At 30.2% G+C, this 47,604-nt stretch carries 59 protein-coding genes and 1 pseudogene (1 of these 60 cut by a window edge); 4 read left to right on the top strand and 56 right to left on the bottom strand.

The features are described from left to right. From AC4FQV_RS08750 to cdaA, 6 genes are all read right to left on the bottom strand, one after another. Positions 1 to 764, bottom strand: the start of a protein-coding gene (locus AC4FQV_RS08750; protein ID WP_491139865.1) for a ferredoxin hydrogenase. Its footprint begins 955 nt before the window's first position; 764 of the gene's 1,719 nt are visible here — the first part of the coding sequence; it begins with the start codon at positions 762 to 764; the stop codon falls past the left edge of the window. 225 nt (positions 765 to 989) lie between these two features. Continuing rightward, positions 990 to 2,060 (bottom strand): butyrate kinase, encoded by a 1,071-nt coding sequence (gene buk, locus AC4FQV_RS08755; RefSeq protein WP_491139866.1) that lies wholly within the window; start codon positions 2,058 to 2,060, stop codon positions 990 to 992. A 24-nt stretch (positions 2,061 to 2,084) separates the two neighbouring features. Continuing rightward, a complete protein-coding gene (gene ptb, locus AC4FQV_RS08760; protein WP_491139867.1) occupies positions 2,085 to 2,993 on the bottom strand; it encodes a phosphate butyryltransferase in 909 nt (302 codons plus the stop codon). A gap of 182 nt (positions 2,994 to 3,175) precedes the next feature. Further along, positions 3,176 to 4,777, bottom strand: a complete 1,602-nt coding sequence (locus tag AC4FQV_RS08765; RefSeq protein WP_491165342.1) for an NAD(P)/FAD-dependent oxidoreductase — start codon at positions 4,775 to 4,777, stop codon at positions 3,176 to 3,178. Between the two features lie 77 nt (positions 4,778 to 4,854). Further along, the gene (locus AC4FQV_RS08770) at positions 4,855 to 6,180 is read right to left on the bottom strand and encodes a CdaR family protein (RefSeq protein ID WP_491165343.1); all 1,326 of its coding nucleotides are present in this window, start codon (positions 6,178 to 6,180) and stop codon (positions 4,855 to 4,857) included. Then, a complete protein-coding gene (cdaA, locus tag AC4FQV_RS08775) occupies positions 6,147 to 7,004 on the bottom strand; it encodes a diadenylate cyclase CdaA (protein ID WP_491139870.1) in 858 nt (285 codons plus the stop codon). Before cdaA ends, AC4FQV_RS08770 begins: the two co-directional genes overlap by 34 nt. Positions 7,005 to 7,164: 160 nt before the next feature. On the opposite strand from cdaA, the gene AC4FQV_RS08780 reads away from it, so the two are divergent. Continuing rightward, positions 7,165 to 8,127, top strand: coding sequence for a hypothetical protein (locus tag AC4FQV_RS08780; RefSeq protein ID WP_491165344.1), 963 nt, complete (start codon positions 7,165 to 7,167; stop codon positions 8,125 to 8,127). 72 nt (positions 8,128 to 8,199) lie between these two features. Further along, positions 8,200 to 8,799, top strand: a complete 600-nt coding sequence (locus tag AC4FQV_RS08785) for a cell wall hydrolase (protein WP_491165345.1) — start codon at positions 8,200 to 8,202, stop codon at positions 8,797 to 8,799. A 30-nt stretch (positions 8,800 to 8,829) separates the two neighbouring features. On the opposite strand, the gene AC4FQV_RS08790 is transcribed toward AC4FQV_RS08785, so the two are convergent. The 4 genes from AC4FQV_RS08790 to ptsP all read right to left on the bottom strand — a co-directional run bounded on the left by AC4FQV_RS08790 (position 8,830) and on the right by ptsP (position 13,116). Further along, complete coding sequence (locus AC4FQV_RS08790; RefSeq protein WP_491165346.1) at positions 8,830 to 9,690, bottom strand: NAD(P)/FAD-dependent oxidoreductase; 861 nt, start codon at positions 9,688 to 9,690, stop codon at positions 8,830 to 8,832. Between the two features lie 29 nt (positions 9,691 to 9,719). Beyond that, a complete protein-coding gene (gene trxA / locus AC4FQV_RS08795; RefSeq protein WP_491165347.1) occupies positions 9,720 to 10,034 on the bottom strand; it encodes a thioredoxin in 315 nt (104 codons plus the stop codon). Between the two features lie 117 nt (positions 10,035 to 10,151). Further along, complete coding sequence (gene iadA, locus AC4FQV_RS08800) at positions 10,152 to 11,321, bottom strand: beta-aspartyl-peptidase (protein ID WP_491139875.1); 1,170 nt, start codon at positions 11,319 to 11,321, stop codon at positions 10,152 to 10,154. A 175-nt stretch (positions 11,322 to 11,496) separates the two neighbouring features. Continuing rightward, entirely contained in the window at positions 11,497 to 13,116 is a 1,620-nt protein-coding gene (ptsP, locus tag AC4FQV_RS08805; protein WP_491139876.1) for a phosphoenolpyruvate--protein phosphotransferase, read from the bottom strand. Positions 13,117 to 13,579: 463 nt separating this feature from the next. Here ptsP and AC4FQV_RS08810 point away from each other — a divergent pair, with 463 nt between their 5' ends. Next, positions 13,580 to 15,589, top strand: a complete 2,010-nt coding sequence (locus tag AC4FQV_RS08810) for a sigma 54-interacting transcriptional regulator (RefSeq protein WP_491139877.1) — start codon at positions 13,580 to 13,582, stop codon at positions 15,587 to 15,589. A 37-nt stretch (positions 15,590 to 15,626) separates the two neighbouring features. On the opposite strand, the gene AC4FQV_RS08815 is transcribed toward AC4FQV_RS08810, so the two are convergent. The 5 genes from AC4FQV_RS08815 to AC4FQV_RS08835 form a co-directional block, all read right to left on the bottom strand. Beyond that, positions 15,627 to 16,661, bottom strand: a complete 1,035-nt coding sequence (locus AC4FQV_RS08815) for a ribonucleotide-diphosphate reductase subunit beta (RefSeq protein WP_491165348.1) — start codon at positions 16,659 to 16,661, stop codon at positions 15,627 to 15,629. Positions 16,662 to 16,740: 79 nt separating this feature from the next. Next, positions 16,741 to 18,972, bottom strand: a complete 2,232-nt coding sequence (locus tag AC4FQV_RS08820; RefSeq protein WP_491165349.1) for a ribonucleoside-diphosphate reductase subunit alpha — start codon at positions 18,970 to 18,972, stop codon at positions 16,741 to 16,743. 282 nt (positions 18,973 to 19,254) lie between these two features. After that, entirely contained in the window at positions 19,255 to 19,611 is a 357-nt protein-coding gene (locus AC4FQV_RS08825) for an arsenate reductase family protein (protein WP_491139880.1), read from the bottom strand. Between the two features lie 156 nt (positions 19,612 to 19,767). Then, positions 19,768 to 21,600: a sensor histidine kinase gene (locus AC4FQV_RS08830; protein ID WP_491139881.1), complete on the bottom strand. Its 1,833-nt coding sequence runs from the start codon at positions 21,598 to 21,600 to the stop codon at positions 19,768 to 19,770. Then, positions 21,578 to 22,276: a response regulator transcription factor gene (locus AC4FQV_RS08835; protein ID WP_491139882.1), complete on the bottom strand. Its 699-nt coding sequence runs from the start codon at positions 22,274 to 22,276 to the stop codon at positions 21,578 to 21,580. The genes AC4FQV_RS08830 and AC4FQV_RS08835 overlap by 23 nt, the downstream gene beginning before the upstream one ends. Positions 22,277 to 22,531: 255 nt before the next feature. Here AC4FQV_RS08835 and AC4FQV_RS08840 point away from each other — a divergent pair, with 255 nt between their 5' ends. Then, positions 22,532 to 23,389 carry a YitT family protein gene (locus tag AC4FQV_RS08840; protein ID WP_491139883.1) on the top strand — a complete coding sequence of 286 codons (858 nt, stop codon included), beginning with the start codon at positions 22,532 to 22,534 and terminating at the stop codon, positions 23,387 to 23,389. A 244-nt stretch (positions 23,390 to 23,633) separates the two neighbouring features. Here AC4FQV_RS08840 and cwlD read toward each other — a convergent pair whose 3' ends face one another. The 41 genes and pseudogenes from cwlD to AC4FQV_RS09045 all read right to left on the bottom strand — a co-directional run. Next, positions 23,634 to 24,305: an N-acetylmuramoyl-L-alanine amidase CwlD gene (cwlD, locus tag AC4FQV_RS08845; protein ID WP_491139884.1), complete on the bottom strand. Its 672-nt coding sequence runs from the start codon at positions 24,303 to 24,305 to the stop codon at positions 23,634 to 23,636. A 125-nt stretch (positions 24,306 to 24,430) separates the two neighbouring features. Next, positions 24,431 to 26,039 (bottom strand): annotated as a pseudogene (locus tag AC4FQV_RS08850) (Na/Pi cotransporter family protein). 399 nt (positions 26,040 to 26,438) lie between these two features. After that, a complete protein-coding gene (gene rpsI / locus AC4FQV_RS08855) occupies positions 26,439 to 26,831 on the bottom strand; it encodes a 30S ribosomal protein S9 (protein ID WP_288678257.1) in 393 nt (130 codons plus the stop codon). 26 nt (positions 26,832 to 26,857) lie between these two features. Then, on the bottom strand, positions 26,858 to 27,292 hold the full coding sequence (gene rplM / locus AC4FQV_RS08860) for a 50S ribosomal protein L13 (protein WP_011010899.1): 435 nt from the start codon (positions 27,290 to 27,292) through the stop codon (positions 26,858 to 26,860). Between the two features lie 146 nt (positions 27,293 to 27,438). After that, positions 27,439 to 28,173 (bottom strand): tRNA pseudouridine(38-40) synthase TruA, encoded by a 735-nt coding sequence (gene truA, locus AC4FQV_RS08865; protein ID WP_491139886.1) that lies wholly within the window; start codon positions 28,171 to 28,173, stop codon positions 27,439 to 27,441. Between the two features lie 120 nt (positions 28,174 to 28,293). Next, on the bottom strand, positions 28,294 to 29,100 hold the full coding sequence (locus tag AC4FQV_RS08870; protein WP_491165350.1) for an energy-coupling factor transporter transmembrane component T family protein: 807 nt from the start codon (positions 29,098 to 29,100) through the stop codon (positions 28,294 to 28,296). Between the two features lie 2 nt (positions 29,101 to 29,102). After that, positions 29,103 to 29,960, bottom strand: a complete 858-nt coding sequence (locus AC4FQV_RS08875) for an energy-coupling factor transporter ATPase (RefSeq protein WP_491165351.1) — start codon at positions 29,958 to 29,960, stop codon at positions 29,103 to 29,105. Continuing rightward, positions 29,945 to 30,790 (bottom strand): energy-coupling factor transporter ATPase, encoded by an 846-nt coding sequence (locus AC4FQV_RS08880; RefSeq protein WP_491165352.1) that lies wholly within the window; start codon positions 30,788 to 30,790, stop codon positions 29,945 to 29,947. The genes AC4FQV_RS08875 and AC4FQV_RS08880 overlap by 16 nt, the downstream gene beginning before the upstream one ends. A gap of 230 nt (positions 30,791 to 31,020) precedes the next feature. After that, positions 31,021 to 31,362 carry a 50S ribosomal protein L17 gene (gene rplQ / locus AC4FQV_RS08885; RefSeq protein ID WP_152887773.1) on the bottom strand — a complete coding sequence of 114 codons (342 nt, stop codon included), beginning with the start codon at positions 31,360 to 31,362 and terminating at the stop codon, positions 31,021 to 31,023. Between the two features lie 16 nt (positions 31,363 to 31,378). Beyond that, positions 31,379 to 32,326 (bottom strand): DNA-directed RNA polymerase subunit alpha, encoded by a 948-nt coding sequence (locus AC4FQV_RS08890; RefSeq protein WP_491165353.1) that lies wholly within the window; start codon positions 32,324 to 32,326, stop codon positions 31,379 to 31,381. An 82-nt stretch (positions 32,327 to 32,408) separates the two neighbouring features. Then, a complete protein-coding gene (gene rpsD / locus AC4FQV_RS08895) occupies positions 32,409 to 33,029 on the bottom strand; it encodes a 30S ribosomal protein S4 (RefSeq protein ID WP_003470276.1) in 621 nt (206 codons plus the stop codon). A 23-nt stretch (positions 33,030 to 33,052) separates the two neighbouring features. After that, complete coding sequence (gene rpsK / locus AC4FQV_RS08900; protein WP_003454436.1) at positions 33,053 to 33,448, bottom strand: 30S ribosomal protein S11; 396 nt, start codon at positions 33,446 to 33,448, stop codon at positions 33,053 to 33,055. A 16-nt stretch (positions 33,449 to 33,464) separates the two neighbouring features. Further along, complete coding sequence (rpsM, locus tag AC4FQV_RS08905; protein ID WP_003454489.1) at positions 33,465 to 33,830, bottom strand: 30S ribosomal protein S13; 366 nt, start codon at positions 33,828 to 33,830, stop codon at positions 33,465 to 33,467. Positions 33,831 to 34,067: 237 nt separating this feature from the next. After that, positions 34,068 to 34,181, bottom strand: coding sequence for a 50S ribosomal protein L36 (rpmJ, locus tag AC4FQV_RS08910; RefSeq protein ID WP_003373491.1), 114 nt, complete (start codon positions 34,179 to 34,181; stop codon positions 34,068 to 34,070). A 12-nt stretch (positions 34,182 to 34,193) separates the two neighbouring features. Further along, positions 34,194 to 34,412, bottom strand: coding sequence for a translation initiation factor IF-1 (gene infA, locus AC4FQV_RS08915; protein WP_003454491.1), 219 nt, complete (start codon positions 34,410 to 34,412; stop codon positions 34,194 to 34,196). A 7-nt stretch (positions 34,413 to 34,419) separates the two neighbouring features. Further along, positions 34,420 to 34,698 carry a KOW domain-containing RNA-binding protein gene (locus AC4FQV_RS08920; RefSeq protein WP_491139892.1) on the bottom strand — a complete coding sequence of 93 codons (279 nt, stop codon included), beginning with the start codon at positions 34,696 to 34,698 and terminating at the stop codon, positions 34,420 to 34,422. An 88-nt stretch (positions 34,699 to 34,786) separates the two neighbouring features. Next, the gene (map, locus tag AC4FQV_RS08925) at positions 34,787 to 35,536 is read right to left on the bottom strand and encodes a type I methionyl aminopeptidase (RefSeq protein ID WP_491139893.1); all 750 of its coding nucleotides are present in this window, start codon (positions 35,534 to 35,536) and stop codon (positions 34,787 to 34,789) included. After that, positions 35,537 to 36,187 (bottom strand): adenylate kinase, encoded by a 651-nt coding sequence (locus tag AC4FQV_RS08930; RefSeq protein WP_491139894.1) that lies wholly within the window; start codon positions 36,185 to 36,187, stop codon positions 35,537 to 35,539. It lies immediately after the preceding gene. A gap of 26 nt (positions 36,188 to 36,213) precedes the next feature. Next, positions 36,214 to 37,491: a preprotein translocase subunit SecY gene (secY, locus tag AC4FQV_RS08935; protein ID WP_491139895.1), complete on the bottom strand. Its 1,278-nt coding sequence runs from the start codon at positions 37,489 to 37,491 to the stop codon at positions 36,214 to 36,216. Between the two features lie 2 nt (positions 37,492 to 37,493). Then, the gene (gene rplO / locus AC4FQV_RS08940; protein WP_003454379.1) at positions 37,494 to 37,934 is read right to left on the bottom strand and encodes a 50S ribosomal protein L15; all 441 of its coding nucleotides are present in this window, start codon (positions 37,932 to 37,934) and stop codon (positions 37,494 to 37,496) included. Between the two features lie 33 nt (positions 37,935 to 37,967). Next, positions 37,968 to 38,147, bottom strand: a complete 180-nt coding sequence (rpmD, locus tag AC4FQV_RS08945) for a 50S ribosomal protein L30 (RefSeq protein ID WP_034824315.1) — start codon at positions 38,145 to 38,147, stop codon at positions 37,968 to 37,970. Positions 38,148 to 38,152: 5 nt separating this feature from the next. Further along, positions 38,153 to 38,650, bottom strand: coding sequence for a 30S ribosomal protein S5 (gene rpsE / locus AC4FQV_RS08950; protein WP_491139896.1), 498 nt, complete (start codon positions 38,648 to 38,650; stop codon positions 38,153 to 38,155). Between the two features lie 20 nt (positions 38,651 to 38,670). After that, positions 38,671 to 39,030 (bottom strand): 50S ribosomal protein L18, encoded by a 360-nt coding sequence (gene rplR / locus AC4FQV_RS08955; RefSeq protein WP_003454424.1) that lies wholly within the window; start codon positions 39,028 to 39,030, stop codon positions 38,671 to 38,673. 30 nt (positions 39,031 to 39,060) lie between these two features. Further along, positions 39,061 to 39,600, bottom strand: coding sequence for a 50S ribosomal protein L6 (rplF, locus tag AC4FQV_RS08960; protein ID WP_491139897.1), 540 nt, complete (start codon positions 39,598 to 39,600; stop codon positions 39,061 to 39,063). A gap of 96 nt (positions 39,601 to 39,696) precedes the next feature. Then, positions 39,697 to 40,095, bottom strand: a complete 399-nt coding sequence (rpsH, locus tag AC4FQV_RS08965; protein ID WP_003454446.1) for a 30S ribosomal protein S8 — start codon at positions 40,093 to 40,095, stop codon at positions 39,697 to 39,699. A gap of 33 nt (positions 40,096 to 40,128) precedes the next feature. Then, positions 40,129 to 40,314: a type Z 30S ribosomal protein S14 gene (locus tag AC4FQV_RS08970; RefSeq protein WP_003470274.1), complete on the bottom strand. Its 186-nt coding sequence runs from the start codon at positions 40,312 to 40,314 to the stop codon at positions 40,129 to 40,131. Positions 40,315 to 40,330: 16 nt separating this feature from the next. After that, positions 40,331 to 40,870 (bottom strand): 50S ribosomal protein L5, encoded by a 540-nt coding sequence (gene rplE / locus AC4FQV_RS08975; protein WP_003454431.1) that lies wholly within the window; start codon positions 40,868 to 40,870, stop codon positions 40,331 to 40,333. 22 nt (positions 40,871 to 40,892) lie between these two features. After that, positions 40,893 to 41,207, bottom strand: coding sequence for a 50S ribosomal protein L24 (gene rplX / locus AC4FQV_RS08980; RefSeq protein WP_491139898.1), 315 nt, complete (start codon positions 41,205 to 41,207; stop codon positions 40,893 to 40,895). Between the two features lie 23 nt (positions 41,208 to 41,230). Next, positions 41,231 to 41,599, bottom strand: a complete 369-nt coding sequence (gene rplN / locus AC4FQV_RS08985) for a 50S ribosomal protein L14 (RefSeq protein WP_003454425.1) — start codon at positions 41,597 to 41,599, stop codon at positions 41,231 to 41,233. Between the two features lie 30 nt (positions 41,600 to 41,629). Beyond that, a complete protein-coding gene (gene rpsQ / locus AC4FQV_RS08990) occupies positions 41,630 to 41,884 on the bottom strand; it encodes a 30S ribosomal protein S17 (protein WP_003454312.1) in 255 nt (84 codons plus the stop codon). 21 nt (positions 41,885 to 41,905) lie between these two features. After that, entirely contained in the window at positions 41,906 to 42,115 is a 210-nt protein-coding gene (rpmC, locus tag AC4FQV_RS08995) for a 50S ribosomal protein L29 (RefSeq protein WP_003454396.1), read from the bottom strand. Next, positions 42,115 to 42,549: a 50S ribosomal protein L16 gene (gene rplP, locus AC4FQV_RS09000; protein WP_003454381.1), complete on the bottom strand. Its 435-nt coding sequence runs from the start codon at positions 42,547 to 42,549 to the stop codon at positions 42,115 to 42,117. The genes rpmC and rplP overlap by 1 nt, the downstream gene beginning before the upstream one ends. A gap of 30 nt (positions 42,550 to 42,579) precedes the next feature. After that, the gene (gene rpsC, locus AC4FQV_RS09005; RefSeq protein WP_003454406.1) at positions 42,580 to 43,248 is read right to left on the bottom strand and encodes a 30S ribosomal protein S3; all 669 of its coding nucleotides are present in this window, start codon (positions 43,246 to 43,248) and stop codon (positions 42,580 to 42,582) included. A gap of 20 nt (positions 43,249 to 43,268) precedes the next feature. Beyond that, positions 43,269 to 43,604 (bottom strand): 50S ribosomal protein L22, encoded by a 336-nt coding sequence (rplV, locus tag AC4FQV_RS09010; protein WP_491139899.1) that lies wholly within the window; start codon positions 43,602 to 43,604, stop codon positions 43,269 to 43,271. A gap of 27 nt (positions 43,605 to 43,631) precedes the next feature. Beyond that, on the bottom strand, positions 43,632 to 43,913 hold the full coding sequence (rpsS, locus tag AC4FQV_RS09015) for a 30S ribosomal protein S19 (RefSeq protein ID WP_491139900.1): 282 nt from the start codon (positions 43,911 to 43,913) through the stop codon (positions 43,632 to 43,634). A 70-nt stretch (positions 43,914 to 43,983) separates the two neighbouring features. Then, on the bottom strand, positions 43,984 to 44,817 hold the full coding sequence (gene rplB / locus AC4FQV_RS09020) for a 50S ribosomal protein L2 (RefSeq protein ID WP_491139901.1): 834 nt from the start codon (positions 44,815 to 44,817) through the stop codon (positions 43,984 to 43,986). 54 nt (positions 44,818 to 44,871) lie between these two features. Next, complete coding sequence (rplW, locus tag AC4FQV_RS09025) at positions 44,872 to 45,165, bottom strand: 50S ribosomal protein L23 (protein ID WP_003454311.1); 294 nt, start codon at positions 45,163 to 45,165, stop codon at positions 44,872 to 44,874. Continuing rightward, entirely contained in the window at positions 45,165 to 45,779 is a 615-nt protein-coding gene (rplD, locus tag AC4FQV_RS09030) for a 50S ribosomal protein L4 (protein WP_003454270.1), read from the bottom strand. The genes rplW and rplD overlap by 1 nt, the downstream gene beginning before the upstream one ends. Positions 45,780 to 45,803: 24 nt before the next feature. Further along, positions 45,804 to 46,433 carry a 50S ribosomal protein L3 gene (rplC, locus tag AC4FQV_RS09035; RefSeq protein ID WP_003476250.1) on the bottom strand — a complete coding sequence of 210 codons (630 nt, stop codon included), beginning with the start codon at positions 46,431 to 46,433 and terminating at the stop codon, positions 45,804 to 45,806. Positions 46,434 to 46,515: 82 nt separating this feature from the next. Continuing rightward, a complete protein-coding gene (gene rpsJ, locus AC4FQV_RS09040) occupies positions 46,516 to 46,824 on the bottom strand; it encodes a 30S ribosomal protein S10 (protein WP_003479233.1) in 309 nt (102 codons plus the stop codon). A 695-nt stretch (positions 46,825 to 47,519) separates the two neighbouring features. Next, positions 47,520 to 47,604, bottom strand: an 85-nt coding sequence (locus tag AC4FQV_RS09045) for an EF-Tu C-terminal domain-related protein (protein WP_476580457.1), incomplete at its 5' end; no start/stop codon positions are given.

The following is a 47,604-nucleotide window of genomic DNA, read 5'->3' on the forward strand; positions in this document are numbered from 1 at the left end:
GTATATAATTTTCCTGTAACATCTTGACCGTATCCCATCTTAAATAATTCACCCATAGATGTTCTTACAGCAGGTGCCATTGCAACTATTACATGCTTTTCTGGGTCCTTTAATGCTTCTTCAACTCTATCAATATGTGATTTTTCTGATAAAGCATCAACTGGACAAGCTACTATACATTGACCACATAATAAACAATTTGTATCATCAAAGCATTTTAATTCATCAGGTCCTACTAATCTTACTCCATCAATTCTATGGAACTTTATTGAATTTGTAGCAGTTCTTGTTCTGCATGCTGCAACACATCTACCACATTTAACACATTTACTTCTATCTAAAACTATTGATTTACTTCTATCATCTACATATTCTGATTTATCTGAAACTACAAATGGTTTGTGAGCTCTTGCTTTTGTTTTTATTACAAGTTTTAAAAATTCACAATTATCTCTTCTCTTACATGGTCCACATTTAAACTCATGTTCATCTAAAAGTTCTGCAACTCTCTCTTTTCTAGCTTCTATTACTTTTTCACTATCTGTTTTTATAACCATTCCATCCTTAGCTTTTATCGCACAAGATCTTAATAGTCTTTCGTTTCCTTCTTGCTCAACAAGGCAAACTCCACATTGTCCTTTGTTACCGCAATTTTTTAACTCGCAAAGCACCGGAATGTCAAAACCATTCTCTCTCGCTAAGTCAAGTATCGTCTTGTCACCATCAAATTCGATAGTCTTGTCATTGATTATTATTTTATTCATGCTGTTCCTCCAATTTTTGGTTTTTTAATTAAAACTAAACCTCAACTCATACATTGTAAAAATCAGTTAATTTAAAAATCATCGTTATTATTCTAACATAATATTAGTGAAATATAAATATTTCAGATTTTTATGAACACTTTTTTGCGACAAAATTTGAGGAAGAATTACAAAATTCTTCCCCATTTAAAAATAAATTATTAAATTATATACATTGTTTATTTTTTATTTATATATCTTAGCTTCTTCTATTCCATCTAAAACTCTTATAGCACCTTGCGCTAAAGCTAAAAGTTCATCTTCTCCACCATATACACTAATAGGTGCAATCCAATTTACCTTTTTATTTATTGCTTCAGTTACATAATCACTATAAGCAATTCCACCTGTTAATAATATAGAATCAACTTTTCCATCTAATACAACAGCCATAGAACCTATCTCTTTTGCAATTTGATAAATAAATGCATCAAATATTAATGAACCTTTTTTATCTCCTTCTTTAGATAGTTTTATTAAATCTCTTGCATCATTTGTATTAGCATAAGCAACAAAGCCACCTTTTCCAACTAATTTTTTATAAACTTCATCTTTAGTATATTTACCTGAGAAACACATTTCTAAAAGTTCACCTGAAGGAACGCCCCCTGCTCTCTCTGGTGAGAAAGGACCGTCTCCATCTAAAGCATTATTAACATCTACAACTCGTCCTTTTTTATGTGCTCCTACTGAAACTCCACCACCCATATGAACAACTATTAAATCAACATCATCATATGAAGTATTATGTTCCTTAGCATATCTTTTAGCTACTGCTTTTTGATTTAATGCATGAAATTTACTTTTTCTAGGCAACTCAGGAACTCCTGAAAGCTTTGCAACTTCTTCCATTTCATCCACAACAACAGGGTCTACTATAAAAGCTCTTTTACCAAATTCCTTTGCTATTTCATTTGATAATATTCCACCTAAATTTGAAGCATGTGGACCTTGAACTCCTATTTTTAAATCCTTAACCATAGCTTCATTTACTTCATAAGTTCCACCTTCTATTGGCTTAAGCATTCCACCTCTACCAACAATAGCATCTATTTCATTTATATCAATTCCCTTTTCCTTTAAAATCTTTAATATAAGATTTTTTCTAAAATCAAGCTGGTCTACTATAGTATCATACTTTAATATTTCCTCTGCTGAATGTCTTAAAGTTTCTTCTAAAATTTCTTTTTCTCCTTCATAAACACCAATTTTTGTTGATGTAGAACCTGGATTTATTATTAATAATTTGTATCCCATATAACTTTCCCCCTCAAAAACTCTCTACTTTAAATCATGAGCAACAACTGCTGCTATAGCTATTGATTTAACTTTTGTTTCAAAACTATCTGCTCTAGAAGTTAATATAACTGGAGCTGATGTACCAACTAATAACCCACCATTTTTGCATTCTGACATATAAGTTAAAGTCTTATACATAACATTGGCTACATCTATGTTTGGTAATAATAATATGTCTGCTTTTCCAGCAACTTCTCCCTTTACTCCCTTATGTTTTGCTGCTTCTTCTGATATTGCATTATCTAAAGCAAAAGGACCATCTACTAAACATTGCTTTATTTGACCTCTATCATTCATCTTAGCTAATAAAGCTGCATCTACTGTAGCTTGCATATTAGGATTAACAACTTCTACTGCACCAATAACTGCAACTTTAGGCACTTCAATTCCACAGGCATGTGCAACCTTAACTGCATTATTTATCATTGCTTCTTTGTCTTTAAGTTCTGGATAAGTATTGAAAGCCGCATCTGTTAAAAAAATTAATCTATCCATTTTTTCCATTTCAAATACAGATACATGAGACATTAATTTACCTGTTCTTAATCCAACTTCTTTATTAAGTACACTTCTTAAAAAAGTTGCAGTATCAACTAATCCTTTCATTACCATATCTGTTTTTCCTGTAGATGCTAACTCTACAGCTAATAAAGCTGCTTTCTTATCATTAACCTCATTTAAAACCTCAAAATCTGATAAATCCATGCCTATTTTATCAGCTATTTCTTTTATTTTTTCCTCATTCCCAACTAAAATAGCATCTGCTATTCCTAACTTCTTAGCCTCTCTAACTGCTTCTAAAACAGGCTCATCTTGAGCAACTGCAACAGAAACTTTTTTCATCCCATTTTCTCTTAGTTTTGAAAACAATTCATTAAAATTTTTAGCCATAATACTCAACCCTCTTCCTTGAATTTTGTTAAATTTATAACAAATGCAAGCAAAAAAAAACTACTTTTACACCCATATAAATTCAAAATTAATTCTTTATAACTATATTCTACCAAAAAATATTCTGAAAACATAAGTTTTCAGAATATTCAATTTATTATTTTTTATTAAATTGTTAAAATTTAAACAGTGTATTCTTTCATTATATTCTCAGCAACTTTTAACCCATCTACAGCAGCTGATACAATTCCACCAGCAAAGCCAGCACCTTCTCCAGCTGGATAAAGCCCTTCTAATGATATACTTTGTAATTTCTCATTTCTTTCAATTCTAACTGGTGCTGACGTTCTTGTTTCAATACCTGTTAAAACACTATCCTTATGTCCAAAACCTTTTATTTTTCTATCAAAATCAACTATTCCTTCTTTTAAGCCCTCTATTACATAAGAAGGTAAGCATTTCCTTAAATCTTCAAATCTATAACCATTACTTAATACACTAGGATTAACAGACCCTAATTTTTTTGTAATTCTATCCTCCATAAAGTCTCCAACTAATTGAACTGGTGTATTATAATTTGCTCCTCCTAGCTTAAAGGCAAGTTCTTCATAATGTCTTTGAAACTTCATTCCTTCTAAGGGATGTTCTCCATTAAAGTCTTTTGGTCCAACTGTTACAACTAAAGCTGAATTAGAATTTTCTTTATCTCTAGCATGATAACTCATTCCATTTACACAAAGTCTATTTTCCTCTGAAGAAGCATTTACAACAACTCCACCTGGACACATACAGAAAGAATAAACAGCTCTATCTAAAGTTTTACTTTGATAAGCTAATCTATATTCAGCAGCTTTTAACTTTGGATGATTCGCATATTTCTCTCCATACTGACTTAAATTTATAACTTCTTGAGGATGCTCTATTCTAACTCCTATTGCAAAGGGCTTTTGCTTCATAAATATACCTTCATTAAATAACATTTCATAAGTATCTCTAGAACTATGTCCTAAAGCAAGTACTACAACTTCACAAGGAACTTCCTCTCCATTTACCTTTATTCCCTTTAACTTATTATCCTTTTTTATTATTCCTTCAAATCTTGAATTAAAATGTACTTCTCCACCACATTTTTTTATTTCTTCTCTAATATTTTTAACAACAGTTTTTAATATATCTGTTCCTACATGAGGTTTGCCTTTATATATTATTTCTTCTGGAGCCCCATTTCTAACAAGAGCATCTAAAACATAATCACACCTTGTATCCTTTATTCTAGTTGTAAGTTTTCCATCTGAAAAAGCACCTGCTCCACCTTCTCCAAATTGAACATTTGACTCTTTATTTAGCTCTCCAGTTTTCCAAAATTTTTCTACTGTTTTAGTTCTAGAATCTACATCTTCTCCTCTTTCAAAAACAATAGGATTAAACCCTTTCTTAGCTAGTAAAAGTGCTGCAAAAAGTCCTGCAGGTCCTAAGCCAACAACTACTGGTCTATGTTCTAATTTTTTATCACCAAAGCTAAAATCAAAATCATAATTTAACTTATCTATTTTTACATCCTTATCATTAAGTTTAGCTACTATTTTTTCTTCATTTTCATGTTCTATATTTACACAATAATTAAATTTTATTATATTCTTTTTTCTTGCATCTAAGGATTCTTTTATTATTTTTATGTCTCCAATTTCATCCTTAGACATTCTTAATTTTTTAGCTACTTTATTTCTTAAAAGACTTAAATCTTCATTTATATCTAAACTAATATTATTTATTCTAATCGTCATAACAAAACTCCTCCATTTTATTTCTTTAGTAAATTATTTTACCACAGAATACCCTTAAAGTAATCTGTGGTAAAAATTTATTGATTATTATTTCCATTTTCTTTGTTATTTTCTTCTGGAACACTTCCATTTTGTGCATTTTCATTCTTATTATTATCAGTATTTGTTCCTTGTTTTGGTGGTTCTTCTTTCTTTTTAAAAGTAACCTTAATCTCTGAAGGATTTATGCTAATTATCTTTATGTTATCATAAGAAGTTGTAACATTAGGTTTTAAACTTCCACCTTCTTCTGTAAGTTTTGATATATCTAAAGTGCATTTAAATTTACTTAAATCAATATTATTAACCAAATCCTCAGGACCATCTATAGTAATTTTTACAGTTTTACTATCTATTTCTGAAGTATATCCCTCTAATGAACCTTCTACATTTACAGGTAGTTCTAAATCTCTTTTTGCATCTTTACTAAAGGACAACTTTACATTTATAGTTCCCTTATCTCCACTTGATATAGTAAGCCCCTCTGGAATATTTAAATTTACACTAACTTCTGTATCATCACTATACTGTGAAAGGTCAATAGCTGAAGTATCAATAGAATCTACTTTATTAAGTTTATCCTCAGGCCCAAGTAAAGTTACTTTTCCCTCACTTGGAGTTATTGATTTTACAACTAATCCATTTTGAGGATTTCCTGTTGTTATTACATTAATAGGCACTTCCTTTGATTTTTTAACACCAAAAGATATATCTGCTTTATCTGGACTTATATTAATATCTTTTATTTCATTTCCACTTTCATCAATAGCTATAATAGGTAATTTCATGTTAACATCTTTTTTAACATCTTTAATTTCCCCTTTTACAACTAAAGATTTAACTTTGTTTACTAAAGATTCAGCTCCAGAAACTGTAGCACTTTCTGGACTTAAATTAATTTTATCTGCATATGTTCCCTGTGCAGTATTTATCTTTATATGATTTTCTATAGGTAAACTCTTTTCTTGATATTTATCAAGAACTATATTAACTCTTAAAAAGCCATTATTTTTTATATTTATATTATTTGGATAATTTTCTATTTGCACAGGTATATTATTATCCCCTTCTTTTAGAACATATTCACTTAAGTTAACAATAATTTTAAATTGATCTTTCTTAACCTTATAAATTTCAGTAGAAGGGCCTTCTAAATCTAAGTCTACAGTCAAATTTTGATTAGGCATCAGTACTAAATCATAATCTTTAAGAACATCACTATTAACAACCTGAACAGGAACATTATTTAACTTAAGATCTCTAATAGGATTTTCCACATTGATTATATACAACCAAAGAGAAAAGGATAATAATAGGCATATAAATTTTACTAAGAAATTTTTTCCTTTAATTTTCTTAAGCATATTTTCACCTTCTCCCCAAAAGTTTTACCTTTCTTACTTCTTCTATTTCTCATAACCTTTAATAATATACTTTTTAATTTCTTACCGTCATAATTTCTTGTTAATCTTCCCTTTACTGCTAGGGATATTGCTCCTGTTTCTTCTGAAACAACAATAACTAAAGCATCTGATATTTCTGATAAACCAATAGCAGCTCTATGTCTTGTTCCTAACTTTTTGCTTATAGTAGTGTCATCTGTTAAAGGTAATACACAGCCTGCTGAAACTATTCTATCATTTCTAATTATTGTTGCTCCATCATGTAATGGAGTATTCTTAAAGAATATATTCTCTATTAAAGCCGAAGTTATTACTGCATCTAATTGAGTTCCCGTAGAAATTATTTCAGCCAATCCAGTACTTTGTTCTATGGCAATTAAGGCTCCTGTCTTTGTATCTGCCATATCTTGAACAGCTGTTATAAGTTGGTCTATAACCTCTTCTAATTTTTGATCATCTTGAATAACATGAAAATCATCAAAAGCAGTACTTCCTATATGTTCTAAGGCTCTTCTTATTTCAGGTTGGAAAATAATAATTATTGATAAAACACCTATAGTTAAAGTTTTAGTTAGTATAAAATTTAACATCTGAAGTCTTAATACATAACTTATAGGAATTAAAATTAATAAAAGTATTACACCCTTTAATAATTGCTCTGCCCTTGTTTCCTTTATTAATACATATCCTCTATAAAATATAAAGGCCACAATTAATATATCTATAATTGACCAAATAGACATATCCTTTAAGCTATTTGTAAATAGCATTATTAATTCTTGCATCTAATTCACCTCCATTACAGTACCAATTAAATTATACAATAAAAATATAAATATAAGGTATATTTTAGTTTATTTCTTTTCAATTTTACATATTCTAGGTAATGTTATTGTTTAATTATTCATATATTTAAATAGAAAATTTTATAAGGGGGTAAACACTATGGAGTTTAAATTTAAAAAGTATATAGATAAATACTTAATATATATAATATTTGCAGTTCTTATATTAATATTTATAGTAGGTTTTTTATTTTTTAGAGCTCATAATGAAAAATCAAAAATTGAAGATATTGCTAGAAATGTTTCCGAAATTAATTTAACTTATGACATACCTAAAGATAAAATTAGTTCTGAAAACTACGTAAATTCCATTGAAAAAAAATTAAATATGCTAAAGGAAAACAACATAACTTTAAATTCTTTAAAAGTATCTAAAAATCATGAAAATATCCACAGTTCTTTAAATAAAGGACTAGATAAGAATATTGAGCTTTTTAATAAGCTTCTATATATTTTAAAAAATCCTGATTCATTAAATCTAAGTGAAGAATATTATAAAGTTTTAGACTTAAAAAAAGAATGTGAAAATTATTACTCTTTGTGTAGAGAAAACCTACTACCTGTTTATTTATATAAGGAAGGTTACAATTATATACAAGATATTTTTTATTATATTAATGAATTAATAAAGATTAATAGAGATAAAAAATTTATTCAAAGTCAAAAAAATGATTTTGTAGTTTCTATGAAATCATTAATATTCAAGCTTTCTTCATTAGATGAAAAACTTTTTGAAACAGCTAATATAATAAAAAATTCTGGAAGGAATTTAGATATATTAGCTACAGATATTGAAAAGAAAAAAAATGACTTAAAAGAAATTAAAAATACTCTGTACTCTATTCCTATTCCCGAAAAAGCTAATGATGCATTTTTAGCTCTTGAAAACGCCTTGAAATCTTTTGAAAATTATATTGAATTCTTTAATAAAGGTCTTTTAAAAGAAATTAAAAATAAGTATGTGGATACGTCTTATTATGAAGAAGCTGCTTCTTTATTTGATAAATTTAAAATAGATTTAGAAAAAGCTGAAAAAGACTTGGACCTTTATAATAAAAACTAACCCTCTTAGTATTAATTATTTTTTTTTGGTTACAATATACAAAGTAAAATAATTACCTAAAAGGAGGTTCTTATGAAAAAAAGTATTTATACTTACTTTGTCTTCGCCTTCACCTTATTATTTATAACAAATTTTATGGGAAAAGATGTTTTCGCACTTTCTCACTCAACTAAGCCAGTTAGCCAAAATAATTATATAGAAAAAAATGCACTAGCTTCTAACATAAATCCACAAGAAGCTTATGAAAATAATGGCGACAATAATATAGTCGCTGTATTTAAAAGTTCAGACTCTACAATTTCACTTACTAAAGATGACATATATTTAATGTCTCAAGTAGTTTATGCTGAAAGTAAAGGTGAACCTTTTGATGGCAAAATAGCTGTTGCTTCTGTTATCTTAAATAGAACTACAGACTCTCAATTTCCCAATACTATTCAAGAAGTAATAACACAAAAAAATGCTTTTTCTTGTGTTAGAGATGGAAAAATTGATGTTGTTCCTGATGATGATAGCTATAATGCAGTTTTAAAAGCTATAGAAGGATATGACCCAACAGATGAAGCATTATATTTTTATAATCCTAAAATAGCTACTTGTTCGTGGATGAAAGGCGTAGAAAAAACAGGAGAAAAAAGTATAGGTCAACATGTGTTTTTTAATGTTGTTTAAAAAAAAGCTAACACAAATGTGTTAGCTTTTTTATCTTTTACTATCTAAATATGCAACAGCACTTAAAGCTGCAACATTTCCTTCACCTGCAGCCTTTATATATTGATAGGGCTTACCAGTACAATCACCAGCTGCAAAACACCCCTCTATGTTTGTTTTCATTAATCTATCAACTTCAATATGGCCTTCTGTAATTTTTAGTCCTGGAACTAATTGTCCTGGAGATATACTATCTCTTAAAACAAAAATGCCATCTGTTTTTATGCTTCCATTTTTAGTTATTAATTCAGTAACTTTACCTTCTCCCCTTATTTCTAAAGGAATATCATCAATAACTTCAATTTTTGGATTTAAATTTAATTCTCCCTTATATCTAGGAACATAGTACACCTTACCTGCTAATTCATTTACAAAATTAGCTTCTTCTTCAGCTTCTTTATTATAGCCAATTATAGTTACTACCTTTTCTTTATATAATGGAGCATCACAAGTAGCACAGTATCCTACACCTTTTCCTAAGAATTCTTCTTCACCCTTCATAGGCTTTGTGTATTCAATTCCTGTAGCTATTATTATTGAAGTAGCTTCATACATTTTTTCATTTACCATAAGAGCGAAATATTCTCCCATAGCATAAACACTATTTATTCTTTCCTCTGTTATTTGTATATCCATTTCTTTTAAATGGCCCATAAATTGATTTTTTAAATCTATCCCATTCTTGCCTACAAATCCAAGATAATTATTTACTTTTGGTGCTTTAACAAGCTTTGTGCTTAAATCATTATTTCCAAAAAGAATAAATTTTTTATTTCTAATTTTTGCATTTAAAGCAGCAGATAGACCAGCAGGTCCACTTCCTATTATAGCTATATCATATCTTTCGCTCAAAATTTTTCATCTCCTTATGAAGCTAGTTATTAAATATGCTTTTTAATTGCTTCAGTTAAAGCAGCTTTTGGTCTAAATCCAACTAAAGTATCAACAACTTCTCCATTTTTAAATATTAATAAAGTTGGAATACTTTGAATTTGATATTTTCCTGCTGAAGCTGGGTTTTTATCAACGTCAACTTTAACGAATTTAACCTCTTTCATTTCTTCTCCAATCTCTTCTATAACTGGAGCTATCATTTTACAAGGTCCACACCAAGTTGCCCAAAAATCAACAACTACTAGCTCTTTAGCTTCTATTACCTCTGTATTAAAATCTTGATCATTTATATGTTTTACCATAATTATACGCCTCCCTATATACCCCTTAGGGGTATTTTATTATTTACAATTATATTATATTTAAAATATTAAGTCAATGTTACAAATAATAATTATTATAAAGCTTTTATAAATTTATTATTCAAAGGTGCCTTTTACTAATAATTTTTTATTATCCATTAAAATATTTCCCATAGATATAACAGAATCTATATCTAAATTTTCTTTATCTAATAAAACTATATCTGCATCCATACCAGTAGAGATAAATCCTTTTTGAGATAATTTTAAAACCTTAGCTACATTGCTAGTTATTACTTTAATTGCAGTTTCCATAGGAATCCCTAATCTTATAGATTCTTTAACTTCTTCAAAAAGACTTGATACAGAACATATACCTAATCCTACAAGTTCACCAAAATTATTAAATATCGGCATACTTCCATTTCCATCTGAAGAAAAAGTAATTTTCTCTACATCAACTCCACTTTCTAAAAGTTTTTTAAGCCCAAGTGATGCTCTAACTTCACCTTCTTCTAAATTTTCTGGATCTGAAGATGTTGTTAGGTCAATTTGTCCTCCTCTTTTTGCATAATTTATACCTTCTTCAAAGAGCTCCCTATTTCTTCCCATATGAGTAGGTATAATTTGATTTGCTGGAATTTCTGATTCATCTATAAGTCTAGTTATATAACTAAGCATTCTTTTTCCATTTCCTAAATGAACATTTACAATTCCAGCTTTTCCTGATAAAAGACCTCCTACTCTTGCTTGAGCAACTATATTTGCAAATTGCTCATAAGTTGGTTGAGAACTTCTATGGTCTGATAATGCTATTTCTCCAACACCTATTATTCTATCAATTAATAATAAATCACTTTTTATATTCTCTGTTATAGTTTTTACAGGAACATCATAAGAACCTGTATAACAGTAACAAGTTACGCCTTCTTCACAAAGAGCATTAGCCTTTGCAACTAGCCCCTTCATATCTCTACACACACCATCAGTTCCAATGCATCCAACCAATGTAGTTATACCACCTTTTATTATACTACTTAATTGTATCTCTGGAGTTCTTGTTCTAAAACCACCTTCACCTCCACCACCGATTATATGCACATGAGAATCTATAAATCCTGGAACAGCTATTTTATTTTCTCCATCAATGACTTGTATATTTATAAAATCCTTAGGTATTTTCACAAAATCATATATACCTTCAATCTTATCATTTAAAATTACTATATCTCTTTTCCCTAAATACTCTGGGTCATAAACCTCAATATTTTTTATTATCTTTATCAAAAAATCACCTCCCTTATTTAAATTACTATTATTTTTACCTAAAACTCAATAATAATAATTTAATTTTACAAAAACTTATTTTATAAAAAAAAGGCACGAATAAATTCGTGCCAAAACTTAGGGTTTGAGTGTTATATTAATATTTATTTATATATTAAATTTTTAATATTTTTAACTATTCTTGTTCCATTATTATTTTTTTAGCTGTAAGGATTGAAGTAGCACTCATTGAGAATTCATCTAAACCATATTCAACTAAAGTTGGTATAGCTTTTTCATCTCCTGCCATTTCTCCACACATTCCTACCCACTTACCATGTTTGTGAGCTCCATCTATTGTCATTTTGATTAATCTTAATACAGCTGGATGCATTGGGTTATAAAGGTATGATACCTTTTCACTCATTCTGTCTGCAGCTAGTGTATATTGAATTAAGTCATTAGTTCCTATTGAGAAGAAATCAACATGTTTAGCTAATTCATCAGCATAAACTGCAGCTGCTGGTATTTCTACCATGATACCCCATTGAGTTTCTTCTGAGTAAGCTATTCCTTCTTGTTTTAATTCTGCTTTACATTCTTCAACAAAGGCCTTAGCTTCTTGGAATTCCTCTAATCCTGAAATCATAGGGAACATTACTGCAAGATTTCCATAAATAGAAGCTCTTAATAAAGCTCTTATTTGAACTCTAAAGATATCTTTTCTATCTAAGCATAATCTTATAGCTCTATATCCTAAGAATGGATTCATTTCTTTTGGTAATGGTAAGTATGGTAAAGTTTTATCTCCACCTATATCTAAAGTTCTTATAACAACTTGTTTACCATTTGCTTTTTCTAAAACATATTTATATGCTTCAAATTGTTCATCTTCAGTTGGTGCTTCTTCTCTATCCATATATAAGAACTCTGTTCTGAATAGTCCAACACCATCTCCACCGTTTGCTAAAACTTGATTTATATCTTCTGGCTTTCCTATGTTTCCACAAACTTCTATTCTTCTACCAGACTTAGTAGTAGTTTTAACATCTATTAATTTCTTTAATTCTTCTTGCTCTGCTTTATATTTATCTAATCTAGCTTTGTATTCATTTATAGTAGCTTCATCTGGATTTATTATAGCTACACCTTCTATACCATCAACTATTACAGTATCACCATTTTTAACTGAAGTTGTTATATCACCTAATCCAACAACAGCTGGTATTTCTAAAGTTCTAGCCATTATAGCTGAGTGAGAAGTTCTTCCACCTATATTAGTTAAGAAACCAATAACTTTGCTTCTATCTAATTGAGCAGTATCTGAAGGTGTTAAATCATGAGCTACAATAACAGTATTAGCTCCTAAATTCTCCATTCCGTTTCCGCCCTTACCAGCTAGGTTAGCTATTATTCTCTTTGAAACGTCTTTTATATCTGCTGCCCTTTCTCTCATATAAGGGTCATCCATAGAATCAAATATCATAACGAAAGTATCTGTAACATTTTGAACAGCTTTCATAGCATTTAATTTATCATTTTCTATAGTCATTTCCATTTGACCTGTAAATTCTACATCATCTAATAACATTAAATGAGCTTCAAAAACTTCTGCTTCATGTTCACCAATTTCTTTAGAAGTTTTTTCTTTTATAGTTTCTAATTGTTCTCTTGACTTAGCTAAAGCTTTAGCTAATTTTTCCTTTTCAGCTGCTACATCTGAAACTTTATCATCAGATATTATTATTTCCTCATGTTCTTGTATAAATACAGTTCCTATTGCATATCCTTTTGAAGCGGCAATACCTTTTTTCATTATGTAGTCCTCCTTTAAGTTAGTACTCAATTAAATACAACATTAAATATCAATCACAATTCAATCAATTCACTTTTCAAATTCACTGCTTATATATAACAGCAATTTGCGTGCCAAGTTTTTAATTTTATTATTTTTCAAAATATATTATTCTCATAAACACTAGTAAAAATGCCTATAAATATTAGAAAAATATTTTATTTATTAAAAACTTACTCTAAGGAATTACTTATATTGGTTAATTTAATTATACTAAATCTGATAAAAAATATCAAACCAATTTATCTATTGATACTTTTTATCAAATAATTCTTTTAAAGCCTTACTTTATTAACATATATACTTTTAAATCCTTTAAAATAGTACTTTTTTCTGATAATATATTAATTAATATTTGATAAAAAATATCAACCTTATTTATTTGTTGTAATTTTTAATAAAACTTTGGATGGTGATTTACTTTATGTATTCAAGAGAATTAGTTATAAAAACTCCCTTAGGCTTACATACTAGATATTCTGCTATGATTGTTAATAAAGCATCAGAAATAGAATCTAAATATAAAGTTAAGCTATATATAAAAAAAGAAAAATACACAGACTGGCTTGGAATAAGCATGCTTGCAATACTTTCTCTAAAAGTTTTACCTAATGAAAGTATTTTAATAGGCTCTAAAACAGAAGGTATGATTGAAAAATTAGCAGTACAATCTCTTCTTGAATTTATAGATAAAAATATAAATACTCCTCCTTTAGAATGTGAAAATAGTGAAATAGATGAAATAATAGATGCTAGTATAATAGCTAATGAGCAAGTTTTAGAAAGTTTACCTATAGGAATTGTTGTAATAGATATTGACCAAAACATAATAACTATAAATGATTATGCTCTAAAATTTATTGGTCATAGTAGAAAAGAAGTTAAAGGAAGACAAATAACAGAAATTATTCCTTCTTCACAACTTCCCCATGTAATGCTTAGTAATTTAAAGAAATATGGTTCAACGCTTCATATAAATAACAGAATAGGTTTAGTAAATAGTTCACCACTTTTTATAAATGAAAAAATAATAGGTGCAGTTAGTGTTATTCAAGATGTTTCTGACATAATAGGCATGAAAGAAATAAATGAAAAATTCACTAAAATATTAGAAAACTCACAGGATATGATTTGTTTTGTAGATGAAAACGGAATAATAAACTACTTAAATCCTGCATACATTAAAAGTTTTTCTAAATCTTCCTCTGATGTTTTAGGAAAAAGCATTTTTGATATAGCACCAAATGGACTTCGTGCTAAAGTTTTTAAGGATAAAACCTTATTAAAAGATGTAATTCATAAAAAGAACGGAATAAATGTTATAAGTACAATTGACCCTTTATTTATTGATGGACAATTCAAAGGAGTTATATCAACCTCTAGACCTGTTAGTTTGATAAAGGAGCTTATGTCAAAGCTAAACAAATCAGAACAAGAATTAGATTATTATAAAAATGAATTTTTAAGACAATTATCTAAAAATTCATCTTTTAACAATATTATAGGCTCCACTAGAACATTAAAGGATATTATGTATATGTGCCAAAAAGCTTCAGAAACAACTTCAACAGTTCTTATTAGAGGTGAAAGTGGTACTGGAAAAGAACTTATTGCAAAGGCAATACATAATAATAGCAACAGAAAAAATAAACCTTTTGTAAGAGTAAACTGTGCATCAATTCCTGAAAATCTTTTAGAGAGTGAACTTTTCGGATATGAAAAAGGGGCTTTTACAGGTGCAGTTCAAAGTAAGCCTGGTAAATTTACAATTGCACATACTGGAACAATATTTTTAGATGAAATAGGTGATATGCCTTTATCTATGCAAGTTAAACTTCTTAGAGTTTTGCAAGAAAGAGAAATTGAAAGCGTTGGAGGAATAACACCAAAAAATATTGATGTAAGAGTTATTGCTGCAACTAATAGAAATTTAGAAGAAATGATTAAAGAAGGCTCTTTCAGAGAAGATTTATACTATAGGCTTAATGTTTTAGGAATTAATCTTCCTCCTCTTAGAGAGCGTAAAGAAGATATTCCAGAACTTGTAGAACACTTTATTTCTAAGTTAAATAAAAAGCTAAATAAAACTATATTAGGAATAAAACAAGATGCTTTAAATTTATTAATTGAGTACTCATGGCCTGGAAATATAAGAGAACTTGAAAATATAATGGAGAGGGCTATAAATCTTTGTGATAATGATTATATAGATAGTTCCTATCTTCCTTCATATTTAAAGCCCGTTGAGCTAAAATCCTTTAATTTAAATATTGATATTGAACACATACTTCCCTTTGAAGAGTATGAAAAACAAATTATAGAGGCTGCTATGAAAAAATATAAAAGCTTTAATAAAGCTGGTAAAGCTTTAGGATTAACTCATAGAACTATTTCTCTAAAGTGCAAAAAATATGATATAGATATAAAAAAATAAAAAATACCTAGAGTTATTCTCTAGGTATTTTTTTATTTTATAAATCATCTATTAAAGCACCAGCTTTTGCATATGCTGTTGATTTAGCTTCAAAAAAGTCTGTTTTTACTTGATTTGCATCAGCATAATAATCTACCCAAGGAGCTGGATTTTCATCATATCCCTTAAATAATCGTCCTAAACCAATAGCTTTAGCTCTTAAATTTCCAATATATTTTATATAATTTTCTATAAGATTATTATTTATTCCAGAAACATTATCTCCTATAACATATTCTCCCCAAGCAATTTCATGTTCAACCCCAGTTTTTATCATATCTCTTAATTCATCTTTTAATTCCTCTGTAAAAACTTCTGGTATTTCTTCTTGTAATTCTTTTATTATATTTCTAAATAACCATAAATGAGTGTTTTCATCTCTATTTATATACCTTATTTCTTGAGCTGAACCTGGCATTTTACCATTACGCTCTAAATTATAGAAAAACATAAATCCTGAATAAAAATAAACACCCTCTAAAATATAGTTAGCCATTACTGATTTTATAAAGTTTTCCATGCTAGATTCTTCTAAAAATTTATTATATAAATCTCCTATAAACTTATTTCTTTGAAGTAATATAGCATCATCTTTCCATTGAAATAATATTTCATTTCTTTCTTCTGGTGAACATATACTATCTAGCATATAACTGTAACTTTGAGAATGCACAGCTTCTTGAAAGGCTTGTATAGTTAAACATAGATTAACCTCTGAGGCAGTTATATAACTATTTATATTTCCTAAATTTGCCGTTTGTATTGAATCTAAAAATATTAAAAAAGAAAGTATCTTATCATAAGCTGTTTTTTCTTCTTTAGTTAATTTTTTATAATCCTTTAAATCTTGAGCTAGGTTTATTTCCTCTGGTATCCAAAAATTATTCATTGCCTGTCTGTACCAATCTGAAACCCATGTATATTTCATATTGTTAAAATCATTTAAATTAGTTGTATTACCATTTATCATTTTTTTCTTATTAGTTTCAATATCTCCAAACTCATTAAAAAGCGGTCTTTTATTTATTTCCATTTTATTCACCTTTCATTATTTATTTATACATAATAGATACTCATCAATAAAAGATGAGTATCTAAAAAAATTTTATATTTTAAGCTGAACAACTTTCACACTCTTCTACACTTAAAGATTTACTTCTTACATAATAAATACTTTTAACGCCATTTTTATAAGCAGAAATATAAAGATTCATTATTTGTCTCATAGTATAGTCTGTTGTTATATATAGGTTAAAAGATTGCCCTTGGTCTATATGTCTTTGTCTTACTCCATTAGCTTTAACTGTAAATTCTTGGTCAACATTATAAGCTGAAACATAATACCAAAAATTCTCTTGGCATAAACCTGGTGCTACCTTCGGAGTAATACTTCCTTTCTTTTCTTCTAACCAAAATCTATTCATAACAGGGTCTACTCCTTCTGAAGTTCCTGCTAAAGTAGCTGTTGAACCATTTGGTGCTACTGCAAATAAATAGCCATTTCTAATTCCATACTTAGCTACTTCTTCTTTTAATTCTCTCCACTTAGGTGAATTATATTCTCTTAAATTAAAGTAATCCCCATTACTCCAATCTGAGCCTTCAAATAAAGGATAGCATCCTTTTTCCTTTGCTATGTTTAAACTAGCTTTTATAGCATAGAAATTTATTCTCTCATAAACTTTATCTACAAAGTTTAAATGTTCTTCTGAGTTCCAAACAATTTTATTATTTACAAGCATATGGTGATATCCTGAAGTTCCTAATCCAACTGCTCTATATCTTTTGTTTGTTATTTCAGCAAAGGGAACTGAATAATAATTTAAATCTATTACATTATCCATAGCTCTTATTTGAGTTTCAACAACATATTCTATCTCTTCCTCTGAAGTAACATCTACATTTCCTAACACTACAGAAGAAAGGTTACAAACTACAAAGTCTCCTGGTTTAGTTTTTTCAACAACTAAAACATCACCATTTTCATCCTTAATCTCTGTCTTTTCTATTTCCATAGCACTCATATTTTGCATTATTTCAGTACAAAGATTTGATGAATATATCATTCCTTTATGTTTATTAGGATTAAATTTATTTACTGTATCTCTATAGAAAGCAAAAGGTGTTCCTGTTTCTGCAGCACTTTTTATTATAAGCCTTACAATATCTTTAACACTCATAACTCTCTTTTCTATTCTTTCATCTTCTACACATTCATAGTATTTCTTTTCCCATTCTTCTCCATAAAAATCCTCTAAAGAATATCCTTTAACAGTTTTTATTTCATGAGGACACATCATATACCAGTTAGCATCTATATCATTTTCTGCTAATTTCCAAAATAAATCTGGATAACAAAGTCCTGGGAATATATCATGAGCTTTCTTTCTGTCATCTCCATTATTTGTTCTTATTTGAAGAAACTCTGGTAAATCTTTATGCCATGCATCTAACCAAATTGCAACAGAACCATTTCTAACACCTAATTGGTCAACTGCTATGGCTGTGTCATTAAATAATTTTATCCAAGGTATAATTCCACCTGACGCACCTTTAAAACCTCTTATAGCTGAACCTAGGGCTCTTACCTTGCCCATATAAATTCCCATTCCGCCACCAAACTTAGAAACCTTAGAAAAATTATCTAAAGATTTATATATTCCTGCTAAACTATCTCCTACTGTATCTATAAAACAAGAACTTAGTTGATAAAATGGTTTTCTTGCATTAGACATAGTTGGTGTTGCCATAGTAGCCTTTATAGAACTTAAAACATCATAAAATCTCTTTGCCCAGTAAAGTCTATTTTCTTTCTTTTCTGGTATAGCAAGGTGCATAGCAATCCCCATAAACATTTGCTGTGGAAGCTCTAGAGGTAATCTGTTAAAATCTTGTATTAGGTATCTTTTAGATAATAGACTTATTCCACTGTATGTAAATAAAAAGTCTCTCTCTCTTTTTATTTCTTTTTCTAGTTCTTTTATATCCTCTTTAGAGTAATTTTCTAATATATATTTTCCGTATAAGCCTTTATCTGTTAGCTCTTTTATAAATCCATAAAAATCATTGTATGGATCTTCATCTTTATCAAGTCCTCTATTTTCTCTTACCTCTTTATATAAGTTTTTAACATATAATTTAGCAGCAATTTCTTGCCATCTTGGCTCTACTTGAGAAGTTAACTCTAAAGAAACTTGTATAAAGGATTTTATTATTTCCTTTTCTCCCATCTTTGAGGTAATTATATTATCTAAAGCTACTTTAAGCTTTTCCTCTGTATATAATTCGCTCTCATCTTTTAGCTCCTCTATAGACCATGTACAATATCTCTCTAATAGTGTCATCAAATAGCCCTCCACAATATATAGTAATTATTTTTATTCTTCGCACAATATCTTGACAATTTATTATAATAATTAAAAATTGTTTTGTAAAATTCATATTTCTTGATAAGGCTAACTTATTTTAAGAATAACCCTTATTATATAAGTCATATTTTCTTTTTTTAGTTTTATTCGACTAATAATGATTATTGACATTTTTAAATAATAAAGATATGAGAGTATTTTTATAAAAAGAAAAATAGGTCGCAAGGAAAAGTAATATCTTTCCTTGCGACCTATTTTTTATTTTAATTTTTCCTTCCACTCATCCTCTTTAAAACCTATAAGAACTAAATCTTCTTTTATAAGTAAAGGTCTTTTAACTAGCATTCCATTACTTGATAATATTTCTAAAAGTTCCTCTTCACTAGCTGTTTTTACTTTATCTTTAAGATTCATTTCTCTATAAAGTTTACCTGAAGTATTAAAAAACTTATTTAACTTAACTCCACTTTTTTCATACCAAGTTTTTAATTCTTCCTTAGTAGGATTTTCCTCAACAATCATCCTATCTGTAAAATCTATATTGTTCTCTTCTAACCATTTCTTAGCTTTTCTACAAGTACTACATTTAGGATATTCTAAAAATAAACAACTCATTTTCTCACACCTTCTTTAAATATATTGCAAGTATGCAATAAAAATTATTATGTAGTAATTATACTCTTTATAGCTAAAATTTTAAATATATTGTGTTAAAAGAATAATATATTTTTACATATAAATTATTTAGAAAAATTAATCAAAATTTTATTATTAATTTATTTCTTCTTCATCATCTTCTTTATTTTTAGGAATTATTACAAAGGCCTTAAATAAATCTCCCTCACACTCAACTCTAAATCTTCCATTATGAAGTTCTACAATTGTTTTAGCTATGGCTAATCCTAAACCAGAACCTTCTATACTTGAGTTTCTTGATTCATCTCCTCTTGCAAATCTTTCTAAAATATCATTTTCATCAAAATCTAAAGCATAAGAAGAAATATTTTTAAAGGATATTTCTACATAGTTTTCAAAGTCCTTTATCTCTACATAAACTCTAGTCTTTTCTAAACTATATTTTAAAGCATTGGTAGTTAAATTTTGAAATACTCTAGACATTCTTTGAGGGTCTATTTTAACCATGCATTCCTCTGGTCCATTTATCTTAAACTCTATTTCCTTTTCTGAATAAAAATCTTCAACTTCAGCTATACATTGATATACTAACTGAATTATATCTATATTGTATTTAAATAATTCTACTTTTCCTGAGGACATTTTAGAAACCTCAAATAAATCATCTATTAACTTCTTTAAAGTTTGAGATTTTTTATCTAGTATTTGTATATACTCTTTTCTTTCTTTTTCAGTTATATCATTTAATTGAAGAATATTTACATAATTTATTATTGATGTTAAAGGTGTTTTTAAATCATGTGATACATTTGATATAAGCTCAGTTTTTAATTTTTCATTTTTTATTCCTTCTTCAACTAATTCTCTATAACATAGTCTTAAGTCATTTACATCATCTGCTAACTTTCTTATTTGCTCATCATCATTTTCTTTAATTTCAATATCTGTATCGCCTTTTTTAACTTTTTCTATTCCATTTATTATTGTATCTAATCCATCATATTTTCTTATAAACTTAACTATAAAGTTTATAACTAATACTATAGGAATTATTAAAATGTATCTTGTATCTACTAAAACATAATGATATTGCTTCCAAACAAATTCTATGTTTCTCATAAAACCATTTATAAGCATATATATTATTGTAAAAGAAAATACAAAAATAACCACTTTATCTTTTAAAAATTCTTCTATGAACATTCTCTTTGTTATTAAAACATTTATACTATCTAATACTCTAAATAAATATCCATTTTTCCAACTATCTTTATAAGCTTTTATACCCATATTTTTAATCATTGAAATTTTCTTTAAAAGTAAAAGTATTACAATAAGAGTGGTTGTCATAGTAACTAAAAAGGCTATCCTAATTGAATTGATTTCAGAGTCATAAAGCTCTCCTCTTGAAAAGTATATTTCTTCATAATCTCCTGAAGAATTTATCTCTTTAAAAACAACATTATCATTTTTAGATAAGCTCTCTAAAACTTCCTTTGGAGTAGATAAATTATAAGGTTTTTCATAAAACCAAACTCTATTTGAATAATATTCTCCAGTTTTTTTATTTATAATAACTACTCCTGAATAGCTTGTAGCTCTTTCTTGAAGTTTTTTAATAAACTCTTGCTTTTCTTCCTTTGAATCAAGATTATCTAATTTACTTAAGTAATTTGTTTCATTATAAATAAAATCCGATATATCTACTGATTGTGCTAAGAGTCTGCACTCTTTATATTTATGTGGATTTATAAGTGCATCTCTATACATAACTCTATTACATATATTAGGATTTCCTTTAGCATTTAATTTAGCTATATTATCAAAGGAGTAACCTCCAAATAATATTATATATAAAACAGGTATAAACAATGAAAATATTAAAATAAACATATTTTCTATGCTTCTTACTGAAAGGCTATAGTTTCTCCACCATCTTGAAAAACTATTTGTCAATTTTATACCCAAGTCCCCACACCACCTTTATATACTCAGGTTCTTTTGAATTTATTTCTATCTTTTCTCTCATCCTTCTTATATGAACAGTTACGGTGTTTTCACTTTTATAAAAAGGTTCTTCCCAAACTCTTTCATATATTTCTTTAATAGAAAATATTCTTCCAGGATGAGAAGCTAAAAGAGTTAATATTTTATATTCTGTTGCAGTTAACTTTATATTTTCTCCTCTTAAGGAAACTTGTTTATTTACAGTATCTATAGTTAAGTCTTTTATAACTATTAAGTCTTGAGTATTTTCTTTATTTAAAGGATAATCGTATCTTCTTAATTGCGACTTAACTCTTGCAACAAGTTCTAAGTGATTAAAGGGTTTTGTAACGTAGTCATCTGCCCCAATATTTAACCCTAATATTTTATCGCTATCCTCTGATTTTGCTGACAATAATATTATGGGTATATTTCTGCTCTCTCTTATTTTTAAGCAAGTTCTCATTCCATCTAATTTAGGCATCATTATATCTAAAACAACTAAATGTATATCTTCTTTATCTAAAATTTCTAAGGCTTCCATTCCGTCTCCAGCCTTTATTACATTTATTCCTTCTCCTCTTAGATATATGTCTATGGCGTCTCTTATCTCTTTTTCATCATCTACAACTAAAACATTAAAATTTTCTTTTTCCATAACAAAGCACTCCTTAAACTTATGCCTCCTCTAAATATTAAAGGAGGAAAATTAAAATTAACCTATTTATTTATTACGATTTTCTTAAGATACATCTTCTACTATTAATTTTATGAAATTCTTAGTATATACAATGTATTTTACCATAAAAACACATTAGTTGCTTTTTCAAAGTATTTATTGGCTTTACTTTACCCAAAAAAGCATTATAATTACCTATGAAATTATTTATTCTAAGATTTAGGAGAATCCCAAATGAATTACATCAAAGAGAAAAAAGAATTACTTATTGATAATTTATTTATTATCATAGGATGCTTTATCGCTTCTTTAGGAGTAAACTTATTTTTATCTAATGCTAAACTTCTTAGTGGTGGTGCTACAGGTATTGCACTTATATTCCAGTATTTAATGGGAGTTAATTCTGGTATTGTTGTTTTACTTATAAATATTCCACTATTTATACTTAGTTATTTTAAGTTATCAAAGATGTTTACATTTAACTCTGCTATAGGAATGCTAGCTTTATCCCTTTCACTAATGATAACGGCACCTTTATCAAATCTAATTAATCTAGATGATAAATTGCTTTATTGTGTTTTTGGTGGTGCTATATGTGGCTTAGGCTATGGCTTAGTATTTTCTAAAGGTGGCTCAACTGGTGGAACAGATATACTTACTATGGTTATCCGTAAAAAGTACTCAAACTTTAATATAGGCTCTTTAAGCTTTATATTAAATATGTGTATAGTAGGTGTAGGAGCTATATTCTTTGGATTAGAAACAGCTCTTTATACTCTTATTTCTATTTTTGTTCAAACAGTTTTAGTAGATAAGGTTATTAAAGGGATACACTCAAAACAACTTTTACTTATAATAACCGATAAGGAACAACAGGTTATAAATTATATAATAAAGGACCTTCATAGAGGAGTAACCTCTCTTTTAGCTGAAGGAGAGTACACTCATGACAGAAAGAAGATGCTTTATTGTTTAGTTACTACAAGACAAATGATTGAATTAAAAAATACAATACATTATATAGATCCAAATGCCTTTGTAACTATAATGGATGTTTCCGAAGTAAAAGGAAAAGGCTTTAAAAATATATAAACTAAAAGCTATGCCTAAATTAATGGCATAGCCTTTTTTTCTTATAAAATAAAATACTAAATCATATATTTAATATATACTTAGAAAAATAGGAGCTTTTATGAATAAAATAAGGATTATAAATATTTTAATTATAATTTTAATTTTTGTATTATTTTTTTTAATCTTAAAAACCATATTATTAAATGAACTTTATAATATTACTCCTTTAGATTTTGAAGTTAATCTTTAATCTTTAAGAGTTTTAACTATTAAAATATTCATCTATAGCTTTTAATATAGTTTCCGCTATTTTATCTTGATAATTAGAATTAGTTAAAAGCTTGCATTCTTCAGGATTTGATAAAAATCCACACTCAACTATTACGGAAGCTTCTTCATAATAATCATTTAAAATTTTATATTCTTTCTTAGCAACCTTTGCCTCTCTTTTATTACTAGTATCCAACTCCTTAAATTTAGCTTGTATTATTCTTCCTAATTTTTCGCTCTTTTCATTGTTAGCACTCCATACCTGTGCCCCTTTGCAATTTTTTTGAGGAAACATATTTTGATGAATACTTATAAAAGCATCACAATTATTTTCTTTTTTTATTTTAACTCTATTATTTAAATCTTCTCTTTTCTTCTCTCTAACTTTCTTTCCCTCTGTGTATAATCCAATATCTTTGTCCCTTGTCATTATTACCTTATAATTTTTATCCTCTAAAAGTTTTTTAGTCTTTAAAGCTATAGATAAATTAATATCTTTTTCAATAACTCCACTTTCACTTTTAGCTCCACCATCAATTCCTCCGTGCCCTGGGTCTATAACAATAACCTTCTGTCTTTCCTCTGCATTTACTTTAAAAAAACTTAAATTTATTAATAGTAAGGATAAGAAAGTTATAGATAGCACCTTAAATATCTTTCTCATTAAAAAACCTCCTAATAGATTTAAAATAATTCTTTAATTACAAACTCAATTTATTTTTTCCTATGAAATAATAAATATTCTATAAAAAAAAGAATACCTAAAATAATTTAGGTATTCTTAAAATCTTAGCAAACCTCCATAACACTTTCTGCTATGTTTGTTGCATGGTCTCCAATTCTTTCAAAGTTGCTTAATAAATCCATAAATATTGCACCGTCATAAGCATTACAAGAACCTTGACTTAATCTCTTAATATGATTTTCTCTAAATTCTTTTTGTGAAGAATCTATCTTTCTTTCAACTTCGTAAATAGTTCCTGCTTCTTCAACATTTTCATTTGCATAGGATTCAATACTTATATCTAAAGCTTTCATTGTTTGGTCATAAATATAATCTATTTCTTTTAAAGCATCTTCGCTATATTTTAACTTTCTTCCTACTTTTTCTAAAGTTAAATCAGCTATATTTTCAACATGGTCTCCAATTCTTTCAATGTCTGTTACAATATGAAAAGTTGATGCCACTAAATTACTTTCTTTTGCAGATAAATCACACTTAGATAACTTAACTAGATATTCTGTAATATCTTCTTCTAGTATATTTATAAGCTTTTCATTTTCATATACTTTCTTAACTAAGCTATCATTATTTTCCTTAAATGCTTTCATACTTAACTCTAAGTTTTCTTTAGCTTTATTTGCCATTCTTAAAGTTTCTTTTTGAACTTGACCAGCAGCTATAACTGGAGTTTCTAATAATCTATCATCAATATATTTAGGTCCTAAGACTTCTACTTCGTCTTCTCCTTTGATTAACTTATTAACTAACATAATCATGTACTTACTTAAAGGAACTAAGACTATAGTAGCTGTTACGTTAAATATAGTGTGTGCATTAGCAATCTGTCTTTGAACATCTCCAGGACTTATGTTTTGTACAAGATGACCTAATGGTCTTAAGAACGGTATAAATATAAGTGTACCTAATACATTAAACATTAAATGTATTGCTGCTGCTTTATGTGCTGTTTTATTAGCACCAATACTTGAAATTAAAGCAGTTACACAAGTTCCTATGTTACAACCAAATAATATTGGTAAAACTACATCTATAGTTATAGAGCCTGTTGATGCTAAAGCAATTAATATACTTGTAGTCGCTGATGAACTCTGTAATATAGCTGTAAGAGCTAAACCTGTAAATATTCCTAATACCCAGTTATCTCCTATAGCCATTATAAGTTGTGAGAACATTGGTGAATCCGCTAATGGTTTTAAAGCTGAACTCATTATTCCCATTCCCATAAATAAGATACCAAAGCCTAAAATTATGCCAGCTATATCTTTTCTTTTGCTTTGCTGACATTAATAAGACAACACCTACTATAACAAATAATGGTGCTATATCATCTAGCTTAAAGGCAACGAGCTGTGCCGTAATAGTAGTACCTACATTTGCACCCATTATTACCCCAGCAGCTTGTGCTAAGTTCATAAGTCCTGCGTTAACAAAACCAACTACCATTACCGTAGTAGCACTAGAACTTTGTATTATCATAGTAACAAAGGCACCAACTAAAACTGCTGATATTGGATTTTTAGTAACTTTCTCTAATATACTTTTTAATTTATCACCTGCAGCATTTTCTAATCCTTCACCCATTAACTTCATTCCAAAAAGGAATAGACCTAATCCACCGGCAACTTCTATTAAGGTAAAAATTGCATCTTTCAAGATACTTCTCCTCCACTTTGCTTAATTTGTAAAATACAAACTTATTTTATTTTTAATTTTAAATATCAATCCTATAACATTTTACAATATAATATTTACTTTGTTAAGTTTTAAAGCACCTTTTTAACCTAAACTTAATACAGTATCCATTTTATTGAAATTTTATACAAATAATATCAAATTTATTAAAACTAACTTAAAATTTAAACCTTTACTATATAGATATATAGCCATTTCTAATGATTTTTATATTTTTTTGTCAAAGAAGCATAAAATCTATTTTTGTTCATACTATATTAATAATTATACCCTTTATCAAGGGATTTTTTAAGATTTTTTTGTAAAAAAACGAAAAAAAAAGAAGGAGATATTCCTCCTTCTTTCCATAAAAGCAATATATTATCTCTTTGAGAATTGTGGAGATCTTCTTGCTTTCTTTAAACCGTATTTCTTTCTTTCAACCATTCTTGGGTCTCTAGTTAAGAATCCAGCTTTCTTTAATTCTGGTCTTAAGTTTTCGTCAGCTTTTAATAAAGCTCTTGATATACCATGTCTTATAGCTCCTGCTTGACCTGATAATCCACCACCATGAACGTTAACTAAAACATCATATTTATCTTTAGTTTCAGTTAAAACTAATGGTTGGTTAACTACAACTCTTAAAGTTTCTAATCCAAAATATGTTTCGATTTCTCTATTATTTACTATAACTCTACCTTCACCTGGTACAAGTCTTACTCTTGCAACTGATTTCTTTCTTCTTCCAGTTCCCATGTATTGAACTTTTGCCATTTGAACTCCTCCTCCCGAGCTTATAATTAGTATCTTAACTCAAGTACTTCTGGTTTTTGAGCAGCGTGATTATGCTCAGCTCCTCTGTACACGTTTAATTTCTTTAACATTTTTCTTCCTAAAACGCCTGTTGGAAGCATTCTTCTAACTGCTTCTTCGAAAGCAAATTCAGGTTTCTTTTCTAAAACTTCTCTGTATGGAGTTTCTTTTAATCCACCAGCATATAAGCTGTGTTTTCTTAACATTTTTTGGTCTAATTTCTTACCAGTTAAAACAACTTTCTCAGCGTTTATAACGATAACGAAATCTCCACAGTCAACATTTGGTGTAAATGTTGGCTTGTTCTTTCCTCTTAATATTGAAGCAACTTGGCTAGCAACTCTTCCTAGTGGCTTTCCAGCAGCGTCAACAACATACCATTTTCTTTCAACTTCTTGTGCTTTTGCAATGTATGATTTCATCGTTTTCCCTCCCTAGAATTTTAAAATAGGTTTTATATGTCCTCGTACTTTATGTTAAGATTCATAGTGAATCCCGTACATCTCTCTTACAAACAAATACAATTATAATACACGCTTACGGGCGTGTCAATACATTTCCTATACTTTTAGTAAAAAACTTTTTCTAAGCATAATCCTGTTGGTGGAACACAAATTCCAGCTTTTTTTCTATCTCCAGAATCTATTACTTCCTTTATATACTCTGGTTTTTCTTTTCCTCTTCCTACTTTTAATAAAGTTCCTACAATTAATCTAACCATATTATATAAAAATCCATCTGCTGATACATACAATTTTATTTTATTTCCCTCCGTTTCAATATGAATATCTGTTATTGTTCTTACAGATGTTTTAACTGTTCCACCGGGTCTTTGAAAAGCCTTAAAGTCATGCTTACCTAAAAAATATTTACAAGCTTCTTTCATAGCTTCAATATCTAAAGGCTTTTTTACATGGTAAACATAATTTCTCTCTAATGCTGGTGCTTCTTCTCTATTTAATATAGTATAACAATATGTTTTACCTTTGGTCATATATCTTGAATGAAAATTTTCTTCTACTTCTTCTGAATTCATTATTACTATATCCTTTGGTAATTTTGAATTTAAAGCAGCCTTAAAATTTTTTCCTGGTATATTGGAGTTGGTTTTAAAATTAGCTACATAAGCCTTAGCATGAACTCCTGAATCAGTTCTACTACTTCCTAATATTTCTACCTCTTCTTTTGTAACTTTCTTTATAGCCTCTTCTACCTTTTGTTGAATAGTATTTCCTATTGGCTGCTTCTGCCATCCAAAATAAGCTGTTCCATCATATTCTATAGTTAATTTTATATTTCTCATATAATCATTCCTTTGTTTTAAAAAATTAAAATATAAATAATTATCCTTTAAATCAAGAAAGACTACAAATATATGTAGTCTTTCTATTAAGAATTATTTATCCTATATTTAAAATATACTTTAAGAAACTCTAACCATTATAGATAAAGCTAACAGTACGAAGGCTAAAGCAAAAGAAATAAAATCATTTTTTGTATATTTTAATACTTTCATTCTAGTTCTTCCATCTCCACCCCTATAGCACCTAGCTTCCATAGCCATTGCTAACTCATCAGCTCTTCTAAAGGAACTAATAAATAATGGTATTAATAATGGTATTAAACTTTTAGCTTTTTGAATTATGTTACCTGATTCAAAATCTGCTCCTCTTGCTTTTTGAGCTTTCATTATTTTATCAGTTTCATCAATTAAAGTTGGTATAAATCTTAAAGCAATAGTCATCATCATAGCTAATTCATGTGCTGGCACACCTATTCTTTTTAAAGGCTTTAATAAACTTTCAATTCCATCTGTTAACTCAATAGGTGATGTTGTAAGAGTTAAGACTGATGTTCCCATTATAAGAAGTATTAATCTTAAAGCCATGAAAATTGCTGTCCTTATCCCCTCTTTGTATATGTGTAAAAACTTCCAATGCCATATAAGAGTGTCTTCTGTACCTTTAATCATAAAAATATTAAGTATTCCTGTTATTGCTATTAAAAAGAATACAGGTTTAAGACCTTTATATAGATATTTAAATTGTAATTTAGATATTAATACAGTCGCTACTAAAAAGGCAACTATAAATATATAACCCCAAAATTTATCTACTACAAATAATGAAGCAATAAAAATAAGTGATACTAATATCTTAGTCCTTGGATCTAATTTATGGACAAAAGAATTTCCAGGAATGTATTGCCCTATAGTAATATCCTTTAGCATAATTATTTATCCTTCCTAATTATTTTTAAAAGAGCTTCCTTTGCCTGTGAAATTGTAAATATTTCTTCTGATATATCAAAGCCCTTTTTTCTTAACTCTTTAACTAGATAGGTTACTTGAGGTACTGCTAAACCTATTTTTTCTAAGGTTTCAACTTCTTTAAAAACCTCTGCAATCTTCCCATCTAAAACTATTTTTCCTTCACTCATAACAATTACCCTACTAGCAATTTTAGCTACATCTTCCATACTATGACTAACCATTATTATTGTCATTCCATATTCTTTATGAAGCAATCTTATTTGTGATAATATATCTTCTCTTCCTTTTGGGTCTAACCCTGCTGTTGGTTCATCTAATATTAAAACTTTGGGTTCCATTGCTATAACTCCAGCTATGGCAACTCTTCTTTTTTGCCCTCCACTTAAGTCAAATGGAGATTTATCTTTATAAGTTTCATAGTCAAGACCTACCATTTTCATAGACCTCTTAACTCTCTTACTAATTTCTTCTTCACTTAACCCTAAGTTTTTAGGACCATATGAAATATCTTTTTCTATTGTTTCTTCAAATAATTGATATTCTGGATATTGAAATACTAATCCTACTTTTTTTCTTATATCACTTAATTTAGTTTGTTTATCGCCAAGGTTAATGCCATCAATTATAATATTTCCACTAGTTGGACTTAATAAACCATTTAAATGTTGTATAAAAGTTGACTTTCCTGACCCTGTATGCCCAATTAAAGCTACAAATTCACCATCTTTTATTTCACAATTTATATTGTTTAGTGCTAACTTTTCAAAAGGTGTTTTAGGCATATATATATAATTTAAATTTTCTATTTTAATTGACATAAAGCATTCACCATCTCATCTATATTTAATATTTCAGTTGATATATTAACTCCCTCTTTTTGAAGTTCATAAGCTAGCTCAGTAACTTGTGGAACGTCTAATCCTATAGTTTTCATTTTTTCAACTTGCGAAAAAATTTCTCTTGGAACTCCCACCATTACTTTTTCTCCATTATCCATAACTATTATTCTATCTGCTTGAGCTGCTTCGTCCATATAATGCGTTATTAAAACTATTGTTATTCCAAACTTTTTGTTTACTTCTTTAATAGTTCTAATTACTTCATTTCTTCCAGAGGGGTCTAACATAGCTGTTGGCTCATCTAAAACTATGCATTTAGGTCTCATTGCTAATATTCCAGCTATAGCAATTCTTTGTTTTTGTCCACCAGACAGTAAGTGTGGTGCATGTTTTCTATATTCATACATTCCTACTGATTTTAAAGATTCATCTACTCTTTCTCTAATTTCAACAGGGTCAATACCTAAATTCTCAGGTCCAAAAGCTACATCTTCTTCTACTATTGTAGCTACTAACTGATTATCTGGATTTTGAAAAACCATTCCTGCTCTTCTTCTTACTTCCCAAATATTTTCTATTTTAGAAGTATCTAACCCATCTACGTACATCTTTCCTCCACTTGGAAGCAATAAAGCGTTCATATGCTTAGCAATAGTTGATTTTCCAGAACCATTATGTCCTAAAACAACTAAAAACTCTCCTTTTTTCACTTCCATGGAAACATGATTTATTGCAATTTTTTCTGTTTTTTCTTCGGCATTTACATACTTAAAAACTAAGTCTTCACTTTTAATCATATTTTCTCCCATACTAGCCTCCTATATAAAGCTACTAAAAGCAAACAAAACATTTACCTTTTTCTCAAAAAATATATTGAGTTCAGTATTTTTACATATAAAAAAATACCTACTTATAAAATAATACTATTAATAATTTTATTTTGTAAATAGATATTTCCTTATTTTAACCTTTTATATAAAAATATTTTGTATGACAAAAGAGGATTAAGTAAAAACTTAATCCTCTCTAAAGAAATATATTATACTAATTCAAGTATAACAACTTCAGCTCCGTCTCCTCTTCTAGGACCAACTTTGTACATTCTAGTGTATCCACCGTTTCTTTCAGCGTACTTTGGAGCTACGTTGTCAAATAAGTTTTTAACAACTTCTTCTTCTGTAACAAATGCTAACACTTGTCTTCTTGCGTGTAAATCTCCTCTTTTTGCAAGAGTGATCATTTTTTCTGCAAGGCTTCTAGTTTCCTTAGCTCTTGTTTCAGTAGTTTCTATTTTACCATGCTTTAAGAAGCTTGTAACAAGATTTCTAAGCATAGCTTTTCTTTGATCAGTAGGACGACCTAACTTACGATATCCTGCCATGGCTTTACCTCCTCACCTACTCGTCATTTAGTCTTAAATTTAAGCCTAACTCGTTTAACTTTCTTTCTACTTCTTCTAGAGACTTCTTACCTAAGTTTCTAACTTTCATCATATCATCCATGCTTTTGCCTGCAAGTTCTTGAACAGTATTTATTCCAGCTCTCTTTAGACAATTGTATGATCTTACTGATAAGTCAAGTTCTTCTATAGTCATCTCTAAAGCTTTTTCTTTTTTATCTTCTTCTTTTTCAATCATTATCTCAACATCATTAGCGTTGTCAGTTAAAGTCATGAATAATTTGAAGTGCTCTATAAGAATTTTAGCTGATAATGAAATAGCTTCTTCTATTCTTATAGTTCCATTAGTCCAAATTTCTAATGTAAGTTTATCATAGTCAGTAATTTGACCAACTCTTGTATTTTGAACAGAGAAATTAACTCTTTTTACAGGAGTGTATATAGAATCTATAGCTATAGCTGATAATGGAAGATCTTCTGTTTTATTTTTGTTTTGAGTAACATATCCTCTTCCTCTATTAACTATGATTTCCATATATAACTTACCATCTTCGTCTAATGTAGCGATATGTAGATCCTTGTTTACAACTTCTACATCACCATCTGTTTTTATATCTGCTCCAGTAACAATACCTGGTCCTTGAGCATCAATATAAATAGTTTTTGGTCCTTCACCTTCCATAGTAAGTGCTAACATTTTAAGATTTAAGATTATCTCTGTAACATCTTCTTTAACACCTGTTATTGTTGAAAATTCATGAAGAACTGAATCTATTTTAACTGAAGTTGGAGCCACTCCAGGTAAAGAAGAAAGTAATATTCTTCTTAATGCATTACCAAGAGTTATTCCATAACCTCTTTCTAATGGTTCTATCTCAAACTTACCATATGTTCCGTTATCGTTTGATTCAACACATTGAATTACTGGCTTTTCTATTTCTAACATTCAAAAACCCTCCTTAATTTTAAAATGGCAACCTTATGAGGGCAACTGATCCAATTGTAAAAGTACTTAAGATCAATAATTATTATTTGCTGTATAACTCAACGATTAGAGTTTCGTTAACTGGTACGTCGATGTCTTCTCTTGCAGGTTCAGCAACAACTTTACCTTCAAAGTTTTCAACGTTAGCTTCTAACCATTTTGGTAAAGCTTTTGGATTTTCAGCAAACATTTTGAATCTTTCTGATCCTCTGCTCTTTTCACAAACTGTTATAACATCGTTAACTGATACTTTAAATGATGCTATATCAACTTTTTTACCATTTACTAAGAAATGACCGTGGTTTACTAATTGTCTAGCTTCTGTTCTTGAAGCACCATAACCTAATCTGTAAACAACGTTGTCTAATCTCATTTCTAATAATTTAAGTAAGTTTTCACCGGCAATTCCTCTCATTTTTTCAGCTCTTTCATATGTGTTTCTGAACTGACCTTCAAGAACTCCGTATATTCTCTTAGCTTTTTGCTTCTCTCTTAATTGTGTTCCGTAGTTAGATAATTTCTTTCTGCTTGCTCCATGTTGTCCTGGTGCATAACTTCTTCTAACGAAAGCACATTTATCTGTATAACATCTATCCCCTTTTAGGAATAATTTCATACCTTCTCTTCTACATAACTTACATGTAGCTCCAGTATATCTTGCCATTCATTACACCTCCCGTGACGTTACTAAACTCTTCTTCTTTTTGGTGGTCTACATCCATTGTGTGGGATTGGAGTTACATCTTTTATTAAAGTAACTTCTAATCCAGCTGCTTGTAAGCTTCTTATAGCTGCTTCTCTTCCAGCACCTGGTCCTTTTACGTAAACCTCAACGCTTTTTAATCCGTGTTCCATAGCTGCTTTAGCTGCTGTTTCAGCTGCCATTTGAGCTGCAAATGGTGTGCTCTTTCTTGAACCTTTAAATCCAAGTCCACCAGCACTTGCCCATGCTAATGCATTTCCTTTTGCATCAGTTAAAGTAACTATTGAGTTATTGAATGTTGATTGAATGTGTGCTGCACCATGCTCAACATTTTTTCTTTCTTTTCTTCTTCTAGTTTTTTTAACTTTTTGAGCTGCCATTGTCTTCCCTCCTTAACTATTTCTTCTTATTAGCTATTGTCTTCTTAGGACCTTTTCTAGTTCTAGCATTAGTCTTAGTTTTTTGTCCTCTAAGTGGAAGACCTTTTCTATGTCTGATTCCTCTATATGAACCAATTTCAACTAATCTCTTTATGTTTAAAGCAACTTCTCTTCTTAAGTCACCTTCAACTGTTAAATCTTTAATGTAGTTTCTTATTGAGTTTACTTCTTCCTCAGTAAGATCCTTAACTCTTGTATCAGGATTAACTCCAGTTACTTCAAGAATTTTTTGTGATGTAGGTAATCCTATACCATATATATAAGTTAGACCTATTTCAACTCTTTTTTCTCTTGGTAGGTCGATACCTGCTATTCTTGCCATTAATGTTACACCTCCTGGTAATTAAAATACGAAATTGATTTACATTAAATAAGTAACTCAATTGCTTTGTTGTTTTATTTATATTTAAAATTTTAGGTTGATGTTTTTCACATCACAGCCGCACCTAAAATTTATTTGCTATTATTTAAATGCCTATATAATCATATTTTACTTTTAAATAAAAGTCAATAAGAATTCACTCCCAATTGACCTTTTTTATTATGTTTTATTTACCTATTAGCCTTGTTTTTGTTTGTGCTTAGGATTTTCACAGATTACCATTACTCTTCCTTTTCTTTTTATAACTTTGCACTTTTCGCAAATAGGCTTAACTGATGGTCTTACTTTCATCGCTAACCCTCCTTATTTTGCTCTCCATGTAATTCTACCTCTTGTAAGATCATAAGGTGAAAGTTCTACAGTAACCTTATCTCCTGGTAAAATTCTTATGAAGTTCATTCTTAACTTTCCTGAGATATGAGCTAATATTTTATGCCCACTCTCTAATTCAACTTCAAACATTGCATTTGGTAAAGCTTCTAAAACTGTACCTTGCATTTCAATTATATCACTTTTTGACATAAGGTAATCAAACCTCCTTGTTAGTGCAATTAAGTCTTATAAATCTCTTTATCTTAAGATTTAAGTTCTTATCTTTTGATATTATACATGATTTTAATTCATCATCCAATATCTCAGTAAGCACTACATGTTTTATTTTTTTCTTTTTTGGCATTTCAATAGTCTTAGTCAATCCATTTGCTAATAGTAGATCATCATCTACCAATCCAATCACTATATATGATTTTTCTTTATCTCTTCCAGCATTTGAAATAACCAATCTACCGATTAAATCAGTTTCTTGCAACTTATCCACCTCAAAGATTACCTTAGTCATAAACTACAAATTCCTTATAGGCAAATGTTAATTTATAACTAAGCAATATATATTAAAACTATTTTATAAGTGTTAATATTTCAGGACCATTAGGTAAAATTGCAACTGTGTTTTCATAGTGTGCAGAAAGTTTTCCATCTGCTGTTACTACTGTCCAGCCATCATCTAAAGTCTTAACTCTATATGATCCCATGTTTACCATTGGTTCAATAGCTAATACCATTCCTGCCATTAACTTTGGACCTCTGCCTGGTCTACCGAAATTAGGAACTTCAGGATCTTCATGAACTTTTCGGCCAATTCCATGTCCTACAAAGTCTCTAACAACAGAAAATCCATTGGCTTCAACATATTGCTGTATTTCATTAGAAATATCCGTTAGTCTACTGTCTACCTGTGCCTTTTCGATTCCTTTAAAAAAGGATTCTTCAGTAACTCTAATAAGCTTTTTTGCTTCTTCTGATATATTTCCTACACCAAAAGTTCTAGCAGCATCACTGTGAAATCCATTTAGACAAACTCCACAATCAATAGAAACAATGTCTCCATCTTTTAATTCATAACTTCCTGGGAAACCATGAATTACTTGATTATTAACAGATATACATAATGAAGCTGGGAAACCATACAATCCTTTAAAGGATGGTGTAGCTCCATGCTTAGTTATAAACTCTTCAGCTATTCTATCTAATTCCGTAGTAGTAATACCAGGTCTTACTTTCTCCTTAAGCAGGTTAAGTGTTTCTCCAAGAAGCTTTCCTGCCTTTCTCATTAGGTCGATTTCATTCTCATTTTTAAGAATAATCATCTACTTATCTCTCCCTAATATTTTACAGATACTCTCGAAGACCTCGTTTATTGCTTGTGTTCCATCTACTACTGAAAGTTGCTTTTTGTTTTTATAAAAATCAATTAATGGTTGTGTTTGATTTTCATACACATCAAGTCTTTCCTTAACTGTTTCTTCAGTGTCATCTTTTCTTTGTATAACATCTGAACCACAAAGATCACATTTTCCATCCTTAGCTGGTGGATTAAACTTTATGTGATAACTTGCTCCACAAGAAGGACAAACTCTTCTTCCTGTCATTCTCTCAAGAATAAATTCTTTAGGTACTTCTATTAAAAGAGCTGTGTCTATTGACTCATTTCTTTCTTTTAAAAAGTTATCTAAAGCTTCTGCTTGATGAACTGTTCTTGGGAAACCATCTAATAAATATCCATTTTTACAATCATCTTGTTGAAGTCTATCCTTAACCATGTTAATTGTTACTTCATCTGGTACTAACTGTCCATTATCCATATATGATTTAGCCTCAATACCTAAAGGAGTATTCTCTGAAATATTCTTTCTAAAAATATCTCCTGTAGATATGTGAGGAATTGAATATCTATTACTAATTGATTTTGCCTGTGTTCCTTTTCCTGCTCCAGGAGGACCTAATAAAACTATCTTCACGGGCATCATCTCCATAACTTGTATTTCTATTTTAAGAATCCTTGGTAATGTCTCATTGCTAATTGAGTTTCTAATTGTCTCATTATTTCTAGTGAAACAGAAACTAAAATTAATAATGATGTTCCTCCAAACTGTATTCCTTGGAAAGGAGTATAGTTTGCAACTAAAATAGGAATTACTGCTATTAAAGCAGCGAAACATCCACCAATCATTGAAATTCTATTTAATACTTTCTCTAAATAAATTTCTGTTGGTTTTCCAGGTCTTATTCCAGGAATGAAACCTGATGATTTATGCATATTCTCAGCCATTTCATCTGGCTTAAATGTTATTTGAGTATAGAACCAAGTAAAGAATATAGTCAACAATGCATATAATACTGGATACATCCAAGTACTTGTATTAAAAGGACTGTAAGAAGATCCTATAATCCATTGTGACCATTTAGCTTCTGGAAAGAATTGAGCTATAGTTGTTGGGAAACTCATAACAGACATAGCAAAGATTATTCCTATGACAGTTGTTCCAATAATACTTAATGGAATATGAGTTGATTGTCCCTTCATAACCTTGTTACCTACGGCCTTACCTGCATATTGTACAGTAATCCTTCTTTCAGCTAGTGATAAGTAAACTACACCACCTAGTAAAGCTAGTGTAAATAAAATAAATAATGCAACTTCTACAATATTTATTCTACCCATTTTACTTAGGTTATATATTTGATAACCAGTCATTGGTAAACTTGATACTATGTTTGCAAATATTATCAATGAAGTACCGTTTCCTACTCCTTTAACAGTAATCTGATCTCCTAACCACATTAAGAAAGTTGATCCAACTACTAATGTTAGTAATATTAAAAATAAACTAACTGGAGATGTATCTTTTAATGCACCAACATTGCTAATTATTACGTAACTTCCATAAGCCATTACCGCTCCAATAACAATGGATGCATACCTAGTTATCTTTTGAATTTTCTTTCTTCCGTCATCTCCCTCTTTAGACAATTGCTCCAACTTAGGAACTGCAACTGTTAAAAGCTGTACGATGATTGAAGCATTGATGTATGGTACAACACCTAAAGCGAATATACTAAATCTACTAAAAGAACCACCAGAAATTAAATCATAGAAGCCTACTAAGCCTCCTGATTGTGTTAAAGCTTTTAGACTATCTGTATCAATTCCAGGAACAGGAATATAACTTCCCATCCTGAAAATTGCTATTAAGAATACAGTCCAAATTATTTTTTTTCTTAAATCTTGAACCTTCCAGGCATTACGTAGGGTTGATAGCACGATTATTTCACCTCAACTTTTCCTCCAGCTGCAACTATTTTTTCAGCTGCTTGCTTTGATAACTTGCAACCTGCGATAGTTAAGCTCTTTTCTATGTTTCCATTTCCTAAGATCTTAACTCCGTCCATTAGTTTACTTACTACTCTTCTTTCTAATAGTAATTCTGGAGTAACTTCTGTTCCATTATCGAATATGTTTAATCTATCAACATTGATTGTTACAAAATGTTTTGTAAATGGGTTAGTGAATCCTCTTTTAGGAAGTCTTCTGTATAATGGCATTTGACCACCTTCGAATCCAGGTCTAACTCCACCACCTGATCTAGCATTTTGACCTTTTTCACCTTTACCGGCATTTCTTCCTAAGCCTGAACCAGTACCTCTACCAACTCTTTTTGGAGCTGATTTACTACCAGCTGCTGGTCTTAATTCATGAAGTTTCATATCTTATTACACCTCCTCTAATGCTCTATTTAATTATGCTTCTTCAACTTTTAGTAGATAACTTATTTTGTTTATCATACCTTTTATTTGAGGAGTTCCCTCATGCTCTACTGTTTTACCTATTTTTCTAAGTCCAAGGGCATGTGCAGTAGCGATATGGTCTTTCTTTCTACCAATTAAGCTTTTAACTAATGTTACCTTTAGCATCGCTATCCCTCCTAACCTATTATCTCTTCAACAGATTTTCCTCTTAATTTAGCTATATCTTCAGCTGTTCTTAAGTTAGCTAATCCGTTGATAGTTGCTTTTACCATGTTTCTTGGGTTGTTTGAACCTAATGATTTAGCTCTAACATCCTTTAATCCTGCTAATTCAAGAACTGATCTTGCAGGACCTCCAGCTATAACTCCTGTACCTTCAGTAGCTGGCATTATAAGTACATCTCCTGTACCGAATTTTCCGTGTATTTCATGAGGAACAGTAGTTCCAACTATTGAAACTTTTACTAAGTTTTTCTTAGCATCTTCTATTCCTTTTCTTATTGCTTCAGGGATTTCGATAGATTTACCAGTTCCAACACCAACGTGTCCGTTCTCGTCTCCAACAACAACTAACGCACTGAATCTGAAGTTTCTACCACCCTTAACAACCTTAGTAACTCTGCTTATACTAACAACCTTTTCTTTAAGGTCTAGTGTGCTAGGATCGATTCTCATGTATTTCCCCTCCTTGTAGATTAGAATTTTAATCCGGCTTCTCTTGCTCCGCTAGCTAAAGCCTCAACTCTTCCGTGATATACGTATCCACCTCTGTCGAATACTACATCGTTTATTCCTTTTTCTATAGCTCTCTTAGCAACTAATTCTCCAACTAATTTAGCAGCTTCTTTGTTGCTTCCTTTAACTTCGATAGCTTTATCTAAGCTTGAAGCAGCTACTAAAGTAACAGCATTAACGTCGTCTATTATTTGAGCATATATGTTCTTTTCACTTCTATATACAGATAATCTTGGTCTTTCTGGAGTTCCGAATACCTTCTTACGAACTCTTAGGTGACGTCTTTCTCTTGCTTCTTTTCTGTCTGCCTTTTTGAACATAAGGTTCACTCCTTTCTATATTAGTATTTATTATTTACCAGTTTTACCTTCTTTTCTTCTTATAACTTCATCAGAGTACTTGATTCCTTTACCTTTGTATGGTTCAGGTTTTCTCCATGATCTGATGTTAGCAGCAACTGCTCCAACTTTTTCTTTATCGATACCTTCAACGATAACTTTAGTTGTTCCATCTAATTTGAAGTCTACTCCATCAACTGATTCAACTTCTACTGGATGTGAATATCCTAAGTTCATAACAAGTTTCTTTCCTTGTAATTGAGCTCTGTATCCAACTCCGTTTAACTCTAAAGTTTTTGAAAAACCTTGGCTTACTCCGATAACCATGTTATTAAGTAAAGCTCTAGTTAATCCGTGAAGTGCTCTGTGTTCTTTAACGTCACTTGGTCTAGTAACAACTACTTGAGCATCTTCTACAGCTATATTAATGTCTTTGTGCATAGCTTTAACTAACTCACCCTTAGGGCCTTTTACTGTAACAACGTTCTCTGGTGTTACAGTAACAGTTACTCCAGCAGGGATAGCTATAGGCATTTTACCTACTCTTGACATAATGCGCACCTCCTGTGAATTTGGTCCTTATATTTTTTTAAATCATCTCTTTGCTTCAATCTATATAAATCTATGTTATTTTCTCACTCTAAAAAATTACCAAACGTAGCAGATAACTTCTCCGCCTAATCCTAATTTTCTAGCTTCTCTGTCAACTACTAATCCTTTTGAAGTTGATATTAAAGCGATACCTAGTCCGTTTAATACTCTAGGAACTTCATCTTTCTTGCAGTAAACTCTTAAACCTGGTTTTGATATTCTCTTTAAACCAGTTATAACTCTTTCATTGTTTGCTCCGTACTTTAAAGTTAATCTCATCATAGGAACTACACCATCATTGTACTCCTCTACTCCTTTAAGATAACCTTCTTGTAATAATATATTTACGATAGCCTTCTTAACACTTGAAGAAGGTACTTCAACAACTTCGTGTCTTACTGAGTTCGCGTTTCTAACACGAGTTAGTAAGTCTGCGATAGGATCTGTCATAACCATTCTATTGTGCCTCCTTTCATTCTACTAGTTATATTACCAGCTTGCCTTTCTACATCCAGGAATTTCACCTTTGTAAGCTAATTCTCTGAAGCAGATACGGCAAATTCCGAATTTCTTTAATACAGAATGTGGTCTTCCACATAATCTACATCTAGTATACGCTCTAGTTTTGTATTTAGGTTCTTTTTTCCATTTTTCGATCATTGCCTTACGAGCCATGCGTATCCCCTCCTTATTATTGAGCGAATGGCATTCCAAGGAATCTTAATAATTCTCTTGCTTCTTCGTCTGTGTTAGCACTAGTAACGAAGATTATATCCATTCCTCTTACTTTATCTACTTTATCATACTCTATTTCTGGGAATATTAATTGTTCCTTAATTCCTAATGAGTAGTTTCCTCTTCCATCAAATGCTTTAGCTGAAACTCCTCTGAAGTCTCTTACTCTTGGTAAAGCTATTGAAACTAATTTATCTACGAATTCGTACATATTAGTCTTTCTTAAAGTAACTTTACATCCTAAAGCCATGTTCTCTCTTATTTTAAAGTTAGCAACTGACTTTTTAGCTCTTGTTAATACAGGCTTTTGTCCAGCGATTATTTGTAAATCACTAACAGCTGATTCTAGAACCTTAGGATTGTCTTTAGCTTCTCCTACTCCCATGTTTATAACAACTTTTTCTATTTTAGGAACTTGCATTATGTTTTTGTATCCGAACTTTTCCATCATAGCTGGAACTACTTCTTTTTCATATCTTTCTTGAAGTCTATTCACGTAAAGTACCTCCTTTCAAATTTTAGAATGTTTCTCCACACTTCTTACATACTCTTACTTTTGCACCGTCTTCTAATAACTTATGGCTTATTCTTGTAGCCTTTTTACATTTGTTGCAGAATAACATAACTTTTGAGCTATTTATTGGAGCTTCCATTTCTATTATTCCACCTTGCATGTTTTGTCTATTAGGTTTTTGATGCTTTTTAACTAAATTAACTCCTTTAACTACTACTTTACCAGTCTTAGGAATTACTCTTAAAACTTCACCAGTTTTTCCTTTATCTTTACCTGATATAACTACTACTGTGTCGTTCTTTCTAACATGTACCTTCATCTTAGCCACCTCCTAATCGTTTATTATAGAACTTCTGGTGCTAATGATAAGATTTTATTGAACTCATTATCTCTTAGCTCTCTTGCAACTGGTCCAAAGATACGAGTTCCTCTTGGTTGCTTATCATCTTTTATTATTACAGCTGCATTTTCATCAAATTTGATGTATGAACCGTCAGCTCTTCTTAGTCCTCTTACTGATCTTACAATAACTGCTTTTACTACTTCGCCTTTTTTAACAACTCCGCCTGGTGTTGCACTTTTAACGCTAGCAACTATTACATCTCCGATATTTCCGAATTTTCTTTTAGATCCGCCTAAAACTCTTATGCACATTATTTCTTTTGCACCTGAGTTATCAGCAACCTTTAGTAAGGTTTGTTGTTGTATCATGAAATTAACCTCCTTTCAGACTTTAGAAAACTATTTTGCTTTCTCTACTATCTCAACAAGTCTCCATCTCTTATCTTTTGATAATGGTCTAGTTTCCATTATAAGAACTCTATCTCCGAATCTAGCCTCATTATTCTCATCATGAGCTTTAAACTTAGTTGTTCTGTTAACAGTTTTTCCGTATAGTGGATGTCTAACCTTTGTTTCAACCGCAACAACGATAGTCTTATCCATTTTATCAGAAACAACTCTACCTAATCTCTTTTTTCTTAAATTTCTTTCCACAGCGGTTACCTCCTTTCAGGATTACTGCTCAATCTTTAACTCTTCTTCTCTTATGATTGTCTTGATTTGAGCTATTGATTTTTTTACTTCTCTGATTCTCATTGGGTTTTCTAATTGACCTGTAGCTAATTGGAATCTTAAATTGAATAACTCAGCTTTAAGGTCTCCTAATTTCTTTATTAAATCTTGAGGATTGCTTGTTCTTAGTTCTTTTAACTCTCTAGCCTTCATTATTCTTCACCACCCATTTCCTCAAAATCTCTTCTTGTAACGAACTTAGTCTTTACAGGAAGTTTGTGTGAAGCAAGTCTCATAGCTTCTCTTGCTTTCTCTTCATCAACTCCAGATAACTCGAATAAAACTCTACCTGGTTTAACTACTGCTACCCAGTATTCAACTGAACCTTTACCTGAACCCATTCTTGTTTCAGCTGGTTTTTCAGTTACAGGTTTGTCTGGGAATATTTTTATCCAAAGCTTTCCGCCTCTTCTTATATATCTATTGATAGCTATTCTCGCAGCTTCTATTTGGTTACTAGTGATCCATCCACAAGTTGTAGCTTGGATTCCGAAATCTCCGTAAGCTAGAAAGTTTCCTCTAGTTGCCTTACCTTTCATTCTACCACGTTGTACCTTACGATGTTTAACTCTTTTAGGCATTAACATGTTATATTCCTCCTTTCTTAGTGCATCCTATTATGCGTTAGCTTCTTCCTTTTTTTCAACTTTTTTAGTTGGAAGAACTTCTCCATTGTAAACCCACACTTTAACACCGATTTTACCATAAGTTGTATCTGCTTCAGCAAATCCATAGTCGATGTCAGCTCTTATTGTTTGTAGTGGGATTGTTCCTTCATTGTATTGCTCAGTTCTAGCTATTTCAGCTCCACCTAATCTTCCTGAACAAGCAGTTTTAACACCTAATGTGCCAGCTTTCATTGCTCTTTGGATAGTTTGTTTCATAGCTCTTCTGAAAGATATTCTCTTTTCTAATTGAGCAGCAATGTTTTCAGCCATTAATTGAGCGTTAGTTTCAGCGTTCTTAACCTCAACAATGTTTATTAAAACATTCTTTTCAGCTATTATATTTTTTAAGCTAGCTTTTAATCTTTCGATTCCTGAACCACCTTTACCGATGATTACTCCTGGCTTAGCTGTGTGTATGTTTAACTTTACTCTTTTAGCTGATCTTTCGATTTCAATCTTAGCGATTCCAGCTGAGAAAAGTTCTTTCTTTATGAATTTTCTTATTTGTTGATCTTCAATTAAGTTGTCAGCAAAATTCTTCTTATCAGCATACCATTTTGCATCCCAATCCTTAATTACACCAACTCTTAGTCCGTGAGGATGTACTTTTTGTCCCATGCTTTTCCCTCCTTACCTTATTAAGCTCTTTCTTTAACAACAAGTGTTATGTTACTTGTTCTCTTGTTTATTCTGAATGCTTTACCATGATCCATTGGTCTGAATCTTTTTAATGTTGGTCCGTGACCTACATGTGCTTCTGCAACGAATAATCTGTTAACGTCTAATTCGTGATTGTTCTCCGCATTAGCTACCGCTGATTTTAAAACTTTGCTTATAACCTCAGCAGCATCTCTTGGAGTATATTTTAAAATTGCGAAAGCTTCGTTTACGTTCTTTCCTCTTATTAAATCAAGAACAACTCCTACTTTAGTTGGAGACATTCTTACATATTTAGCTATAGCTTTAGCTTCCATCTAAAGATCCTCCTTTCCCGGATACTATTATTTTCTCTTTGATGTTTTTTCGTTTTTAATATGACCTTTGAAAGTTCTTGTTAAAACGAATTCTCCTAATTTATGTCCAACCATATCTTCTGTAACATAAACTGGGATATGTTTTCTTCCATCATGAACAGCTATTGTATGGCCTATCATTTGTGGGAATATAGTTGAGCTTCTTGACCAAGTTTTGATAACTTTCTTATCTCCACTTTGGTTCATTTCTTCTATTTTCTTTAAAAGACCTGCATGCACGAAAGGTCCTTTCTTAATTGATCTACTCACTAGAATTTCCTCCCTTCATAAACTTAATTATGCCGCCAAACTGTGAAGAGAATTTTTAATTCTCTCCAGATTATTTAGCGTTTCTTCTCTTAATGATGAATCTATCTGAGTATTTTTTGTTCTTTCTTGTTTTGTATCCAAGTGCTGGTTTACCCCATGGAGTAACTGGACTTGGTCTACCGATAGGAGATCTACCTTCTCCACCACCGTGAGGGTGATCGCAAGGGTTCATTACAGAACCTCTAACTGTTGGTCTCCATCCCATGTGTCTCTTTCTACCAGCTTTACCGATATTTACGATCTCATGAGTTGTGTTTGATACTGTTCCAACAGTAGCTTTACATTCTATTCTTACGTATCTCATTTCACCTGATGGTAATCTTAATGTAGCATAGTTACCTTCTTTAGCCATTAATTGAGCTGAAGTACCTGCTGATCTTACCATTTGGCCACCTTTTCCAGCTTGTAACTCTATGTTATGAACAAAAGTACCTACTGGCATGTGTTTTAATTGAAGAGCGTTACCTGGCTTAATATCAGCATCTGGTCCTGATACTACTGTATCTCCTACTTTTAATCCTACAGGAGCAAGTATGTATCTCTTCTCTCCATCAGCGTAAACAACAAGTGCTATGTAAGCTGATCTATTTGGATCGTACTCTACTGTAGCAACTTTTGCTGGAATTCCGTCTTTATTTCTTTTGAAATCTATTATTCTATATTTTCTCTTAGCTCCACCACCGTGGTGTCTAACAGTTATTTTACCTTGTGCGTTTCTACCACCAGTTTTCTTTAATGAAACAAGAAGTGACTTCTCAGGTGCATTTGTAGTAACTTCTTCAAATGTTGGCATAGTCATTTGTCTTCTTGATGGTGTAGTTGGGTTAAACTTTTTAAGTGCCATTATTGTCCCTCCTTCTTATAGCTTATCTGGCCTTCAACCAATACCTGCTTTTTATTATTGCATTCCTTCGAAGAATTCTATGCTGCTACCTTCTGCTAAAGTTATAACAGCTTTTTTGAAGTCAGCTCTTTTTCCGATATGAACTCCAACTCTCTTAGTCTTTCCTTCGAATCTCATAGTCTTAACGTCAGCAACTTTTACGTTGAAAACTTCTTCTACAGCTCTCTTTATTTGTACTTTGTTAGCTGCCATATGAACTATGAAGGTGTATTTATTTTCAGCCATAGCTGCCATACTCTTTTCAGTTATAACTGGTTTTCTGATTATATCATGGCTTGTTAACTTCATTATGCGTACACCTCCTCAATTTTGTTTACAGCTTCTTTAGTTATCATTAATGTTTTGCAGTTTAATAAATCATAAACATTTATGTTGTTAACAGGCATAACTGTTACACCTTCTATGTTTCTTGCTGATTTATATACATTTTCATTAACTTCAGCTGTTATTATTAATGTCTTTTTAGCTTCGAAAGCATTTAACATTTTAACTGCTTCCTTAGTCTTTGGAGCTTCGAAAGTTAAGTCTTCTAAAACTACCATATCTGCAACTTTGCTAGTTAAAGCAGAAGTCATAGCTACTTTTCTCATGCTCTTTGGTATTGACATTCTGTAATCTCTTGGCTTTGGTGCGAATACAACTCCACCTTTAATCCATTGAGGCGCTCTTATAGAACCTTGTCTTGCTCTACCTGTTCCTTTTTGTCTCCAAGGCTTGATTCCGCCTCCTCTTACCTCAGATCTTGTTTTAGCTGATTGAGTACCTTGTCTCTTATTAGCTAATTGAGCTACTACTACTTGGTGTAAAGCATATTTGTTTACTTCTACTCCGAATACTTGCTCATTTAATTGGATATCTCCAACTTGTTGTCCTTCTTTATTAAATAAACCTACTTTAGGCATTACGCTTCCTCCTTTCTACAGAAATTAAGCCTTAACGCTGTTTCTTATAACTACTGTGCCTTTATTTGGACCTGGGATTCCACCCTTTATTAAAATAATGTTCTTTTCTGGCATTATTTTAACTACTTCTAAGTTAAGAACAGTTGTGTTCTTAGCTCCCATATGTCCAGGCATTCTTTTGTTTTTGAAAGTTCTTGATGGGTCTGAAGCAGCTCCCATTGAACCTGGTGCTCTGTGGAATTTAGAACCGTGAGACATTGGTCCTCTACTAGCATTCCATCTTTTTATTGTACCTTGGAATCCCTTACCTTTAGAAACTCCTGATACATCTACTTTGTCTCCAATTTCAAATGTGTCAACTTTTATTTCGTCTCCAACATTGTAATTAGCTACATCTTCCATTCTGAACTCTTTTAAAGTTCTTCTTAAAGAAACACCAGCTTTAGCAAAATGTCCTTTTCTTGGTTTGTTAACTAATTTTTCTCTTAATTCACCGAATCCTACTTGTATTGCATCATATCCATCAGTTTCAACTGTTTTCTTTTGAACTACAACACATGGACCAGCTTCAACTACAGTTACAGGGATTACTCTACCATTCTCATCGAATATTTGAGTCATTCCAACTTTTTTACCTATTATAGCTTTTTTCATGTGGCTACACCTCCTAAACATATTAGCGGATTGCTTCTGCAATCATAACAGTTCAATCTCTTAATTCAATCTAAATAAACTATTAAAGTTTTATTTCGATATCAACACCTGCTGGTAAGTTTAATCTCATTAATGCATCAACAGTTTTTGGTGATGGATTAACGATGTCTATTAATCTCTTATGAGTTCTTACTTCGAACTGCTCTCTTGAGTCTTTGTACTTATGTACAGCTCTTAAGATTGTGATAACGTCTTTTTCAGTTGGTAGTGGAACTGGTCCAACAACCTTTGCTCCTGTAGACTTAGCAGTTTCAACAATTTTCTCAGCTGATTGATCTAATATTGTGTGATCAAATGCTTTTAATCTTATTCTAATTTTTTGTTTTGACATTTTGGTTTCCCTCCTTTTCATGTACGCTTTACTTCTAACGCACAACAGTAAGTATTATGTAAACTGTCCCTGGTGTTTCACACTTTAGAAAGATACACTAACTTCTGTCGTTGGATTCTAGATCCTAACATGCTCTTCAAGAATTACCCGGAAGTCCGGCAACCTCTTGATTCATCGCTGTTCGCTTTACAACTTCTTCATTATACTATGTATATTATGTTTTTTCAAGTATTTTTTTATAACTTTTAACATATACATTTATGTAGTTTTTTTACCCCAAAACCGTTCAAAAAAATAAAACCTAATATTAATAATATACTATTTTTTTTATTTTTCAAGAAGAATTTTATTCCTAAAAATATTATATTAATATTATTGCCCAAATTTTTTTCCTAAATTATATTATATTTATTTTTTATAGAAAATCAATAAAAAAATAAAGAGAAGAATCAATACTAATTCTTCTCTTTATAATTTAAAGGCCTATTTTAATGAACTCTTTTTAATAAATAAAATTATTGCGCTTTAATTTTAATTTTTAAAAAGCATTCTAATATATACGTCTATATATTAGAAACTTTTCTTAATTAAATTCAATCTTATAAATTTTTGCGCTAAAAATATAAGTTGAATTTAATTAAGCATTTTTATTTCCCGTGTTCTTCGGTACTAAGAAAATTTATAATAATTTAAAATTATTCGATTATTGAAGTAACAACTCCTGAACCTACAGTTCTTCCACCTTCTCTGATAGCGAATCTTAATCCTTCATCCATAGCG

This window comes from Clostridium sp. TJA038 (genome assembly GCF_058310255.1).

Coding starts and splice junctions, on each gene's coding strand:
- ptsP (WP_491139876.1), bottom strand. CDS start 13,116: ATGAAAAAAGGTATTGCCGCTTCAAAAGGATATGCAATAGGAACTGTA.
- rpmC (WP_003454396.1), bottom strand. CDS start 42,115: ATGAAGGCTAGAGAGTTAAAAGAACTAAGAACAAGCAATCCTCAAGAT.
- AC4FQV_RS08840 (WP_491139883.1), top strand. CDS start 22,532: ATGAATTACATCAAAGAGAAAAAAGAATTACTTATTGATAATTTATTT.
- AC4FQV_RS08890 (WP_491165353.1), bottom strand. CDS start 32,326: ATGTTAGAAATAGAAAAGCCAGTAATTCAATGTGTTGAATCAAACGAT.
- rplP (WP_003454381.1), bottom strand. CDS start 42,549: ATGTTAATGCCTAAAAGAGTTAAACATCGTAAGGTACAACGTGGTAGA.
- rpsK (WP_003454436.1), bottom strand. CDS start 33,448: ATGGCAGCTCAAAAAGTTAAAAAAACTAGAAGAAGAAAAGAAAGAAAA.
- AC4FQV_RS08785 (WP_491165345.1), top strand. CDS start 8,200: ATGAAAAAAAGTATTTATACTTACTTTGTCTTCGCCTTCACCTTATTA.
- rplX (WP_491139898.1), bottom strand. CDS start 41,207: ATGAAGGTACATGTTAGAAAGAACGACACAGTAGTAGTTATATCAGGT.
- rplD (WP_003454270.1), bottom strand. CDS start 45,779: ATGCCTAAAGTAGGTTTATTTAATAAAGAAGGACAACAAGTTGGAGAT.
- infA (WP_003454491.1), bottom strand. CDS start 34,412: ATGTCAAAAAGTGATATAATTGAAATGCAAGGTACAGTTTTAGAAGCT.
- rplN (WP_003454425.1), bottom strand. CDS start 41,599: ATGATACAACAACAAACCTTACTAAAGGTTGCTGATAACTCAGGTGCA.
- rplW (WP_003454311.1), bottom strand. CDS start 45,165: ATGAAGTTAACAAGCCATGATATAATCAGAAAACCAGTTATAACTGAA.
- rplO (WP_003454379.1), bottom strand. CDS start 37,934: ATGAAACTTCATGAATTAAGACCAGCAGCTGGTAGTAAATCAGCTCCA.
- rplB (WP_491139901.1), bottom strand. CDS start 44,817: ATGGCACTTAAAAAGTTTAACCCAACTACACCATCAAGAAGACAAATG.
- rplV (WP_491139899.1), bottom strand. CDS start 43,604: ATGGAAGCTAAAGCTATAGCTAAATATGTAAGAATGTCTCCAACTAAA.
- map (WP_491139893.1), bottom strand. CDS start 35,536: ATGATTATTCTTAAAAATGAGAATGAAATCGACCTAATGAGAAAGGCA.
- rpmJ (WP_003373491.1), bottom strand. CDS start 34,181: ATGAAAGTAAGACCATCAGTTAAGCCTATTTGCGAAAAGTGCAAAGTT.
- buk (WP_491139866.1), bottom strand. CDS start 2,060: ATGGGATACAAATTATTAATAATAAATCCAGGTTCTACATCAACAAAA.
- rpsE (WP_491139896.1), bottom strand. CDS start 38,650: ATGAGAATCGATCCTAGCACACTAGACCTTAAAGAAAAGGTTGTTAGT.
- rplC (WP_003476250.1), bottom strand. CDS start 46,433: ATGAAAAAAGCTATAATAGGTAAAAAAGTTGGAATGACTCAAATATTC.
- AC4FQV_RS08820 (WP_491165349.1), bottom strand. CDS start 18,972: ATGACACTATTAGAGAGATATTGTACATGGTCTATAGAGGAGCTAAAA.
- AC4FQV_RS08835 (WP_491139882.1), bottom strand. CDS start 22,276: ATGGAAAAAGAAAATTTTAATGTTTTAGTTGTAGATGATGAAAAAGAG.
- AC4FQV_RS08875 (WP_491165351.1), bottom strand. CDS start 29,960: ATGTCAATTAAAATAGAAAATTTAAATTATATATATATGCCTAAAACA.
- trxA (WP_491165347.1), bottom strand. CDS start 10,034: ATGGTAAAACATATAAATGATCAAGATTTTAATACAGAGGTAATAGAA.
- AC4FQV_RS08810 (WP_491139877.1), top strand. CDS start 13,580: ATGTATTCAAGAGAATTAGTTATAAAAACTCCCTTAGGCTTACATACT.
- AC4FQV_RS08770 (WP_491165343.1), bottom strand. CDS start 6,180: ATGCTTAAGAAAATTAAAGGAAAAAATTTCTTAGTAAAATTTATATGC.
- rpsJ (WP_003479233.1), bottom strand. CDS start 46,824: ATGTCAAAACAAAAAATTAGAATAAGATTAAAAGCATTTGATCACACA.
- rplR (WP_003454424.1), bottom strand. CDS start 39,030: ATGTTCAAAAAGGCAGACAGAAAAGAAGCAAGAGAAAGACGTCACCTA.
- rpsC (WP_003454406.1), bottom strand. CDS start 43,248: ATGGGACAAAAAGTACATCCTCACGGACTAAGAGTTGGTGTAATTAAG.
- rplF (WP_491139897.1), bottom strand. CDS start 39,600: ATGTCAAGAGTAGGTAAAATGCCTATAGCTATCCCTGCTGGAGTAACT.
- rpsD (WP_003470276.1), bottom strand. CDS start 33,029: ATGGCAAGATATACTGGAGCTACATGTAAGTTATGTAGAAGAGAAGGT.
- AC4FQV_RS08815 (WP_491165348.1), bottom strand. CDS start 16,661: ATGGAAATAAATAAAAGACCGCTTTTTAATGAGTTTGGAGATATTGAA.
- rpsM (WP_003454489.1), bottom strand. CDS start 33,830: ATGGCAAGAATAGCAGGTATCGACCTACCAAGAGAAAAAAGAGTTGAA.
- AC4FQV_RS08825 (WP_491139880.1), bottom strand. CDS start 19,611: ATGAGTTGTTTATTTTTAGAATATCCTAAATGTAGTACTTGTAGAAAA.
- AC4FQV_RS08765 (WP_491165342.1), bottom strand. CDS start 4,777: ATGACGATTAGAATAAATAATATTAGTTTAGATATAAATGAAGATTTA.
- cwlD (WP_491139884.1), bottom strand. CDS start 24,305: ATGAGAAAGATATTTAAGGTGCTATCTATAACTTTCTTATCCTTACTA.
- AC4FQV_RS08880 (WP_491165352.1), bottom strand. CDS start 30,790: ATGGGAGAAAATATGATTAAAAGTGAAGACTTAGTTTTTAAGTATGTA.
- AC4FQV_RS08780 (WP_491165344.1), top strand. CDS start 7,165: ATGGAGTTTAAATTTAAAAAGTATATAGATAAATACTTAATATATATA.
- ptb (WP_491139867.1), bottom strand. CDS start 2,993: ATGGCTAAAAATTTTAATGAATTGTTTTCAAAACTAAGAGAAAATGGG.
- rplQ (WP_152887773.1), bottom strand. CDS start 31,362: ATGGCAGGATATCGTAAGTTAGGTCGTCCTACTGATCAAAGAAAAGCT.
- rplM (WP_011010899.1), bottom strand. CDS start 27,292: ATGAAATCATACATTGCAAAAGCACAAGAAGTTGAAAGAAAATGGTAT.
- rpsI (WP_288678257.1), bottom strand. CDS start 26,831: ATGGCAAAAGTTCAATACATGGGAACTGGAAGAAGAAAGAAATCAGTT.
- cdaA (WP_491139870.1), bottom strand. CDS start 7,004: ATGCAAGAATTAATAATGCTATTTACAAATAGCTTAAAGGATATGTCT.
- rpsH (WP_003454446.1), bottom strand. CDS start 40,095: ATGGTTATGACAGATCCTATCGCAGACTTACTAACTCGTGTTAGAAAC.
- truA (WP_491139886.1), bottom strand. CDS start 28,173: ATGAGAAATATAAAATTAACTATAGAATATGATGGAACAGCTTATTTT.
- AC4FQV_RS08870 (WP_491165350.1), bottom strand. CDS start 29,100: ATGCTAAAGGATATTACTATAGGGCAATACATTCCTGGAAATTCTTTT.
- AC4FQV_RS08970 (WP_003470274.1), bottom strand. CDS start 40,314: ATGGCTCGTAAGGCAATGATCGAAAAATGGAAAAAAGAACCTAAATAC.